Origin of the sequence: Rathayibacter sp. AY1B7 (assembly GCF_002932735.1) — a bacterium.
Lineage (GTDB): Bacteria > Actinomycetota > Actinomycetes > Actinomycetales > Microbacteriaceae > Rathayibacter.
The window spans coordinates 1-55,461 of record NZ_PSWK01000004.1; the positions used below are offsets into that span (position 1 = coordinate 1).

The following is a 55,461-nucleotide window of genomic DNA, read 5'->3' on the forward strand; positions in this document are numbered from 1 at the left end:
CGTGACGTACGCGAGCGCTGCGGGGTTGGTGGTGATGTCGACGGTGGTGTACTCGATGCCCTTCTTCTCGAGCACCCGGTAGGTCATGGTGCACTGCACACACGACGGCTTCGATTAGACGGTCAGAACCACCGTTGCTCCTCCCGCCAGTCGTCGAAGTGGATGTCGTCATCGTCGATGTCGCCGCGAAACGAGTGCCACGCGATCCACGCCCCGGCCATCTCGCTGTGACCGGACTTCTCGAGCATCTGCGCGATGACGGTCACCTTTTCGCAGTCGAGAGTAGGAGCGATCGCCTTGGCGACGTCGACGCTCGCGAGAGCCGCGGTGTAGGAGTCGGCGGCAGCAAGGAAAGTGGCGACTGCCGCGTCGTAGCCAGCATCAGCAGTGAGGTAGGTGGTGACGGCTTTTCTCTTCTGCCGCTCGGTCATCGCTGGATTCCGTCCTGAGCGTGGTGGGCGTCGCCCTCGTCGTCGTCGGTCGCGTGCTCCGCGATCCACAGGTCCGCGGCCTCTTTTCTGCCTGCGGCTCGCAGGAGTCCGGCGAGGGCGCCGACCTCACCACAGTTCAGCCGCGTTGCGACGTCTCCGGCAAGGTCCCCACTCGCGAACGTGTCCACGAACACCGCCAGGGCCTCCTCCACGCTCAGCGCCGGAGCGTCGGGTACCGCTCCCGCGGCGTCGACAGCGGGCATGAGAAGGGCGATCAGCGCCTCCGCGAACGGAGACCCGTCCTGCTCGACCGCCAGCGCCCCGGGCGCGGCCGTCCCGGGCAGGCAGAGCGTGTTGCGGGCAGCCTCGAGGATTTCGGCGTCGGAGGCGGTGTCGTAGTCCGCGCTGGACGCGCGCTGTGTGGTGCAGATGAGCGCGAGCTGCTCGGGGGTGGCCTGGCCTGTGGACGTGTTCGACATGATTCCCGCTTCTCCGGAACAAGACCCCGGCTGCTCACCTGATGGTGACGCCTGGCTTGTCCCTCGTCTGATCGTTTTTTGTGCCTCTCCGGCGGGAAGAACCGTTTGAGTGGAGGCGGCGGAGTGACGCCTGTTCCGAACGAGATAAGGGAGCGCAGCGACCGCGTTCGGAAGAGGTGGCACGCAGGCGCCGGAGCGAAATAGGTTTGTACCGCGGAGAGGAACAAAAAACCTCAAGAACTGCGCCGCAAAGCGGCTCCTCATCGCCGCAGGCGACGCGCACAGCGCACCCCCGCCTCTGGCGGGAGAACCCGGGGAGGGTGAGGGGCCCGCCCCTCACGGAGGGCAACGCCAGCCCTCCCCCGCGGATGCCTGGGGGTATTGGGCAGAGGGGTCCTGGGGCTACTCTCGGCGGAAACCCGAGAACATGTCGGTCAGCCTCAACCGCCCCGACTGCGTCCCGAGTGCAGCTGTTGACTCGTTCAAGCGCAGCAAAATCGACACCGTGAAGATCCTCGGCAGCGAACTCACTCTGTCCCAAGCCGTCAGCACGGTGACTGCCTGCTGAGGACGCCGGGGCAACAACCCAGACGAGGTGCCAGCTCGCGGGGTTTCGACGGTTTCAGGGTGTGAGCCACGTAGCTCACGCGCGGCGGAGGTCGTCGTTGTCGGCGAGAAGCATGGCGGTCTGCAGGAGTAGCGCGGCCAGCCTCGCATCCACGTCGTCGTACGCGTCTGCGACATCCTGCAGAGACCTGCGCGCGGACGGCTCGAGCCGCACGCGCGGGTGGTTGTCGACAAGCGGCTGTCCGGCTCGTTGCCGGATTGCGGTGATGCTCGACATCGCCCGGGTGGTCAGGGGTCCGTGGGGGTTCAGCCATCCGTGTTGATCGATCGCCGGAAGCAGGAACGGTGCGACCCGCCAGTCCTCGGGCACGTCGATGTCGCAGTCGTGCGCGTCAGTGAAGAGTGCGGGGTCGAGGATCTCGCGGACGGTGTACCGAAATCCCAGCGCCGCTGGCCCCAGGACCCGCAACCAGCGAGTGACCACGCACCGCCAACACGACACCGCCTCCACCGACCGTCGAATCAGGACGCCGGCAATCGTCATGTCACCGCCGAGAGTGATGTCCGCCTCGGCAATGCTGCCTGCGTCATGTCGGGTGAAGTGGAGTTGATCGAGCAGGAGCAGCAGGAAGGCATCCCGTCGGCCGACAAGACCCGCCGGGTAGCGGGTCAGCGGCACTGCTGCGACAGCTTCCACCGGGGTGATCCATCCAGCACCGACGCGAATCGGTCGTGCAGGTTCCGTGAGTGGTACCGGGAATGCCTCGTCGAGGAGCTCGTGGGCTGCGCGAATAGCGCGCACCCGTGCCACCGCCGTGGACGAGGCGGTGGGAACTGCGGCGAAGAACCGACCCAGCTGGACAAGCGACGCCGGCGCCGGGCTCGCCCCGATCGCATCGCACCAGTCGGTGTACAGCTGCCAATGCGGCCGGCTCGATACCGGCAACCGTTTGAGGACGTGGTCGGGGGTCATAGGCCGATGTCGTTGACGGCGTTCCCGGTGCGCGGATCACGCTCGCGCGCGTAGATCTCGACCGTCGCCGGGGACCGGTGTCCGGTCTGCCGCATCACCGAATGGGTACTCGCCCCATGACTAAGCGCTTAGGTGACGAACCCGGCGCGGAGGGAGTGGGCGCTGTACTGCTCAGGATCCAGGCCGACCGCGGTGACGCGGCGTTTGACGATGAGGTTCACCGACTGCGCCGTCAACGCGTTCACTGTCGGCAGGCCCGTCTTGTGCATCCGCCGCAGCAGCGGCGCCTCCCCATCGAGGGCCGGAACCCTCGCCCGGCACACATGCACTGCCGGGTCGTCGGTGAACAGGACCCGCATCACTGCACTCCGTCCCTTCTCTCCTGCAGCGAGGATCCGCAGCCACCGTACCCACGCACACGCACCACACGTCAGCGGCTCCCGGCCGTAGGGGATGGCTTTGACGAGTCCTTTGCCGGTCTGGTCGGTCTTGGAGCGGCGGATCCGCAGGTGCAGCCCGTCTTCCTTGTGTCGGGTGACGTCGGAGATGCGCAGGTCGGTGAGTTCGGTGCGGCGGAACGCGCCGGCCCAGCCGAGCAGGATCAACATACGGTCCCGAACCCCAGTCGCTCCCGCAGGCCACGTCGTGACATCGATGCGGTCAAGGACCGCCTGCACATCCGTCAAGAGGAGTGGGTCCGCTCGACGCGGGGGTCGCAGTCGCTCCCGCCGGATGCCCTGCAGAGTACGAGCCACCAGAGAGCTGTGACCGGGAAGGGGGAAGGTTCTGTTCCGCGTGTGCGGCGTTGATCGCGACAACCAGCGGGCCATGGAGGCGGGCGCATACCGCCACTCCCCCGCGGCCGTGAGGATCCCGGCACGGTCGGCGAGATATTCCGCGACCGTCTCCGGTGACGCCGGCACGTCCGGGCGTCCGTTCGCTGCGCACCAGGACACGAAAGCGCGCAGGTCCGACTCGTACGCCCGCCGCGTGTTCCCCGCGATCGACGCGTCACTCAACTCCGTCACCGCTGCCGACACAGGCAACACAGCCACAGCCGGCACCTGCTCCGGTGCTGAAGTCGCTGGCGCTTCTTCGAGGATGTCCTGCGGCAGCGTCACGACCGGGGCATCCCCATCACCAGGCACGCCCGACAGTTCACGTCGCGACGGTCCGGCCCACTGATTGGATCGGGGCAGCACCCGGTGTCGGTATGCGGGAGGCGGCCGTCAGCGATCTGCTCGAGGACACGCACCCGCTCCAGCAGCTCCGGCACCCCCGAGCGCAGAACCCTCGTTGCCTGCAGAAGAACACGCCAATTCGGTTCACCGTCTCCGTCGAACCATTCAGCCAACCGGACCTCGTCTATCTCCGCCGCGATTGTATCGACGTCCGGCGGAAAAGCCAGAATGCCCTCGAACGGGCCCTCCAACTGATCCGACACCGACACGACACCCACCTCTCCCGAAACGCCGCTGGTAAACAACGGAGCAATTCGCCAACTTCCCCACTAGCGATTACATCATCCGCAGGCACCAACGCGGGGTAAGCATGCACCCGTGTCGGGCGGACCTGTCAGTACCTGGACTTCCAGAAGAAGACGGCGAAGCATCCGGCAAGCTGTGGGATACGTCGATATTCGTGCGTTACAGTCGTGACGCTATTTCTTGAACTTGTAGGAGGTCCCCCATGGCTCAGAAAGTCACGCTGGTTGACGACATCGACGGCACCCCCCTCGACAGCGACGGCGGCACTGTCCGCTTCGGCATCGACGGCGTCAACTACGAGATCGACCTCTCCGCGAAAAACACCCAGAAGCTGCACGACGCTCTGGAAGACTTCATCACCAACGCCCGCCGTGTCCGCGGAAACGGCGGAACCGCTTCTGCGCCGACCGCGAAGAAGGGCGACCCGCAGCGCCTGAAGGCCGTCCGCGAGTGGGCCAACGCCAACGGGTACACCGTGTCCAGCCGCGGCCGCATCCCCGCCGAGATTCAGGACGCCTACGACGCCGCTAACTGACGACAGCCGCTCAGCGCCCGAGGTTGCCGCCGAGAAGGACTTGTCGGCGGTGATGACCGTTCCGGCGTCCACGCACCCGACGCGGCCTGCAGCGCTCTAATCGAGAGGTTGCCGCGCCGTCGAGGAAGACGTTCGCTGTGGAGTTCGTCGTCGTGTCGATGGCCGACGTTCTTCCAGTTCTGCTAGCCCGATGCCGGTCGGCTCCAACCTGTCCAGTCCCTATGGTGCGAGAACTCCTGGGCGGAGCCATCTGGTCGATCTTCGGCCTGCCCATCGTGGCGATCGTGCGTAGCCTCGCTCATCGACGAGCGAGGCGCGCGGCGAACACGAAAGGGGCCCGGGCGAGCGCGAAGCCGAAGAGAGTTCCGGCGGCGCCGACCGCCTGCGACCAATCCGGTTGGATGAGTAGAGAACTCGAGTCAAGGCTGGTGATCAGGGGGAACAGAACCGCGAGGATGCTGATCGCCAACCCTCCGAGAGATACGACAATGTCGGGCACAGTGCCGACCAGGATGCCGATGATCAGCGCGCTGGCGCAACCGACCATGATGCTCAGCGGCGTGGTTGCGGCGACAAATGCCGAGATGCCGAACGGGGAGAGTGCGAAGTCGAGCATCGCCACGCCGCCGAGAAGGGCGACGACGCCCGGTCGTCGCTTCGAGGGCAGCAGGAAGCTCACCGCGAGACCGACTGCGAGCGAGGCCAGGTAGACCAGTAGCACGATGGCGGTATCCCATCCCATCGCTAGCCGTGCGACGACAATGCCAATGGTCACGCCTGTGGCGACGAATGACAGACCGACTTTACGAATCGGCAGAAACATCCCGAAAGAGAGCACTCCGCAGAGGGCGCCGAAACCGAAGGCGAGTCCGAAGATCGTCGCGCCGGTGGCCGAGGCGACCGTGTCGCCGACGAGGCCCATCGCCGCTGCGAACACGAGCACGGGCCCACTGGCTAGCGTGATCGATTCCGGGTCGGCGTATCTCCCGCCCGGGCGGCGGATGAGCCGACGAACGATAAGGACAACGGCGATGATCAGGACGACCAGCATGATGGCGTCAGCTACTTCTGTGGTCGACATATGGTCTCCTCGGTCGGTGGCTGCCCTCGCCACGGCACAAACCGATCCCGGGTGATCATCATCCCGGGGTCTCGAAGACCAGGGAGGAAGGCTCCGCGCAGCCGACGCCGAAGGTCGAGGTCGCCGAACTCGTGAAGGTGTTCCTCGAGGAGGCGAAGAATGCGGGCTCGGCGAGCCGCCGATCTCGAACGCATCTCGCGCTAGAACGGTCGATTCCCCTGCACGTACACGGCTGAGATGAACCTCGACGCCCACAACCTGCGGTGCCACCTTCCCACCCTGCACGATATGTACACGCGTGCGTATGCGCCCTCGACGGGGTCTGAACAATGAGTGATCGCACTCGGTTCGGCCTACCCACCACGATGGCACCGGGCGACGCCACGTCGAAGCCGGCGCGAACATCGCGCGGGATGCGAATCGATACCTTCGGCGACCCGTAATCGAGCGCGCGTGCGACGCGGCTGAAATCGCTGAATCAGTCGGCTTCGATCGGCGGCGGCGTCTCGCTAATCCCCGTTTCGTCGACGGATCGACTGATGATCAGCCTCAACCCGTCCGCGATACGCGGCCTGCCCGGTACCGAGGTTCTCAACCACTGCTACGGCGTAGGAAGGGTTGTCGTCCGCGTCGTCGCCGACGATGATTCCGCCTCCGACGAACGCGCGCTGGCGCACGGCCGCGGTGTGGGCGTGCATCAACTCGCGGCCCGGCGCGATCGTGAGAGACGACGAGAACTGCGAACGCGTCCTCGGCGTGGGCGTCAAAGGTGTCGGTCTCGAACGGGGCGTTTGAGCAATCCGGCCCTCTGACTTGTGCGGGGAGGGACCTAGCGAGGTCCTTTTGGGCAGCACCCCTCTCACCGATCCCCCGCGAACCCGGCCTTCAACCGCAGCCCGCGTCCCTTCTCCGCGCCCTTCGTCAATGGTGTTCGTGGGGATCGGTCCTGCCGATGACGAACTCGACGAAAGGACCCCCTATGAACCGCCCGCTCTCCACCCCATACCTGCCCGAGCGTCCCCGCACGCTGCACCTTATCGACATCGAGAACATGGTCGGTCCGGATGCGAGCGCCGAGGAGGTGACCTCCTTCTGGACCGGCTATCGCCGACTCGCCATCGGTCTCGGCTACAACGACCACGCGATCGTCGCGAGCGGGCCGCGGTTCGCACCCGTTGCATGGTTCGCTATCCCGGCAAACGACGTGCAGCGCCGCGTGGGCCGCGGCATCGACGGCGCTGACTTCGCCCTGATCGACGCCGTCGAGCTCGAGCGCTACTCGGTCCGGTTCGACCGCCTGGTGATCGCGAGCGGCGACCACGCTTTCGCGCCGCTCGCACGTCGAGCCCGCAAACTCGGCATGCGTGTGCACCAGGTGATCGGCCGCGGCCTCCCCTCCCGCGAGCTGTTCGCCGCGTGCCCGACGCATTCGCGGTTGCGCTTCGACACGATCCCGACGGGCACAGGCAAGACTGCCGCCGCCGAGCCGGCGCGTGGCGCCCGCGAGATCGTAAAGGTGGCAGCGTGAACGAGAGCACTGACACAGCAGCCCCCGAGACGTTCCTTGCTCCAGCGAACCGCCGAAACGCCCTGCGCGCCACGGGGTTCCTCCGCGGATCCCTCGCTGACGCGCGCTCGCTCGACGCCACCCGTCGCCTCGTGACGACAGTGTCGGAATGGAACGAGGGCGCCGGCCTCACGCTCACACTGACGAGTGACCGGAAGGTCCAACTCGACATCGAATGCGCGGGGACCCCGCAGCCAGGGTGGCAGGACGACGTTCGCGCCGTGCTGCAGCACGTCGCTGAGGTACGCGAGGTGGTACCTGCGAAGCGGCCTGCGCCACGAGCACTGCTGCGAGTCACGGCCCGCCCGACGCGCATCGCGATCGAGCAGGAGGCGTACGCTTCCACGACGACGCGCCCCTCGGTGAAGCATCCTGTCGCGCACGGCGGCGGCGAGAGGGAGCTGCTTCCGCTTCTCGCCGCGCATCCCGGCACGAGCGTGCGCATCCACCTCGCGGCAGTGTCGCCGCTGGAACGCTCGATGCTCGACGACGCTCTCCACGCGGAGTGGGACGTACTCCACGGAGATCCGCGAAGCTACCGCGGATCGTGCGTGCGCATCGTGTCGCTGCTCGGCGCCGACGAACAGGTGCCTGCGCGACTGCGAGCACTCGTGCGCGGCTGGGGTTCGTCCGTCGAATTCGAGATGGCATCCACGCAAGAGTGGGCGTGGGACGCAGACGGACTCGCCGGAGCGGCGACCGCCGAATCGGCAGCGATCAGCCTGTTCCGTATGCCAGTTGCTGGAGAGGACCCGATCGATGGTGTGCGCACCCTCATTCCCCCGGTCAAGCCGGTCGCTCTCGACCCGGTTCCAACTAAGCCCAGCGTTCCCATCCGCCTCGGCACCGCACGCACCGGCGATCGACGGCGCGTAACGGCGGCACTCGACGTCTCAGACCTCGTTCGTCATGTGGCCGTCGAGGGCGCGACGGGTGCCGGCAAGTCGACCGTTCTCGCCCAGCTGTGTCGTGAGGTCGCTGACGCAGGCTACGGCGTCACCCTGTTGGACCCACACGGCACGACTGTTGACGCGGTGGGCGCGAGCCTGCGCGCCGACACGGGTGGGCGCGCACTCATCGTGCGACACGGCGATGCCGAGAACCCGGTGCCCATAAACCTGTTCGCCGAGCCGGACGTCGCCCGCCGCGAACGCGCCATCAGCGAGTTTATAGAACTCGTGCAGACGATCTTCGACCCTCGATCGGAAGGCATCGTCGGCCCGCGCTGGCGCACATGGTTCGCGTTGCTCGCCGAGGCCAGTTTTGTCGTATTCGGCCCGGCGACGTCGATCGCGACCCTCGTCGCAATCGGCGGAGACATGCGGCGGGTAGCGCACGTTGCCCGTGTCGCCCAGAAGCTCGGGTCGGTCGCCGGGGAGCGCCTCGCCGCCGAGTACGGCGACCTCAGCCAGAAGGAGGCGATCGAGGTGACGTCCTGGGCGATATCGAAGCTGCACGAACTCGTCTCCGGCCACACGATGCGCCGGACCCTCGGCACCGGCATCGACGCCGTCGACGTCGACGCGGTGATGGCCGACGGAACGCCGCTGCTCATCGACCTGGGATCCCCGGCCCTCGGTGCACCCACGGCGCGCTTGCTCGGCTCGATCTGGCTCCTCAAGCACTGGGCAGCAATGACGAGACGAGTGAATCGCGATCGACCACACGTGGTCGTGGTTGATGAAGCACAGCTCTTCCGCTTCGGGGCGCTTCCAGCGATGCTGGCGGAGGGGCGAAAGTTCGGTGTGGGCGTGGTGATGGCGACGCAGTCGCTCGACTCATTGCCGCGCGAGCTCTCCGGGGCACTGGCGAGCAACTCGGGATCGACCCTGACCTTCCGATCGAGTCTTCACTCCGCGGCTCGCGCCACGGCACGCCTCGCAGGTTGGTTAGCGAGTGACCTCACACGCCTGCCTGATCTGGCGGCTGCGACCGTGCTCTCGCGGGGCGGAGTTCCGACCGAACCATTCACGCTCGCAGTGGCGCGACCGAGGGCGGTCGCCAACCCCGACGCGCTCGGCACCCTTGACGCGAGGTCGACTGCACTGCTGAGCACCCCCCACCGCGACACAGCTGTCCCCACTCCAACGTCGGTCGATGCCTTCATGCGACCCATCCTGGCGAAGGCGGCAGCGCGCAGTCCGCGGCCGACGGCCTCTGTGACGCCGGACGAGTGGGTGAGCAGCCGATTGAGGTCGGAAGCCGCGACCGACCAGAGCAGTCTCGTCGACCCGCCTACCTGATTCGTGGGCCTCGCACACCGGGATGGCCCGGCAGATGTGATTCGAGCGATTCACCTCTGCATCGACGTCGAAGCGCATCGCAGTGCCCGCATTGCGGAACAGGCGCAGGTCCGTTTCCGATTCGACCGCGAGACGCATGGCGACGGATTAACTCATGCTTCTCTGCCGAGAAGCTCGCGGGCAGAGCGGCAACGATGGTGTCCAACGCACGCGGCAACGTGTTCCCCCCCCCCCCGTCGCGAGACGCAGGAGCCCCGTCGCTTTCGCGAAGTCCGGGGGCATAAGCCGCGCTCGGTTGGCCATGTCCTCGGCGCAGAACGTCTCCGCTCAGCCGACCCTATCGGATTCTTTGTCCTGATCGTCTGGAAGCCACGTTCGGAGTCCCGGGGATCGGTCTTGTCAAAGAAGCCGCTCACTCGGAGTGGCCGAGAGGACACAATGACTCCCAAGATCGTCACCGCGAAACTCGGCACCGACATTGTCAGCGAGAGCGTCCCTGCTCCGCGCTCTGACCCTGGGTTCTGGGAACGGTTCGGTATCCGCTGGAGCGGGCTCGTCGACCGGGTGCGCACGAAACAGGTTGACGACACCGAGCACACCCACTATCTGCACCGGCTCGCCCATGAGGTGCGCCGACGCGAGGCGGAAGTCGTCTCCGGAGCGGATCGATGCTTCGCCCACTTGCGACTTCTCGCCGCGGAGGCTGAGCACGCGGCCAGTGACCACGTCGCGCCTGCGCCGAGCGAACCGACCCTAAGCGAGCTCGCTTCGCTGAGCGGCAAGGACCGTACCGGCTGGGCGGACGACGTGCGTTCCGCTCGTGTCGCTGCTTCTGCGGCGGCGGCGGCTTCGGCTCGGGTGCGGGCTGCACAGCTCGAGATTGTCCGGGTTGGGGCCGAGCGCGAGTCGGTGTTGGCGCAGGCATCTGCGGTGCGGATCTTGTGGGCTGAGGCGTTCGCTGTTCGCGCTGCGCTCTACGAGCGGGCCCGGCACGGGGTGTTCGGTCGGCGGTCGGCGGCGGCTCCCGCGATTCCGGTCTACCGGCCGACGATCGGGCATGCCGACCCCCGGGTACTCGGTTCTGTCGGACCGATCGGGCCGGTCGGCCCCACCGGGGATCGGTAGCCCTTTCGAACGACTCGGGGCCGCCGCTGCACGGGAGGCGGCCTCACACCTCATTCACGACGTGCTGTCTGGGAAGGACATTTCATGAGCATCTTCGACCGCTTCCGCACGCAGAAGCCCACGCACGGGCCTGAGGACGATGCCCCACGCCAGCTACACACGGCTGACTTCGCGCACATCACCTCCCTCGCCGACCACGGCATCGAGCTCACACGTGCCGAGCAAGTCGCCGGTGCCGACCTCGCAAGCGGCGCGATCGACGCGACGGGCATCGCGGCCGGTGAAGGGCCGCTTCTTAACGACGAGACCGTCGACGCGCGGCTCGCGCGGGCACTCGCCGGAAACAAGGTCGACGAGGACAAAGCCCAGGTGATCTCGGCGTCGAATATGCGTGATGCCGAGCTCGGGCTTCTGACTGTTCGGCCGGGCGAGGAGCCGCTGTCGCTCACGGGAACCGTCGCAGCACTCAAGGAGGCTGAGGCCGAGAAGGTGTCGGCCGACGAGGGCGCCACCGAAACAGCCGGCGTGCTTACTGGTGCGCATCCCGACAAGGAGGGCGCTCGGTGGCCGGGCCGGCAGATCTTCGTCCGTGCTTTCGACTTCGCGCGGGCGCGGTTGCTGTACCGGATCGCTGAGTGTGTACCGCTCGGGCTGGCGTTGATCCTTGAGTTGATCGTCACCTCGTCGAACCTGTACGCGGCCTTCCGCTTGGAGAATCCCTTCGTGGCGAACGCTCTGGCGGCTGCGATCCTCCTCTCGCTCACGGTCGGCCCGCACCTGGTGGCGCTCGAACTCGCCGAGCGGCGTGCGCTCGGGCACTTCCGGCGCTTCGGGATCCTCGTCGTGGCGCTCGGCAGCGGCTTCTGGCTCGCCACCGGCGTCTCTCTCGCGGTGCTCCGGGCGATCGTCGAAGCGAGCGAACGAGCAGCGAGAGCAGCCGACGAGTCGACCGACTCCGGCTTCGCCGCCCGGAACGGATCGATCCCGGCGCCGATGCAGGAGGCGGCTGCGAACGCCGCAGGTTCCGTGCCGTTCGAAATCGAGTTGGCGCTGTGGCTGTCCGTTCTGCTCGGCGTGGGCGTCGTCGTCTTCATGTGGGAGCTGCATCACCACAACCCGGCGCGAATCGTTGACCTCAACGCTCGCGAGCGGGCCCACTGGGCGGCTCTAGCGGTGACTAACCTTCGCGAGCGCATTTCACTGATCAAGGCTGAGCTGGCCTTCCAGGCCGAGGCGGCCGCACTCATCCGCCCGTCCTACGTCATCCGGGCCGACGCGCTCGTGGCCGAGGCCGATGAGACGAAGAGCACCTACCGCGCCGAGCTCGCACGCGTGTCGCGTGATCCGTCGATGATCAACGCTCTTCAGCTTCGGGCGCGCGAAGCATCGACGTCCACCACCGGTGGAGGAGCGGACCGCTGATGCGCTGGTTCCGCTGGATCTTCGTGGGCCGACACCCAGCCCGGCCGTCGCTCGGCGAGTGCCTCTGGTGCTCTTCTGCGCTCGAGCTGTGCCCGCAGTGCCGTGGCGAGTGGCGGCTGGTGCCGCTCTGCATCTGCCGCATCGGTCGCACCTGCCCGACCCACGGTCGGCACTGGGCCTGAGCTCCTCCACCGGGGATCGGTCTCTTCGACGAGGCCGATCCCCGGACCTCACTCACACCACCAACGAAAGGCACACCATGACGTTCCGCACTCGAGGCACCGTCCTCGTCCTGGCACTCGCCGCCGCCGTCGGCCTGAGCGGCTGCACCCCTGGCGTCTGCACCGACGATGGCGACGGCGTCGACCAACTCGCCGTCATCGTCGGTAATCGCTCCAACAGCGCGCTCGCGACCGCCGATCAGCTCGGCGACGCGCTCGCCACGATCAACGCGCCCGGAGACCGGATCACCGTGATCGCGGCCGATGGGGTGCCCGACACGATCTACGACTTCACGCTCAGCGAGCCTCCCGAGAACGACCTCGACGCCAGGGACGCGCGAGACGCCTTCGAGTCGGACGTCGACACCGCAATCGCCGTATCGACCGCGAACGACCCGGAGGTCGACCAGACCGAGGCGATCGCGCTCGCTACCCGAAACTTCTCCGACTCAGCAGCGACCCGCACGATCGTCTTCCTCGACTCGGGAGTCCAGACAACGGGTGACTTCGCCATGCTCGACGGCGCACTCTACAATGACCCCAACGACCGCGTGCAGTCGATGCGCGACGCGGGTGCCCTCGCCGACCTCGAGGGCATCCACGTGCAGATGCCCATGCTCGGGCTCACCCAGCCGCCGCAGGAACCTCTCACCGAGGACGCCTATCAGGCGCTCGTGGCGCAGTGGACGGCCTTCGTGTCGGCCGCCGGCGGCACGCTGACGATCGGTGGTGCCAGCAGCGCCCCCTCACCGCAGGCCGCTCCGGATCTCCCGAACGTCACCCCCGTGTCCATCGATCGCCCCACCGCCACCGCGGGGAAGTGCGCCTGGACGCTGGAGGACGGCGCGATCGGCTTCGTCGCCGACGAAGCGACCCTGCTCAGCGAGGACGCCGCCAAGGCGACCGTCGCCGCCGCGGTGCAGGCCCTGAGTGGATGCGCGGGCGCGTACACGGTGATCGGCTCCACGAGCTCGGCGAAAGATCAGACGGTCAACCTTCCACTCTCCACCGACCGCGCAACCACCGTCGCCGGGCTCGTCGCGAAGCACCTGGGCCTTCCCGTCGAATCGATCACCATCAAGGGATTCGGGGAGGAGTGGACGTGCCGCGTGAACGACCGCGGTCCCGATGGCGCCCTCCTCGCGGAGCAAGCCGCGCTGAACCGTGTCGTCGTGATCTCCCGCGGCACCATCGAGACCTCGTGCAAGCGATGAGCGGCACCGTCTTCGCACGGGCTGTGACCCTTGACGAAATCGCACGGACCCTGTCGGCTGAGCTCGCGCACGAGGGCGTGACGATCTCTCGGGCGACAGCGATCGAGTTGGTGAGTTCACAGTGGAACCCGCTGACGGAACAAATCGGAACTGAGCTACTCGAGAGCCTCAGCCTCTCCGATCAAACCAGCGCACTGCAGCTCCAATCCGACGACGAGCTGGCGTTGTTCATGCGAGAACACTTGCCCGATTCCCGCACGGTCGCCGTGCGATGCGCGAACGAGTTCGTCGACGAACTGCGCGGGTGGGCGCTCTCCAACAGGGCAGCGCTGGTCACCATCGACTCCACGTGATGACCGCGACATCTGTACGACTCGGCGATACACAAGCGGCAGCTTCCCTGACGCCCAGGTGTACGCCTGGCCCGACGGCCAGGGCGGCGCTCACGTGGTCATCGATTCGATCGAACTCGGCCCCGGCTGGGCTCAGGAGTCGACGTGGCTCGCCTTTTCGGTCAGCTACCTCTACCCCGACGCCGACTGCTACCCGCACTACGTTCGCGCCGACCTCGCCCATGCCGATGGCCGATCTCTCAAGGTGCCCTTCCATTTCGGTAACAGGACGGCAGTCGTCGCCGGATCGACACCACGGTCGTCGTGGGAAGCAACATCACCCGCCTGACTCCAACACCCTCCGAACAGTCGTCGACACGCGCGGAGGACGACCACCAAGCTCGACTGTTCGGGAGCGCCGGCCAGGAAATCCTCCGCCGCTCTCGGATTGGGATCGTGGGGTTGGCGGCGCCGGAATGCTTGCTACCGAATTCCTCTCTCGCCTCGGCGTCGGAGAGCTGGTGGTCGTGGATTCGGACAAGGTCGAAATTACGAATCTCACACGTCTACCGGGCGCGCTCCGCCGAGACGCACGCGCGATCCTCACTCACCCCGACCGACCTCGTTGGGCGCGGAAGCTGGGCGGCAAGATTGCCCGCGTGATCACTCTGAACGGGATCGCAGTCAGCAACGCCTTGACGAGGCTCACTCTCGCCCTGACCGGGCTTAACTCGGATGAGCCGATAGCGCACCACCGAGTTCACCCGCGTCGCGACGATCACGCCCACGGTGAACCAGCGCGAGACTCCGGGTGCACGGTCTGCGGAATCCGCGGCATCACGGGCCTCGAAGATCTACGACCCCTACCGCTCCCCCGGAACTGACCTCGCGGTAGCCGATGCGCTGGACTGCACTGTCATCGGGACTCACGCCCTGCACCAGTCATGCTTCCGGAGATAAAGGATGGGTCGAGGCCGAGCCCCATTTAGCATGCGCACCCTAGCACATGTCGTGGCCGACGACTTAAGGGACACATCGTCCTGCCGCCACAGAAACTCGCCGACCCCGACGCTCGCGCCTAGTGAGCGGCGGCTGCCGCCGAGCACGGCTCGTTCTACCGGAAGAACAGGGCGCGTTACCGACCGCCAAGCAGATCGCCGCGGCCTTCGACTAAACCGCTGACAGCAATCAACGAGCCTGCTCGCCACGCTCCTGCGAGAGTCCCACGGAGCGGCGGAGGTTGGTGTTCGGCACTTGCACCCGACCGGCCTGGGCGACCGCCTCGTTCGCGGGGCGCCCCTGAGCGATGTCAGCGCGCATCTTCACATCGATGAGGTCCTGCTGGATCCCGTGGGCCTTTATCTCGTTCGCAGTGGCCGTGCGCCGGCCCGCGCTGTCGTAGGAGATCTCGCTCTCCGAGCGCAGCGCGTCGGCCCATCCTTCGGTGCCAGCCGGAGTTGCGTCAGCGGATCGGGCTGTCTGCGAAGGCAGGGGTTTGTTCTTGAAGTAGGCGGCTTCGTCGCGGTTCTCTGCGGCGAGAGCGCGCAGCCGCTCAGGGGTCTCGGTAGCGGTGCCGCCGGCGTCAGCTTCCTGCTCGTAGCGGGTCGCCTCGTCCAGGAGGACGTCGATCACCTCGTGGACGTCGCCGCGGTCGAGCGCCCGCTGATAGCGGTCATCGAACTGGGCGAGCCGGTCAGCTTCGGCCTCGGCTCCGAATTGGTTCAGATGCCCCAGCTCAACCTCTGCCGCAATCGACTGGTTGAGGTCCCCGCCTGCCGCAGCTCGCTCGGAGGCGGCGGCTTTGTCGGCGGCGGTCTGCGCGCTGGGGTTGTCACGGTAGAGCTGAGCCTGGGCGCGGGCGTCGTCCGCGAGTACGCGCAGCTGGTCGGGGGTCTGCTCGGAGGTACCGCCCTCGTCTGCTTGTGCGTCGTATTCGCGTGCGTGCAGCTCGAGCGCGGCCGCCTGGTCGACGTTCTCCTGCCCGTCCTCGGATCCGCCCTGATCGATCGGCGCGTCGGCTACGTCGTTGCATGAGGCGTTGGCGCGGCGCTCGTCGTCGTCGTCCATCATTCGGCGACGACGGCGGCGTCGACCGTCGTCTCGACGTTGTCCGTCCGTGCTCCGTCGACAGCCGCGCGCTACTCGTCGGTGAGCAGCTGCGGAAACTTCTCCGCGACGGCGAGGGCCTTTTCTGCGGAGAAGTCGGCCGGCTGGTCGTTGCGCAGCTTCTCCGCGATGTATGCGACGTCGACGCCGAACCGATCCTGCACCTCGCGCGCGATGGTCTGTGTGGCACGCTCGGCTACCGGGTCGAGGTCCTTCCACTGCTGCGCGGTTGAGAGGACGTCAGCGATCTGCTAAAGCTCGGCGCGCTGGCGCGTCCCGGGAGTCTTCGTGGTCGGCACCTGCACCGCCGGCCCTGCTGCCGGAGTCAGGCGCGTGGGCACCGGTCCGCCGCGACCCGCGGCGAGGTCGGCACGCTGCTTCGCGGCCTGCTGCTCAGGCGTGAGCGCGGCAACCTGGTTGGCGGTGATCCGCGCGGTGTAGCCGTCGCGGACGACGGTCAGGCGCTGCGTCATCATCCGAGCGAGCCCCTGCGACCGGTGCAGGTTCCCGGCAGCTTTCGCGGCGCGGAAGATCGACGCCACCAGATAGGCGACTCCCCGCTCGGGCACCTCCAGCGTGCTCCCTGAATTCGGAAGGACGTTCTCGCTGCCGTCGGAACGCTTTACACGCACGACCATCACCGGCACACGACGTGACGGTTCGGCCAGGTCGCGAAGGGCCCGACATGAGCACTGCTCACGGTGCGACGAGATGCCGGCGCAGCTCGGCGAACACCTTTTCTGCCGCGGAAGTCGCTTCGGCTCGTGAGCATCCCGCGGCCGCGGCGGCGTCGCGCATCGCGGTGAGGACGAGGCGCGGGTCCGTTCGAGCGTCGGATTCCGGATCGGGCTGCGCGAGTTCCGCGACGCGGAGTCCGAAAGCCTCCAGCGCAGCAAGGATCGGAGGCGTGTGCTCGAGGCTGTCGCCCGCGACCTCGAGGGCTCGCTTCAGCCGCGACATCGCTGTCAACCGCTCCTCCACCGCGGTGATCGCACGTTCTCCGATCGGCGAGGCCTCAGCCGCGCGGATCTCCACCGGCGACTCGTAGCCAAGGTAGCCGCTGCTCAGCGGTAGTCCTGAGCCGGCCGCAGCGAGCTTCCACGCCGCACGCGCGGTCTCGCCGTAGACGGCGCGACGCCGGGCGTCCGCATCGGACTCCGGCGTGTTCTGAGCGAGACGCAGGAGGGCGTCGTTCACTGCATCCGCGGCGAGTCCCGCGTCCGCCGCCCCGATGTTGCGCCGCGCGAACTCGAGAAGCCGCGCTTCGGATTTACGGTCGCGCAGGAACTCGTCGCAGAGCACCTGAAAGTATTCGCGATTCACAGGCGCACTGGAACGCCAGTCGTTCATCCGCCGCCGTCCGCTCGCTCGCGCCTGGGCCACACCTGTTCCCGTGCGGACCTGCTCGAGCACCGCGGCACGCAACCGGGTCCGCGCGGAGCCGACGCTTCGCAGCAGCGAGTGATCCTCGCGGAGAAGCTCGACCAGGAGGTAGCGAACGCGAGTGGTCGTCCGAGTGCGCAACGAGCTGCGTTCGTCGGCGCTGAGTCGCCGCCCTTCCCTCACCTCCTCGACCGAGAGCACCATCGGGCGCACGGCCTCCGCGACCTCCGGCACAAGACCAGCGAGGGGAGCGAGGACCTCGGCAACGGCGAACACATGATGAACGAGCGCAGGATCGACGGGGGCGGCTTCGGTAAGCCCTCCCAGCGCGGCGACGACCGCGACATCCGAACCCGCTGCGCGACACACTTCGAGGGCGAGCGGCGTCACCGCGGCGGCAGAGCGCGAAGTCCTCCGAGGGAGGATATCCGCATACAGCGGGCGCAGGATCCGCTTCAGGGCGGACACGGTCAACGCGTCCGGACGTGCGGCGACGGCTAGGCGACACGAGAGATCGATTGCCGCGCGTCGGGAGTCGGGAGAGGAATGGCGGGATGCGCGGACGCTGGTGTGTGTTGGCATCATCGGCGGGCCTGATGGTCCGCCGTGCAGTTGCTCGCCTTATGCGAGGTCGGAAACGTAGCACGCCTGGGGAAGCACGAACAAGAGTCGGGGGTAGAGACCCGGGATCGCCTTGGAAGGTACGGGCGCAATGCCCGCACGGAGTAGAGGAGCCGTTCGTGCCCGTTCCGCCTATCCGACACTTCCGCCCGTTGCTGTCCGCGATCTCTGCAGCGGCGGTCGCGATCACCTGCCTCGGGGGATGCAGCGCGGTTGCCGCACCCACAGACAGCGCACTGAGCCCGGAGTGCGATGCGGCTCGCTCCGTAGGTGCTTGACGAGCTCCAGCTCGATCTGGAGTAGCTGCGTCGGCACCGTCCCGAGGCCATCGCGGACCCGGATGACGCGGCCGACGCTCTCCCCGCCGCGTCGGCGGCTGCCGAGACAGAGGCGGAGGCCTCCACCGCTGCAGGATCCCTGCACACCCTCACCGAGTCGGGCGCGGAGGACGAAGCCGCGTTACGCGGCGCGCCGTCGCGGTTGCATCCGTCCCTGCGGGATCCGAATAATAGACACACGGTGTCTCGGTCCCGCTCGAGGGACGCTGACACTTGTGCCGTCCGAGCGTATGAGGTGGAGCTCATGGCCTGGACCCAAAAGCCGCTCGCCGACGATGCGGGGCGGGTGCTCGCCGCGGCGGCGGGGCTGCCGCTGTCGATGACCGACCGCGACCGCCTCATCACCGCTTTCGACACAGTCTGCTCTTCAGAATGGACGCGCGTCGCGATCGTGCTCGATCCCGAGCATCTGGAGAACCTCCGCGTCGTCGGTCAGCTCTATCGTCAGGATTCGCTCGCCTCGATTCTTGAGGTGGCGGATTCTGTCGCGACGGCCTACGAGTTCCCGCGCATCGATGCCGCATCGCTCGCTGTGGCCCTTGCCGTCACCTCGTCGAAAGGCGCGGCGCCGCGTGGCGAGGGAATGGATTCGACGGTCGATGTCGTCGCGGAAGCGTTTGGCCTCGGGGTGTTAGAGAAATCCTCCGAGATCCTCAACCATCATCTCCGACGGTTGGAGGACCGAGATTTCGGGAACCGCGGAGAGGGAGCGGAGCTGTCCATCACTCCCCTGGGCGTCCGGCGACTCCGTCGCGCCGTCACGCTACACCGAGTGCTGATCGTCATTGGGTTCGTCGTCGCGGTCATCGGCGCGGTGGTGTCGCCGCATTGGTGGGTCTGGCTCTTCGTGCCGTTCGTGCTCGTCTCGGCGCGGACGCCGGGCGGCTTCGACTACCTCGGGATCGAGGCCGTTCCCGCCCTCGCCGTGCCCGTTCGCCGACCGATCCGTCCGGTCGCGGCTCTCCTCGCCGCCGTCTGCGGACTCCCGTTGATCGCGCTCATCCTCCTCGTGGTCGAATTCGTGTCGAATCGGATCTCCGTCGTCGGGGAGCGAGGCCAAGCGGATCAACTACGGTTCCAGGGCCCCGAGGTGGACTCCTTCGGCACGTACGCACCGGTGATCGCGCTCCTCGCTCGCACAGCGGAGATATTCAACATCGCGCGTCGCGCCGCTGTCCTGTCGCTCTCCTGGTGGTCGATGGTCGTTGCAGTGGCATCTCTTAACCTGCTGGAACTGTCGACCGCGTCCCTGGTGTCCTTCGTCCTGATCGTCTTCTTCGCCTGTCGAGGCTGGGTGATCCTCGCGGTCGTCTCCTCGATCGTCTGCATGCTCGAGTTCGGGGATCCGCCGCAGACCGTCGCCGTCGCGCTGGGGATCGGGATCATCGCCTTCCTGCTCCGCCTGCACGCGGAACGGTTCCCGCGCGCGAGGGTGCCCGTGACCGTACGCGAGCTCGGCATCTCCGGCATCCCGCAACGGTTTCGCGCTGCGCGCATCCACGGGGCGATAGCCGGTGGCCGCTCGGATGCCGCGCTCGACGCGATTGGACGGATGCGGGAGGGCGAGGCACGCGCACTCGACCCGCTGGCCGCCTGGGCGCTCGTCGAGGCGACGCGACCGAGCGAGGCGCGCGTCGTCGCCGCGCGACTCGATGCGGCGTTCTCGCATCTCGCCGATCTGATCGACTGTCGCGCCAGTCGCGACCTCGGCGACGCCGAGGCGGCCGTTCGAGCTGTCCAGCGCTATGCCGAGAACGGCACGATCCGTCGGCCGAATGCCGTCCTGCACACCGAATTCGTCATCGCGTCGCTGCAGGCCGATATCGACCGGGGAACGCTCGACGGGACCCTCGAGCCGGTGCTGAGCCGCATCCCGCTCGAGGTGACAGCGGAGAGCCTGCTCCAGACAGCCACTATGCTCCGGCTGCTGTCCGCTCTAATCGAGAGGTCTCATCCAGAGTTGTCCACGATCTCTGCGGGCATAACGATGGCGCTCGTCCGAATCGCACGGAAGACGAACGATGGTTGGTACGCGCCGGTGTCCGCTGCTCGGGTCTTGGAACTCGAGGACCTGCGGTGCGTCACGCAGATAACCCTGGCCGAGCTGCGCTCCAGGCCGACAGCGACCGCCGTCGACGAGGTCGCCGCCGGATCGGGAGCGAGCGAGTTCCTCTTCAGTTTCAACCGGCCTCTCGAGGCGGCGCGGACACTGACAGCCGCAGCCGACGTCATCGCGGATGAGCCGCTGTTCCGGCGTGAGACGCTCTCTCTCCGTATCGAGGCGCTCGTCGCGCTGAACGCCGTCCGCCACTCGATCACCGATCCGGCCGAGCGCCGCGGCTGGTGGAGAACCTTCGGATCCCAGGTCGAGAAGGCGATGGCCGCCGCGGCCGCCAGCCACGAATGGCGCACCCTCGCAGAACTGATCGAGACCGCTCGGCTGCAATCCGCCGCTGCCACCGACTCCACCCGAGGATGGGCCGATGACTCCATGGCTCCGTTCATCCGGGTCCACGGTCGCTCCGCATTCGAGAACTCCACCTGGTACGGCGCCCGCTCAACGGTCGCGTACGACCTGGAGAGCCTCGCCGCTGCCGTCGCCGGTGAAGGCGCGTGGTGGTGGAGCACCTGGATCAGTGGCTCGACGTTGTACTGGACCCTGCTGTCCCCGACCGCGGAGTGTTCGGGGGGCAGCGTCGACCTGGGAGACGGTCTCGGAGACACACTCCGTCGCCTGCGGGACGCCCTCCCTATGCCCTATCCCGACGAGGATCCGCTTGATCGCGCCGACCGGGTGCGATACGGGGAGCTGGGGCAGGGCGGGCGAGACCTGGAACACGCCTTCGCGAAGGATCTGGGCAGGCTGATCCCCGATCGGCTCCGCGAGGCGCTCCTGCGCGGCGAGGCACCCGGGCTGGCCGTAGCGCCGGCAGCTGCTCTCGCGACAGTCCCTTGGGCCAGCATCGATCTCGGGCCGGGCTTGCGCGACCTCCGGCTCGTCGAGTGCACCAGGGTTGTGATCGCACCGCCTGCGGCGACAATCGCCTCGATCTTCAGCGCATTCCCAAAGCAGGACGCGTCCGGAGACGAACGCGCGGTCAGGTTCGCCCTGCTCGATCCCGGTCACGACCTTTCGGCCGCGCGACGGCTGCGCACATCCATACCCCAGGACGCGGAGGTGATCGGCTCGGCCGACGGGCCGACACTGGACGTGCTTTCCGCTGCACTGCGGCGTGTTCCCGCTCGCTCCTCCGCTGTGTTCGCCTGCCACACCAGCGATTCTCCAGACGGCGCCGGCGCCGGCGCCGGACTCGTCCTCGGGCCGAACGAGGTCCTATGGGCCTCCACCCTCCTCGAGGAGCCGGAAAGGTTCCCAATGCCGGAGCAGGTGCTCGCGCTCGCCTGCGGCTCAGCTGATCTCGACGCAACCGATACCGGAGAGTGGACGACGCTCGGACCCGCGCTCCTGCGCGCCGGTGCCGCGCGTGCGGTGGTCACCTCGTACCCGGTGTTCGATGAGACCCCCCTCGATACAGCCCTCCTCGACGGCATCGGCCACGGAATGAGCGTCGACGTCGCGCTTCGCCTCAGCCAGCTCGACCTGCTGGAACGCTGGCGGGCCGGCGACCGGTCAAGCGCGCCGATCCTCTGGGCGGGACACATGCTGATGGGCACTATCGCCGCCTCCGCCCAGCAAAGCCCGACGAGTCTGTCCGCCGAGCGCTCAGTCCTCGTCTCCGAGTCTCTCGTCAAGATGCTCGACAGCGCGGCCGCGCTGACCTTCGCACACGGAGGCGACGCTGTCACCCTTGCGGATGTGCAGTTCGAGTTGGCCATGTGGGGCCACGTCGACCATGTCACCGGCCTGCGACGAGTCGGCGCTCGAGCACTGACTCGTGCTGCGTGGTTGGCCGAGTTCCTTCGTAGTGGGCAATCGCTGCGAAGGCTCGGCGACGAGGTGGCGCCGTCGACGGTGTCGTTCTCAGACGATGCCCTTGGACTCGTCGAGGACGCCGTCGCCTTGGCAGAGCTATCCCGACACGGGATCGTCGACGTCGACCACCTACTGATCGCGGCGATGCGGCGCGACGACGGATTCGCAAGGATGGCGCGAGTCGCCACGGGATGGAGGATGACCGAGCGCGAGACGGCGCGCGCGTTCCTCGTGGAGGCGAAGCCGAACGCCTTGATCTTCATCGGGCGACCGCCGACGCGATTCCTTAGCCTCGACGCCCTGACAACCTTGTATGACCGCTGCGGCGCGATTATGCCGCCGCTCGGATCGCGGAGTCGACCATTCTGGAAGGACGACGCACCGTCGGGCGAGCGGGTGGCGGGTCAGCGCTAGCTCAGAAACCGCCGGCGGCGTCCGGCTCTACCAGGTGAACGACGGATCGGGCGCGCAAAACGGCGTGGTACCGGCTCTCGGCGACACCGACCCACGACGCCATCGCCACCGTAGGCTCGGCGAGCGTCGTGAACGGACTCGGGCCGAGCGGTCGACGGTCGCCGCCCAGCAGCCCGACGACCGACGCTGCTGCAGCACCTTCTGAAAAGGCGACTCCGGGCTGATCGCAAGGGCCTTCGCCCATCGCGCCGACAGACCGGTCGTCGAGGATGAGCTCCGCCAGCAAGGTCCCTTCGCCGAGAGCGTAGGCGACGCGGTAGGAGCCGTCTAGGGCCGCCCCAGCGATCTCCCCGGTCCATTCAGCGCGCTGATCCGCGTCCGCGATCTCGAACCGCCGCGCATCGAGGAAGAGGGCTGCGGGCACCAGCGCGGCCGCGGCCGCCGTCAGTAGCTCGTGCCTGCTCGGATCGGTTTCGGCGGCCGCCTGTCGTTCGTAGGCGAGCCCAACGTTGGCATCGCAATACGCGAGATCGGAGAATTGGCCGGCCCGCTGGTAGAAGAGCGCCGCCTGCCCGAGAAAGTGATGAGCGCGCGCCCAATCGTCGCGAGCGAGATAAGCGAGTCCGAGGTCGACGTCACAGCGGGCAACGCCGAGCGCGTCGTCAGCGTCGACGAACGCGACCCTCGCCTTCTTGAACGCGGAGACGGCCGCCTGCACGCGTCCTTCCGCGAGATCCAGTTCCCCGGTCGCCTGCTTGAGCACCCCTACGAGCTCGGGGGCCGATCGGGCGTAGGCGGCCGCTTCCGCGAGCTGCTTACGGCTCTCGTCGGTCCGTCCCTGGTTGAGACGGATGCGTGCCGCGACGATCGAGCACATCCCGATCAGGAACGGGTCTCCCCCGTCGCGGAGGTGCTCGGTAGCCCGTTCAACGGAGGCGCTCGCCTGCGCCAGCTGACCGGAGCGCCGGTACAGGTCCGCAAGGGTCACCTCGCACCTCGCCGTCCCGTGCGCGTCGGCGAGTGTCACGAAGGTCTCCCGCGCGCGCTCGTATCCGTCGATCGCGGCGGACAGCCGACCGCGATCCGCTTCGACGGCTGCGAGATTCGCGTCGACCTCGGCGAGCTGCCGTGGCCGCTCCTTCGCCGAGTAGTAGCGGCGAGCACGGTCGAACGCCTCGGCTGCCGCGTCGAAACGGCCCACCTTCTGCGCGGCGATACCCAGGTCGACATCGCACGACGCGGCGATCTCGGCGGCACCGTGCAGCGCGTGACTGACCGTCTCGTACAGCCGCAGGGCGTCGACGGTCCTACCGGAACGCTCCGCGGAGCGCGCCCGCGCGATCACGTCCGCCGCCCAGCTGCGCAGAGGAGGTGGTTCGGTCATCAATCCTCTTACCGTCGTTTGCTCATCCGCCTGCATCAGGATGCTAGCCATCGTTGCTCACCTTTGGGATGATCGGATCAACCGAGGAGGATAAGCGTGGAAGTCGGCGAGCACAGCCCCCGGTCGTCGGTCGAGCCGACATTCGTCGAGCTGCTGGTCTCGCCCGAGGACGGGCGCCGTGGTGCCGAAGACGATTCGGCGACCGGGATCGCTCTGTACTTCGCGATCCTCTACTCCGGTGCGGACGATGCCGCAAACATCGCGACGACCGCGCTGAATGAGGTGTTCGATCTGCGGGGAGCGGATCACCGGATGCCGGTCTCCGCGTGGCGCCAGGAGATTCGTGCCGCCGCGCGCAACGCTTCGATGGCGTCGTCAACCGACGCGGACGAGCAGCCGGATGATCCCGGTGTCCCGTTCGTAGAGGGCTACACGATGTCGGCCGATGTCCGACTCATGTTCCGGACCGCCCTGGACGACCTGAACCCACCGGATCGCATCGAGGTGCTCGGCTATCTCGACCTTGACGGTGGTCGGTTCGGCTCCGCGAATCTTCTCGGCTCCTCTGCATCAGCCCTGCGCCGGCTGCTCGAAACCACTGAACGCTCGCTCTCGGAAGGAGGGGACGCATGACCGAGGCATCGCCCGAACCTAACGCCCGCGAACGCGAGCGCGCACTCGCGATCATCCGGGCCGATATCGCGTACGAGTCCGGCGCGCCCGAAGCCGACATCCGGGTTCCCGACGGGTTGCACGAACGTGTCCGTGAGGCCGTGCTCGATTCGATGGCACGCAAGCTCTCGGCAGGTTCGATCGAGGACCAGCCCTGGCTCGAACTGTCCGCGAGTTCTCTAGGGATGCGGAACACGGCAGCCGAGGATCTGGTCGTCTACCCGGTTACCGACCCATCCTCCGGCATCGAGGTCGACGTGATGTTCCGCAGGGGTGACTGGCGGTTCCGGCTCATCGCGGTGCCCGCGGATGGCGAATGGGTGCTCACGGTCCGCTGGGGTGACGGCTCCACGACGCGCAGCGTCGTTCCGGAGACCGGCCGGTGGCGCGATGTCTTCATAGCTGCCGGTCGCGGCAACCCGCTAGGCATCCGGGTGATCGACGATCGGACGCTCTAGCTCCGTGTCGACGTGCCGTCGACGAGTGGGGTGACAGCTCTCTCGATACCGATGTAGGTCGACACGGCTGCCCAGTGCAGGGGTGAGGACCCGACCGGATCCGTTCCGGACGACCATAGTTCGAGACGTCCGCGCTGCCACTGCGCAATCGCGGCGACCGGGTCCTCCGCGGTGTGCGCGTCGTCGAGCGCAAGAGCCGTCTCGACCATCGGCTCGATGGCGAGGGCCGCGTAGCGTTCGTCGGTCGCGTAAGCGAGACGGAATGCGTGGTCGGTCGGTATCGTCCACTTCGTCGCCGTCACGTACGCGGCGCCGGAGTTGACGAAGGCCAGCGCGAGTCCGAACGGTTCGGGGGTGCGCAGATCGCCACCCGAACTGCAGGCGAGCAGGAGTACCCGTGGCGGAGCAGGCCAGATCGTCGCTCCGGATTCGTTCGACCGTCTTCCGGTGGGCCAGCGCATCGTCGATGCGGCGAGATCCGGCTCGGCCTGAAGCAGGACGGGCAGTCGCGCGCCGATGCTCGAGGTGCCTTCGAGGAGGTCGAGTGCCGACAGCGGTCGGTTCCGCTCGACGAAGCCTCGATCGAGGGCGCGGATGACAGACGCGACGCCGTAGCTCTCCGCCGTATCCGAAAGGAGCAGGGCGGTAGCCCCTGGTCCATCGGCGACAGTGACCACGTGACCCACGAACACGAGCCGCTGTGGCGGTTGCGCGTCCCGGAGAACGGTGGAGAGCGATTCTCGCGTCCAGCCATCGGCTCCACCGCGATGTTCGAGGCTCTGCCATCGTCGGGGCATCCGCTGCGCGCGAGCGGCGAGCCTTCCCGCGGCGTGGTCATCGAACACGTCCGATGCGACCCGGGTGACCGGGTCGATCACGTACACCACCCGGCTTTCGTCGCCGGAGGATTCCCACGGGCGTGGCCGTGCCGCGCGCCCGACGTGCATCCCGGCCGGAACCTCATAGACGACATCGGCCACCTCGATCAGTCGACGCTCCCGAAGGACGCCGTCGTCGTCCTCGACCACCAGTGTCAGCAGTTCCCATGGCACGAGCGAGCACGACGCGGCTGGGAAGACGCGGAAAAGGATCGGCTGTCTACGGTTGCGTACAAATGCATCCGCGAGTTGCCGGGCCAGCTCGGCCGGCAGCAGAAGCGCGGCAAGATCGCGCGCGAGCGCGAGTTCGTCGGCTAGGGTCGCGAATTCTCCCCGACGAAGGGTCTCCTCGATCCCCCGATCGGCTTGTGGGAGAGGTGAGGGCGCGGTGATCTCCTCCGCGCTGGAGCCATCGGGGACAGCGGCCGCGATCCGATTCGTCAGCGGATCGAGTTGCTCGGGGTCCATCACGTGATACTCGGGCTCGCCGGGCTCGGGTTCGATCCACTGCCAGAAGACGTAGGTGCGTCCGCGATCCACGCCGGCGAGGAAGAGGGTGGGTCTGCTCATGGCCCTCCTGGTTCGGTGCCGCGGATCCGGATCGCGCGGATGCTGCTCACGACTGTAGACACCGTGACGCATCGACGGAAAGATGTGCACAGGACGGGGCCTCCCGACGTCCGGGATCGACATACTCCGGCGGTGAGCAAAGAGCCCACCGGGAACGGAGTCGAAATGAGCAGCACCTACCGTGTCGAGGTGAGCATCGGAGCGGACGGCACCATCGCAGTCGTACCGACGGAATGGACGGACGGCGGGTCGCTCGACTCGGTCGCACTCCCCGCGGACGGCGCGGAGCTCACGATCAATATCGTGGGCGAGCGCGGTGCAATCCGAGCCGAGATCGACGACCCTGCCCTGGCATCGTGGTGGCTGGCCGGACTCTACGGCCGCGCGGTGGCCCGTGCCGTGGCCTCACGGAGTGCCGGGCTGGTCGAGGCTCGCGAGGAGCTCGTCATTGACCCGACCATCGGATACTTACCCGATGGGGCGGTATCCCTAGCGGATGTCGTCCGCCGATTCGCTCTCGGCGCATGGCTGCGTCGAAACTGGCCGGGCCCGGTGCACGAGGGCTCGGCCGAGGGCACCATCGACATCGAGGCGATACGGCCATGGCTGCTCGACATCGAACTCGGTGTGCTCGCCTTCGAGGCCGAGGCGGTGCTCGGCACGACAGACGTGGCCGCATCCTTCCTCTCGCCGCGGGTGGCCGAGTTCGACGCCCACCTCGCGGAGTATGTCGTGAAACAGTCGGATCGGCAGCCGCCGGGTGGGATAGGTGCCCTGCTCCGGTCGGCCGCGTCGGCCGCGCTGGAGAGCTTGCCGACGGACTCGGCGCACTACGACGGAATCGCGGATTCGCTGGAACGCCTCCAAGAGATGGACTCTGAAGTCCAACATTCTGCCGATGCTCTCGCGCGTACGGACGACGCGTCGTGGTTCGAGATCCAGTTCGGAGCGCCGCCGGCCCGCGCAGCGGTTCGCCCGCGACATCGCTCGCCCGCGTTGTTCGCCGGCGTGTCGGATCGCACCGCCGTACTCGGTGAGCGCCTTCTCGCGTCGCGGTCGACTGATGTGGATTGGCGTGCCGTTCATCCGCGGCAGTTGAGCAGCGCAGCCGGGGCGATTCGGTGGTTCTTGCGCGCAGGCGATGACGGCGACGAGGTCGTGGTCCGGGTGCGCGCCGCCGAGCCGGGTGTTCGTGAGCCCGCCGAGCCGGGCGAACTCGTCGCTCAGATCGATGCGGCGGGAACCGCCTTCGCCGTACCGCTCACCCTCGATGCCGAGGGGCTCTACTTCGTCGGCTCGGGTCCGGTCGAAGGCGGGGTCGAACTCGCCGCCGTCTCGGTTCACGTCCGATCCGACGTCTTCACCCGTGGCGACGGCATCTCACCGGACGAGGCGCGGGCCTTTCGAGCAACCATCCTGCGGCGCATCCTTGATCGACTCGCCACCGTCGCGGGTCCGCCCGATGACGGATGGCGGCGGCCGTTCGCCTTCGAGCGCGCTATAGAGAATCAGAACGACAGCGAGGACCGGCGGTGAGTTCGCTCCAACCTCCTGAGTCTCTCGGCGAGGCCGACTTCGACAGCGAGAACCTCTTTAAGCCGTTTACGGTGGTGCCGCCGAGAGAGCCGGACGCCGAGGAGACGTTGGCGAGGCTCGAACGAGAAGTCGAGATCCACGCGCTGTTCGGCTTCCACGCCGGGGACCCGACTTCCCATTCCGAACGCCTGCATCTGATCCTCCAGGCTGTGCTGGAGTGGTTCGCTCGCGCGGCCGATGTCCGGGTCACCGATCTGCGCAGCTACGGTAAGTCGGCGGACTACGGAGTACGCGCTTTCTACGTGGCAGTGTCAAGCGGTGAAGGGCTGCGAGGCGGCGCTGAACCGTTCGCGCGCTGGACCGGCAGAAGGAAGCTTCTCGAGAGCGGGGCAGACGCGGCCGAGAAGGTGCGCCTAGACCTCCCCAGCGTGGACGGCTTCTTCGTCGAGTATCCCGTCTCGAAGCACCGCGTCCGCGTTGTGCACCTCTCTGTCGATGAGGGTCGGAACCTCGCCGAGAACAAATTGATCGCGGTGCTCGGTGAGCGCTTGACCACGCACCCGGTCCCCTCGGCCGTGCTACTCGGTACAGCCGATCACAGCGTCTTCGAGGCCATGACCGGTTGGTGCAGGGAGGCGACGGCGCCAGCGTTCTGGTTCGTGCTTCCGACGGACGCGGACCTGATGGAGATCCCGGCATCCGCTCGAGCATTCCTTCCGGCCGGACGAGTCGAGCTGATCGACGACATCTACCGTTGGCACGTTCGACGAAATCGCGGTGGGACGGTCGGAGAGATCGTGTCCCGACGGCGGAGAGAGGCGCGCCAGGCGGCCGAGAGGAACCCTGAGGCCGTCCTCACACCACGCAACCCTTCCGAAAGATCGGCTGAGGCGATCGTGACGGCTCGTGAGCGCGCCGAGCTGTCTCCGGTGATCGAGACCCTGCTGGCCATTGACTGGCTCGCGACACGGTCACCGCTCGGATCGACTCAGTGGGTCGTGGCCGTCGGCGGTGCCGACATTGCGCGACGCGCAATCGCTCACCTGAGTAGCTTCGCATCCGCCGCCGATCTCGAGCGTCTGACTGAGGGAACGGCCGATCTACGGGTGGCGCGACTCCTCATTAGCGAGGCCCTGTTCGCCGACGCGGTTCACGGACGAGGTCGCGCCCATGCGCTGGCGTTACGGCGGCTCGTCGGACGCTGGGGCGGCGCCGAGGACCTGATCGCCGCCGCCGCGGGCGTCGTCGACGTGGCGATGCGCAAGTCGACGCTCTGACGCGCAAGCGCCGCGGGAACGTGTTCGGCGCGATCACAGTGGTGACCATGCCGAGCACGTTCAACACTGCGGCTAACCGCCGTTACGCCCGCGCACGCTCTTCTTGCCAGACTGGCTGACTGCAGCGCCGTTGTGCGGGTTGCTCGCGCCGAACTTCGAACTGCCGCGTTCCGCCTGAGCCTTCTTGCGCGCGAGGGCTTGCTCGCGCGCCTGCTGGCTCTTGTTGCCGAACGTCGGCGTCTCCCTCTTCTTCGCCATGCTTCACCTCATCCCGGATCTCATCGATCGTGGATGCGGGCGGGACGCTGACGCCCCGCCCGCCCGCTCGCTACCGCTTCCCCGCACGAGGTGTTGGCATGCGAACTGGCGTGGCGGGGTGACTGGAGAGGCGCCGCAGTCGAGGCCAATTTGGCTGTTGAAGCCATGGCGGGTGAACACGCCATTGAGGGCTATCGCGCATTCTGGCTTCTTCTTGCTGCATATTTCTACAACTGCGCGGGCCGTAGCTACGGTCTGGACTCAGACTTTTCAATTTCGGATTCCCTTGCAGCGGGAGCCGTTTCAGCTGCGCAACCCGCAACGTGGATTCGTGAAGTTCTTCCCTTCCCAGGCCGCGCCGTCCTGGACCGGCCGACATGGGATAAGGCAGCGATATCTCGACTCGTCGACGATCTCAAGTCTATCAACGTGCAGGCACATGATAGGCGGGCGGAGGAGATGAGAAAAGGACTGCAATTCACGGCTCCAGGCCTTTATGAGCCAGCACTCTCAATTCTTGGGCGCCTTTTAGGCGCTGAGTCCTACAAGCCGCCTGACGATGGTCAATGTGACTCCGCTTGGTGTTGGGAGGACGCGCTGTGGTTAACAGTCGAGGCGAAGTCTGACGAAAGTTCTTCCGGCCTAGTGCCGCTACAAGACGTTCGGCAAACGAACAGTCAACTCGCTCTCCTCAGCTCAAATCGGTCTGAGTCGATTCCTCCTCAGTCAGCCAGCACCATAATGACTCCAAGGCAGGCTTTCGCCCCTGAAGCGGTAACGGCGTCAAATCCTAACGTGTTTTATATAATGCCTCGGGACATCTTGACCCTTGCGGATGATGCGACAAAACTTTGGGACGCGCTCATTGTTTTGCGTCATAGCGACGACGTCGAAGCGAACCGCTTAGCGGTAGAATCAATCCTTTCCGACATGCGCTTGTTCCCGTCTGATGTGTTGGAGCGGCTCACAACACGGCCAGTTGGCGACGTCAGTTGATGAGCCTGATTTTGAGACTTGAAGCACCAATCGAACGTTGGGTAGCCGATCCTCAGAGAGGACCGCCAGCCCCGCTCAGCGGCGGCGTATTTGCGGCCGCGGACTCCGAATGCTTCTGCCGCTACCGGCGGGTTGCGGCTTGTCCGCGTGCAGTCGTTCCGAAAAGCCCGAGAGATTCATGGCGTCGGGAGCCTCCTGCCTCAGGAGTTCCTTCACGGCTCCGAGCTGCAGGAAGGTGATGTGCAGCTCATCGACATTGCGCACGCGACGTCGGCGGGCAATGGACCAAAGCACCTTGATTTCTCGCAGGATGAGCGCCACCCACCCCACGTTGGTGTCGGGCTGTACGAATTGAAGAGTCCGCCGCCAGTGCTTGTCGTTCGGTGGGCCTGCAGTTTCGAGGAAGTTGAGTGTTGGGCCGGTTCGCTCCAACGCTGGCGCGTCGCCTGGCGGTTTCAGGCTGAATCCGACCTCCTGAGAGCCGAGCGCGAGCCCGTGCTTGGCGGCGTTATAGATGTTCGATTGGTTCAGGAAGACGTCCGCGCAGTGATGCACGAGAAGGACGAGGGCGTCGCGGTGGTCTATCCATCGTTCTTCTGTCTCATCTACGAAGATTGAGCGGTCGGGCGAGCCGGTGAAGACGGTCAGGAGGTCCGCCATCGTCTCTTCCCGCTCGAGATCCCGGCGCAGCTTGCGGACTGCTTCTTTGAACTCGCGAGCGTTGGTGAACTCCGACAGCGCAACCCAGGGGCACGGGTTCGAGCGCGCATGAGCAAGGTAGAGCCGCAACAGCGCCTCGCTCGCGTGGTGCAGGAGCACGGTGGATTCGATCGCCGCGTATTCGCTGCGCTCCTGCCGACTGAGCCCCTCAACTTCAGCCGTGATGGAGCCAAATCGAATGGATTTCGGTGATTGAGCCTGGTCGTCTTCCTCACCTACCATGAGAAGCAGGGCTGTCAACCGCGAGTCGAGATAGCGGTGTGGCGCCATCTCATAGAACTGCTCGTTCAGGCCCGGGAACTCGTTATCGCTGACAGATGCATTAGAAGGCATGATCTATTCTCCTTCTGCTGGCACGTAGACACGCTCAGGTCGCGGTGGGAGGGTGAGAACATGTCGAAGCCTCGCACCAAGCTCGCGCGCACGGCGCTGATTTCCAACGGCATGGTGTGGTTCGGCCTGTCGTTGATGCTCTTCGCGATCGCCGGCGAGCAGACCTACGCGGCCTTCACGGGTGAGTGGTTCAACGTCCTCGGTTGGGCGCTGATCCTCTCCGTTGCCGTGGGCCTGGCGGTCGTGGGTGTGATCGAGAATCGGAACATTCGGGCGGGGAAGACGTACAAGCCGCGTCCCCGCCGCTGAACACGACTCGAGCGCGGGTGGCCGTTCCACGCGCGTGACCGGGGGGGGTCGAGGGGGCTCTCCCCGTCGTGCAGAGCGCGAGCGTGTGGAGCATGAGCACGGTGGAGCCGATGGGCTGTCCGAAGTCGGTGTAGTCCTGGGTCGCGCGGCGGTTGCTGATGAGGTCGAGGGCGACCAACTCCTCCTCGGACTCGTCGGTCATCGGGTCGGGGTCGTCGTCCCACGCTCGGAGTACGGTCCCGGCGGCGTCGAGGACTCGCTAGAGTCCCCCGACTCCGGCGACGGGGTCGGTCGTCTCATACTTGAACACGAGGGCGGTCGCGGTGGGCCAGCCGTGCGCGGCCGCGGCGACGATGAGCGCTCGCGCGGCGGCGGCGGTCGCGGCTTGGTCGCCGGAGGCGGCGGCGGCGTCGACGGCGGCTTGCGCGTCGCGCAGCGCCGGGGTGTGTCCCCACACGTCGACGTCGACGGTGGGAGTCGTGGTGGTGGTCATGGTGGGCCTTTCTGCTGAGTCGAGGCGGGAGGGCGGGGACCGGCGGCTGCCGGTCCCCGCGGAGCGGGCTAGCTGAGGCCCGCGGCGTCGGCGGCGGTGGTGTCGCCGGTGACGACCTGCTCGACCGGGGAGAGCGCGTAGCCCCAGGCCGCGAGCTGGCGGAAGTGAGCGGCGGCGCGCTCGTCGCCGCGGCGCCACGACTCCTTGCTCGTGTTTGCCTCCTCGCCTCCGAGAACGACGGCCAGCGCGACGAGGCGGGCCTTCGCGGGGTTCGCCTCGATGAGTGCGGCGAGAGCGTCGGCGTGGTAGCCGGAGGGCTGCGTGATCCCGAGGAGGGTGTGCGCGAGGGCGTTGCCGCCGCTCATTCCGGAGGACACCGAGAAGCGGTGCACGGTGAGGCCCAGCGCGATCACGCGGTCCGCGTCCTTCGGGAGGGTCTTGCGGGAGAGGAACGAGGCGATCCACTCGCGGGGGACCGTCTCTGCCGCTTTCCACACTTTGTTGCAGGAGATGAGTATGCGACGCTCGGCCTCCTGCTCGTCGAGCATGGGGCCTGCAGGTAGTCCTTCCCTCCTTGCGGAAGCCCGCGGCTTGCTGGTCAGTGAAGTACTAGCTGGCATCGGCGCTCTTGCCGGTGAACACAACCCGTACATCTGCGGCGCGTCCCTCGACGTTCTCGATGTCGGCGGCGTCTACCCGGGAGCCGTCCTCCTTGCGGAGGTCGCGGATGCTGGTGTGGCTGGTGTCGGCGTAGTAGACCTCGCTGTCGAGGATCGCGAATCCGCGTGCGGTCAGCTCGGCCTTCGCAGCGGCCTTGGCCTGTGCGCAAGCTCACTCGTCGCGGGCGCGCTGCGCGGAGCGTTGTGGTCCGCGGACGCTAGATCGGGGCATTGATCGTTCTCGCTAGTCCGCTGGACGATCCGGACCGCAGTCGTCTCGTCGCTCTCCGCGATCTGGACAGGGATGGTGGCGGGTCCGGCCTCGCGGGTCGCTAGCGAACGGCGCTGGCGGGCGCTACTTTCGAAGCCACGAGCGTTGACCGTATCCAGCCGAACCGCCTCCACATAGGCGGCAGAAATGATTCCGCGACTAGGCGAAGAGACGCAGGGCGACTCGATCCGATGACTCTGCTGATCCCGATGACCGAGGTCGGCGTCGCGGTCGGAGACTGGTTGACCTCTGGGCCGAGCTTCGCTCCGATCGTCCTGGCGGTGCGAGCCGTCGCCTCGGTCGTCACCCTCCGCCGGCACGACGCGACGTCGTACCTCTCCGCCGCGGTGGCGAAGAACCTGATCGAGGCGCCGGAGAGCCGGGCGGTGACGGTCGGGCTGCGGGACTGACCGCGTCACAGCGACTCCGGTCGTGTCTCCGCCGACCGCGGGCGCGGCCAGTGATCTGCCACCCCCGCTTCGGTACCGTCTCCCCCATGCCCGACCCCACTCCCGACGCCCCCGAGGTCGCCGCCGAGCACCTCCGCGCGGAGCTGCAGCTGCGGCGCTTCGGGCGGCTCCGCCTCACCATCGACATGGCGCTCGGCAGCGGGATCCTCGCGCCCTACGACCTCGTCGTCGTCCGCCTCGACACCGGCGCCGAGATCATCCGCGTGAAGGCCGACCTCACCGATCCCCACTACCTCCTCGGGCAGGTCGAGCTCGACCTCGAGACGAAGACGGTCGCCGAGTTCCTCGAGGAGTGGCGCCCCGCCTGACCGGGTCGGCACAGCCGCGATCCCGGTGACGGGGACAGCACGGCGCCGAGGCGACCGGAGCAGGACGGCGGAGGACCGTACGCCCTCGCCTCACAGATCCGCAGGAACCCTGTCCCGCTCCTCACCGGCGACCACCACCGGCACCCACGCGCCGCGCGCCGGCCGCCCCGCCCACCAGACGTACACCCCGGCGGCGACCACGGCGCCTCCGGCCGCGATCGCCCACCACGGGAACCCGGCGACGTCGGGCGACTCCCCCGCCGCGTCCACGTCCGACTGCGGCGTCGGGATCACCCGCTCGCCGGTGACGAGGATGCGGTGGGTGTTGATCCCGAGCGGGGTGCAGGTGACGAGGGTCAGGAGGTCCCGGCCGGGCTGCACGAGGAGGCTCTGCGTGTCCTCCGGCTCGACGACCAGTGTCTCGCGCACGCGGTAGGTGACCACCTCGCCGTAGACGTCGATGGTGAAGGTGTCGCCGACGTCGACGCGGTCGAGGTGGGTGAAGAGCTCGGCCGAGGCGAGGCCGCGGTGGCCGGTGAGCACCGAGTGGGTGGAGGGGCCGCCGACCGGCAGGGCGGTGCCCTGGAGGTGGCCGACGCCGCGCTCGAGGACGGCGTCGCTCGTGCCGTGGAAGATCGGCAGGTCCACGTCGATGGCGGGGATCCGGATCCGGGCCATCAGACCCTCGGCGTCGCCGCGCAGGAGGGAGGAGTAGCGCTCGCGGTCGGCGACCTGCTCGTCGTCGGCGAGGGGGAGGCGCTCGTTCGCGGCGACGGCCGCGCCGCCTCCGCTGAGGCTCTGGTTGTAGGCGCGGGCCTCGACGAGGTTCTGCCGGAGGGTCTCGGCGCCGAGGTCGGTGATGTCCTGGGTGAGGGAGTCGATCTCGCGCGCCTGCTCGACGGCGCTGAGCCAGCTGGCGGCGACGGGGTACAGCAGCAGCGCCACTCCCGAGAGGCTGATGAGCGCGATGACCAGCGGGGCGATCGGCAGCCGCCACCGCGGCCGGCGGTGGAGCAGCCTCCTGCTGGGGAACGGGTCGGAGACAGAGGAATGCGGGGCACCCGACGGGTGCCCCGCATTCGACTTCGTCATGGTGCGACGTTACTCCGCGGTCTGAGCAGCCAGCGCGGTGCGGCGGCGCGAGGCGATCAGGCCCGAACCGATCGCGAGGGCGAGGAGCGCGCCTCCACCGAGGGTGAACCACTGCGCGCCGCCACCGGTGAGGGGCAGGGCGAACGCCGGCACCTGGGTGTGGAGGAACTCGACGTAGTTCTGGATCGGCGCGGTGGCCGAGCTCGGTCCGGCGACGACCTGCGTCAGCACCTGGGCCGGGGTGGGCAGACGGAATCCGGCGGGCGGGGTCAGCTCGCGGACGTAGTAGTTGCCCGGCGTGATGATCGGGATCTCGACGATCCCGTTCGCTCCGGTGGTCCAGTTCTGGTTGCCGTTGATGAACACCGGGTTCTGGCCGAGATTGGCGTCGTTCTCGGTGAGGAACACCTGGTAGACCGCGCCCGCGAGCGGCACGCGGTTGGCGCCGTTGTTCTGGTAGGCGTACACGGTCAGCTGACCGATCGGGGTGCTGCCGGTGACTGTCTCCGTGGCCCCGTTCACGACGCTCGTCGCCGAGTTGGTGATGATGCCGTTGGCCGGGATGGCGGTGGCGCGGGTGAGCACCGTGAGGGTGACGACGCCGCCCTGCAGGCCCTGGAGCTTGGTGAGGCCGGACTGCAAGAAGTTCAGCGTCACGTTCCGGGTCGCGGCGTCGTAGCCGAGCGTGTAGTCGGTGTTCGCGATGAACGCCGGTGCGGGCGCGGTGCCCGCGGCGCTGGTCACCGTGATGCCGGTGGGGGCGACGCCGGCCGGGCCGGTCGGCAGGTAGGTCAGCTCGGCGGGGAGCGTGTCGGTGAGGGTGAACGTGTCGAGCGTGTCACCGGCGGCGAGCACCGGGACGTCCGAGGCGATGGCCCAGCGGATGAGGTCGGGGTTGCGCGCCTCGACCGAGTTCGCCGCCGCGGGGACGCGCGTCTTGGTGAGCTCCGTGACCGCGTTCTTGGGGTAGACGTGGACGTCGTAGATCCACTGGTTCGCCGGCGCACCGGTCGGGCCCGTCGGGAACGGCAGGGTGACGAGGAACGGCGCCGCGCCGTTGGTCGCTCCGGCGGGGAGCTGGGTCTCGGTCACGAGGTAGAGGCCGAGCGGCATGCTCGCGCCGTTGTTGAACACGGCCTCGCCGTCCGTGCCGCTGGTGGCGGTGAAGGTGTCGGCGGCGGTGACACGGGTCGCGGCGGTGCCCGGGGTCAGGTTCGCGACCTGGTTCCAGCCGTCGGGCGTGGTGAGGTCGACGCCCTGGACGCGCGCGGCGGTGAACACGGCGCCGGGCAGCGCATCGCCGGGGACCGTGATCTCCTGGCCGGTGCCGATCGCCTGGCCGTTGTTGGAGCCCAGCGCGAGCTTGTGCACGGTGAGGGTGCGGCTGATGGTCGGGTCGATGTTGCCGGGCAGCGTGACCGCTGACGCCGGCGCGACGGCGGTGAAGACCGCCGCAGCGCTCAGCGCGAGGACGCCGGCTGCGGCGGCGAGCCGCCTGGTGAGTGAGCGGGACATGTGATCTCTCCTACTGAGGTCGTGAGTGCTGGTGTCGTGGAGTCGAAGGTGTGCGGGAAGGGGTCTGCGGGAGAGCGCCGGGGCTCTCGGTCGGGGCGTCACCGGGAGGGGCCTCGCAGCCTCCGGCGCCGCTCCCAGAGGAGGAGGCCGAGTGCGAGAGTGAGCACCGACCCCCCGCCCAGGAGGAACGCGTCGGTGCTGGCGCCACCGGTCAGCGGCAGGCGTGTGGGGTCCACGGGGGCGTTGACGAAGCGGTAGACCGCCGTCTGACCGGCCGTGGGGGCCGTGATCGTCCGCGAGGCGACCGGGGACCACGTCGTCCCGGTCAGGCGCTCGAGACGCAGTTCCTGGTAGGCGAGGCGACGGGTCGGATCCGTCGCCGCCTCGGACAGCGTGTAGCCGTGACCCGGTCGCACCTCGAAGGTGCTCGCCGGGTTGCCCGCGGCGGCGTACTCCACGCCGACCCGGGTCTCCGTCGGGAGCGTCGCTCCGGCCAGTACGGCGGGCGTCGCGGTGACGCGCCAGTCGGCCGCCTGGAAACCGGTCTGGGGGCGCAGGACCTGCTTGACCAGGGTGATCGTCGCGCTGGCGTTGTCCACGGTGCAGGTGACGGCGGCGCCGTTCGTCGGGGTCACGTCTCCGGCCGCGCTCACGGTGAGGGCGGCGCCGGTGTCGGTGCGGCACTGCCAGGGTGCGGTCTGCACGTAGGTCGCGGAACCGCCGGTCTCGGCGAGCCGGTAGGCGGCACCCGGGGTGACGGGGATCGCCGACACGCCAGCGGAGCCCGCGCGGCCGGTCGGGCCGGGCAGGGCGCCGGTCGGGCCGGTGGCGCTGAGCGTGAAGTCGCTGGGCAGCGCGCTGCCGGAGCTCACCGTCTTCACCAGCGTGAGGGATGCCGTGGGCCGGTTCACGATCGAGCACTCGACGACCGCCGCGGAGGCGATGCCGGTGAGGCTCGCGCTGATGACGGTCCCGGACTGCGAGAACGTGGTCGCCCGGGCGGTGCCGTTGACCGTGCAGGCGCCGCTGACGAACGCGAAGCCTGTCTGCTGCACCTCCGAGACGGTGAGCGTCGCCCGCGACGCCTCCGTGCCGAACAGGACGGTCCAGGCGGCCTGGCCCGCGGCGTCCGTCTGCTGGCGGGGCGACTGCTCCGGCAGCAGGGCGACGGTGCCCGCGGTGGCCGTCGCCGTCGTGCCCACGGTCCAGTCCGCGCCGGGGCGGGTCGTGCCGGAGGCGTCCCGGATCGTCTTGGTGATGCGCACCGTCGAGGCGGGGCGCGGGGAGTTGAAGAAGGTGCAGGTGACGTTGACGCCGAGCCGGTTCGGGAGGGTGACCGTCCCGGTCGGGTTCGAGCCCGTGCTCACCCGCACGCCGTCCGCGTAGCACTCGTAGATGCTCGTGTAGGCGGTGATCGGGGAGGCGGAGCCCGCGGCCATCGCCTCCGAGACCGTCACCGTGCTGTTGATCGGAGTGGGGAAGGGGCCGATCTGCGCGGTCTGGCGGCCGGTGGTGGCGCCGGTGGTGGTGGCCGTGGCGAACGGCGACGCCGGGGAGCCGGCGGCGGCCGTGAGCTGGAACTGGTCCGCCGCGGCCAGGCGGCCCACCACGCTCTTCTGCACGGTGATCGTGGCCGGCGAGGAGCAGCCGGAGAGGTCGACGGCGTTGACGCTCACGCGCGGCGTGCCGCTGACGCGGGTCCACGTGGTGGCGTCGAACTCGTAGGCGCTGCCGGGAATCGCCGGGGCGCCGTTCGCGGCGGCGACGTCGCCGTTGGCGAGGTAGACGGTTCCGCGCGGCGAGAAGGCGATGCCGTTGATGTTGGCGAAGGCGGCGTCGGTCCCCGTCACGGCCTTCGCGATCGAGGTGTTCACCGGGAGGGTGCCGCCGGTCGCCGCGGCCAGGGCGTCGGCCGGCACGGTGAAGATCGCGGCGCTGCTCGCGTTGTTGACCGAGCCCGCGCCGACGACGTAGAGGTTGCCGCGAGCGTCGAACGCCATGTCGCCGTTGCCGTTGGGGGTTCCGGAGGTGGGGAAGGAGCCGACGAGGGCGAACCGGGTGGCGACGGGGTTGGCCTCGGTGAAGCTCCAGATGTAGAACTGGCCGCTCGCGAAGCTGCCGAACAGGTACCGGCCCGTCCGGAGGTCGACCGCGCCGGCGACGATGCTGCCGGCCACCTGCGCTCCGCCGGCCACGGTCGTGTACGCGCTGTTCGCGATCCTCTGGAAGCCGGCGTCCGGCGTCCACTTGAGGACGGCGTCGACGTCCGTCGCGTCGGACGAGCGGTCCAGCGCGTAGGCGAAGGCACCGTTCGCGCCGACGCCGAGCGCGTTCGCCTCGGCGGTCCCCGACCAGCTGCCGATCGAGGTCAGGGATCCCGTGACGATGTCGGCCTGCTGCAGGGCGCCGGCCGCCGTGAGGGAGTAGAAGCGGCCTGTGTCGCAGAACAGGCGGGGCGTCTGCACCGTGTTCGTGAAGGTGCAGAGCACCTCCGCTCCCGCCTCGCTGGGGATCGTGATCGACCCGGCGGCGGAGGCTCCGGAGGCGATGACCGTGCCGCCGCGCGAGCACTCGTAGCTGTTGGAGTACCCCAGGCCCGCGCCCGCGGTCTGCGCCTCGGCGATCGTGTACGTCGCTCCGGACTGCACGGTGAGGCGGCTGATCTGCGCGGCCTGGATCCCGGTGGCGGTGCCCGTGGTGGTCGCCGACGCGAGGACGGTCGTGCCGCTGCGCACCGAGAGCGTGAACTGGTCGCCCGTGGCGCTGCGCACGGGCAGGTTCTTCCGGACGGTGAGGGTCGTCGCGGCCTGGACCGTCACCGACGTGGGGGCGGAGGCGATGAGGCCGGTGGGAGTCGTGGTCCCGGTGCTGTACGTCCCGGCGGCGGCGGCCACCACGTCCACGGAGACCGTGCAGGAGGTCGCGCCCGCGGCGAGGTCGCCGCCGACGGTCGAGACGGAAGAGGATCCGGCGGCCGCTGTGACGGCGAACGCCGTTCCGGTGACGTCGGTGCAGGACCCGCCGACGGCAGGCGTCGGGGCCACGACGAGGCCGGCCGGGAGCGCGGTCGAGAAGCGCCAGTCGGCCTTCGCGAGGAGGTCGCTGGTGTTGGTGACCGTGTAGGTCAGCGTGGTCGGCACCGTCGCGGTCGGCACGGCCTGCGTGAAGGCCGCATCGAGAGCGGGGGTGACGTCGAGCACGCGGAGGTCGTCGACGGCGAAGGCGCTTCCCGTGCCGGTGACCGTGTTCACGAGCTGCACCTGGGCTGCGGCGATCTGCGCCGGAGTGAGGAGCGCGGTGCTCGTGCCGGTGTAGGCGACGGCGCGGGCGGAGGCGGGGAGCGCGGGATCGACGAGCGCGCCGAGGCCGCCGACCAGCGGGAGGGTCGGGGACGTGTAGAACACGCTGCCGGTCGCGGCGCAGGGCACGACCGGTGCGGCGAATCCGGTGAGGACGGTGGACCCGCCCGAGATCAGGTTGAGGGAGAGGGACGCGTTGTTCGTCCCGCACTGCCCGCCGGCGGCGTTCATGCCGACGGCGTAGTAGCGGGCGGCGGGAGCGGAGACGCCGATCCCCGCGGCGCTCTGGGCGACGGTCGTGCCGCCGGTGATGGTGGCGTACGGGTACTCGACCAGGGCGTGGTTCGCCTGCGTGCCGGTGTTCGAGCCGTTGGCCGGTGCGGTGCTGGAGGTGGACCCCGGCACTCCGGCCGCCACCTGGCCGAGGACGTCCGCCATGCGGCGGGTCTCGCGTGCGGCCGACGATCCCGTGCCGACGGTGAGGAGGGGCCGGGTCGGGCAGAAGGCGGCGTTGGGGTAGGGCGCCGTGTAGTTGACCAGGACGCCGGTGCAGTTCGTGGCGGTCGACCAGCCGGTGGCTGCCGTGTAGCGGCCGTTCGCGTAGGCGGTGAGCGCGCTCGGTGCGGTCGTCAGACCCTGCTCGAAGGTCTCCGTCCACACCTGTCGCGGGGCCTCGGCGACGCCGGCGGCGAGTGTGGAGAAGCCTCCCGCTGCTCGCGCCGTCGCGGGTGGTCCGCGGTCCGACTCCTGATCGTCGTCCGAGGCCGCCGGAGGAGCGGGCGCCGACCCGGCCGGCGCCGGCTCGACGGGCTGCTCCGTCTCTGCGGCGCCGCGGGGCGCTGCGGGATCGGGCTCGTCCTGAGCGGGCTCCTCCGCCGTGGCACTCGGCGACTCCGCGGCCTCGGCGGGTGCGGGCGGGGCGGACGTCGACGGGGCGGACGCTGACGGAGTGGGTGCCGACGGAGCGGGTGCCGGATCGGCCTCGGGGGCTGTCGGCGGTGTCGGTGCGACCGGCGTCGGGAGAAGGGCGGGGGCGTCGCCGGCGACCGGATCCGCCTGGTTCGCGGCCTGAGCGGGAGACGAGGCGGAGACGTCGCCGAGCCCCCACGAGCCGACGAGGAGAGCGCCGATCGTCGCGAAGACGACGGCCCGCATTCCGAGGCGCGACGGCGCTCGGTGCCGTGAGTGGCGGCGCCGCCGGGTCGTGAAAGCCATGGTTCTGCTTCTCAGTCGTGTTGTCGATCGTGGAGATGAGCGAAACGTCGACACGACGAACGACACGGATGTCGCAGCGAGTGCGGAGGCCCCAGACTCCGGAGGGGAGCACGCATTCCCCGCGGGCTTCCGAAGATGAACGTATAGGTCGGCCTCCCTCCCGCCATAGAGAAGTGAGCCCCCCTTGTCGGGGCCATAACCGATGAGAAAAGGACCGGGGTGAAGCCGAATATGGCGCCTTTTGACGGGTCCTCGCGATGGAGTTCTAAGAAGTGAGCGCGCGCGACCGGCTCGGCTCACTCCTCCCGTCAGGTCCCGTGCAACGCTCGGGCCCCACCCGGCCACGTACTCGGTAGACGCCCGACCGACGAAGGATGGACCCGATGACGCGACGCACACTCGACGACCTGCTCTCCCGCAGCGACCCCGCGACCGACGACCGGGCGCCCGGTGTCCGCACCGCCCTGCACAGCGTGATCGCCGAGACCCGCGAACGCGCGCCCCGCCGTCCCGCGCGGTCGAGGGCGTGGTGGCTGGCGGCTCCCGTCCTCCTCGTCCCGGGTCTCGTGCTGGCGACCAGCGCCGGCACCGACGTCCGCTCGGTCCCCGACTTCACGATCCCGATCAGCTACACCACCGACTCCGGCGCAGCGGTGTCGTGCTCGATCGACTACTTCAACGGCGAGATCGACTACCGCGAGGTCACCACCTCCGCGACCGACTACCTGCGCGCGCAGGACTGGAACGGCATCGGCCAGCGGATCCACGACGACGCGCTCGCCTACACGACCGACCCCGCCTGGCTGGCCTCGGACATGAACAGCGACGGCCCCGGCCTCTCGGAGGAGACGATCCGCTGGCGCGCCTGGATCACCGCGGCGGACGACCACATCCTCGACACGATCCCCGAGGGCGTGATCGTCGAGGGCGACGGCGGCCTGGGCGGCAGCACCGACTGCACCGGAGCGCTGTGATGAGCGCCGGCGAGGCGGCGCCGTCCATGGCCCGCAGCGCCGTCCGCTCCCCCGCGCGCGACCGCTGGGCCGAGATCACGGCCCTGGTCGAGCGGGAGGCGCCGGACCTTTTCCGCTACTTCGCACGGCGGACGGCGAGCCCCGAGGACGCCGCGGACCTCCTCAGCGACACCCTCCTGATCCTCTGGCGGAAGGAGCGGTCGATCCCCGAGGACGAGACGCCCGCGCGGATGTGGGCGTTCGGCGTCGCCCGGCGGGTGCTCTCGGGCCAGCGCCGCACCGCGACCCGGAGGAGCGCGCTGGTCGAGCGGCTGGCGGAGGAGCTCCGCATCACCCCGCCCGCACCCGCCGACGACGCGGCGGAGGACGTCCGCGCCGCGATCGCGCAGCTGAAGCCCGTCGACCAGGAGATCATCACCCTCGTCTACTGGGACGGCTTCTCCCTCGCCGAGGCGGCCGAGATCCTGTCCCTCCGCGCCGCGACCGTGCGGAGCCGGCACGCGCGGGCGCGGGCGACGTTGCGGGGCGCGCTGGGGGCGGCGATGTGAGGAGGGGTGCGCACCCCTTCACCCGGCACCGCCGCCTGAGTAGCATCCCCCGCATGAGCAGGCTCGTCGTCTCCGTTCTCACCTCGCTCGACGGCCGCTTCGAGGGGCCCGGGCACGCCCTCTCGGCGCTGCCGTTCGAGGACGCGTTCAACGACCACAACCTCGAGCTGCTGCGCCGCGCGGGCACGCTCGTCTACGGCGGCCGCTGGTTCCGCGACAACTGGGACAGCTGGAGCGCCGTCGCCGCGGACGGGACGGCGGGCGAGCGGGAGCACGAGACCGCGCGGCTGGTCACGTCGCTCGACGCGCTGGTGATCAGCGACTCCCTGGCTCCCGATCCGGAGGCGCCGTGGGCCGCCACCACCCGGATCGTGCCGCGGAAGCAGGGTCCGGCCGAGATCGAGCTGCTCAAGCAGGGCGACCGGGGTGACCTGCTGATGTTCGGCAGCGGCACGACCTGGAATCCGCTCCTCGAGCAGGGCCTGGTGGACGAGCTGATCGTCCTCGTCGGCGCAGGCCTCGCGGGCGGCGGGACGCCGCTCTACTCCGGGGCGCCGCAGCACGGCCTGCGCCTCCTCGACGCGACGGTTCTGCCGGGCTCGGAGCTGGTGCGGCTCCGCTACGACGCGAGCGGGGCCGGCGAGCGGCCGCACAACCTCCGCTGAGACAGGGCGGCCTCCCTCAGGAGCCCACGCCCCTCCTCTCAGCTGACGTCGTGCGCGCCCGAGGCCGGGGCAGCTGGTGAGAGCGAGCCTCCAGCGGACTCCTCCGGCCGGCGGAGTGCCCGAGCGCACAGCCGGACCCCCAGAAGCGCAGTCGCCGCGCCTCCCGCCAGCATCCCGGCCCCCACCACCGTCCACGTCGTCAGGCTGGAGCTCGGCGCGCCGTGCAGACCGTAGAAGAGCCCGACCCCGCTGCCGACCAGAGCGGCCGCGACCAGCGGGATCGCCAACGCCGATCCCTTCTCCGACCGCGTCCACGCCGAGCTGCAGAGAACGGCGACGGCGCCGATCAGCCAGCCGACGCCGGGGACCACCAGCCAGCCGAAGGCGAAGACCAGGGAGGCCGCGACCGCGAACCACGGGCGGTCGAGGACCGTCCGCTCGTCACCGCGATGGACTCCGGCCTCGACTCCGCTCGTCATGCGTCTGAGCCTACGGAGACGGCCCGGACCGTGGCACGAAGTGGCGCGGGATCGGCCGGACGGCGCCACACCCGCCTCCGCTCGGTCCTGAGGAGCCGGTCCTGCCGAGCCGGTCCTCGAGCGCTGGCACCCGGCCCACCTGAGGCACGCCTCGGCCTCCCTCACCCCGCGACGGTCAGCGACACCTCGACCGCCACGTCCTCCGGCCCCTCCCCCAGCACCGTCTGCCGCACCTCGACCCCGTCGAGCCGCAGACCGCGGTCTCCGGCGGCGTCGAAGAGCGCGACGATCGCCGGATGCAGGGTCCCCTCGGGCAGTTCCTCCCCGTCGCGGGGGTGCCAGGTGGCGACCAGCTCGGTGCGCGCGGGGAGGATCGCGGCGAGATCGGCGAGGTCGCCCTCCGCCTCCGCCGACGTCGGCCAGCAGCAGACGAGCTCCGCCGAACCCCGCTCGCCCGCCCGGAGCGCCGTCCAGAAACGTCCTGTCGGCCCGAGCCCTGCCGCGTGCACTCGGGTGGCGAGTGCGCCGAAGATCTCGTTCGCCTCGTCGTCGCCCGGCCCGTCGGCCTCGTCCAGGGCGATCGTGAGGACCTGGCCGACGTACGGCTGCGCCGGCATCGTCCGCTCGGCGACCTCGACCGGCACGGCGAGCGCCCCCAGCGTCACCTCGGCGGCCTCGAACGCCCGGTCCTCCTGCTCCCGCTCCGCGAGCACGCGCTCCCGATGCGCCTGCAGCGCCTCCGCCGCGGTGCCGGCTCGAGTCGCCGCCGCGACCTCGGGCAGCGGCACCCCTGCGCTCCGGAGCGCGCTGATCACGACTCCGGCCCGGACCTGCGCGTCGGCGTACCGACGGTACGACGACCGCTCGTCGACCTCCGCCGGGACCAGCACGCCCTTCTCGTCGTAGTGCCGGAGCGCCTTCACGCTCAGACCCGTGATGCCTGCGTACTCCCCGATGCCCACCATGCCTCCAGCATCCCGTCTCCCCCGGCGGGAGGGTCAACGGGCGGGAGGGTCAACGGGCGGGGGTGCCGACGCGGGACGGACAGCAGCGGAGCGGGCAGCAGCGGAGCGACCGGAGCCGGGCGGGCGGCAACGTGTCCGGCGCCGGCGGAGCCGACACGGCCTCACGCCGACGCTTCAGCTCTCGCGCCTCAGCCCGCCCGCCTCACCGCGAGCTCACCAGCCCTCGGGCCCCGCGCTCCCCGCCTCGTACTCGTCCAGCGGAGCGTCACCCGCGGCCCAGGCGGAGAGCACCGGAGTGATGATGCGCCAGCACTGCTCGGCCACATCGCCGGGGACCGAGAGCAGGGTGTCGCCCTGCAGGATCCCGGCGAGGACCTGCGCGTAGGGGTCGAGCGTGGCCGCGCCGGGCTGCGCCGTCAGGGTGGTGCGCTCGAGGTCGGTCAGCTCGTCGGCGCTGTTCACGACCAGGTCGAGGCTGACGTCGCCGCCCTTGAGGCCGATCCGGAGGACCGTCCCGGCGTCGCCCTCGGCCGCCTGCAGGCCGCGCGGGGGCGTGGCGGCGCGGAAGTGGATCGCCACCTCCCGGCGCGGGTCGCCGATCGCCTTGCCGGAGCGGAGGACGAAGGGGACGCCCGCCCAGCGCGGAGTGTCGACCTGGAGCAGCAGCTGCGCGAGGGTCTCGGTGCCGGTCTCGGGGTCGACGTCGGGCTCGTCGACGTAGGAGGGGAAGAAGCGGCCGTCGACGCGGCCCTCGGTGTAGCGGGCGCGGCGGGCGGAGGAGGGGTCGTCGCGCCAGAGCCGCACGGCGCCGAGCACCTCGGCCATGCGCGCGTGGACCTCGTCGGGCGCGACCTCGTCGGGGCGCTCCATCGTGGTCAGCGCGAGCACCATCAGGAGGTGGCTCTGCAGCATGTCGCGCAGCGCGCCGGTCTTCTCGTAGAAGGCCGCGCGGCCCTCGATGCCGAGCGTCTCGTCGTAGACGATCTCGACCTTCTCGATCCACTCGGCGCTCCAGCTCGCCTCGAGCATGGTGTTGCCGAAGCGCAGGCCCAGCATCCCCAGCACGGTCGCGTTGCCGAGGAAGTGGTCGATGCGCCAGAGGCGGCTCTCGGGGAGGACCTTCGCGAACGCCGCGTTGAGGGCGATCGCGTCGTCGAGGTCCTCGCCGAACGGCTTCTCGATGGCGACGACCAGCTCCTCGGGGAGGTCGAGCTCGGCGAGCGAGGCGGCGACCTTGTGCCCCATCGCCGGCGGCAGGGCGACGTAGAGCACCGGAGTCGACGGGCAGGCGTCGAGGAGGGCCTTCAGCTGCTCCGGGTCGGAGGCGTCGGTGGCGACGAAGCGCGCGCGCGACGCGAGGGCCTCGACCGTGTGCGCGGCGACTCCGGCCGCCTCGAGGCTGCGGCGGACGAGGCTCTGCCACTCCTCGTCGGTCTGGGGCGTGCGCGCCGCGCCGATCAGCGTGAGCTCGAGGTCGCGCGCGAGCTCGGCCACCCGGCCCAGGCCCGGCAGCAGCAGCCGCTCGGTGAGGTCGCCGCCCGCTCCGAGGATCGCGATGCTCCGCCGCTCGCTCCCCAGTGCCGCGGCCTCGGGGATTCCGATCTGCTCCGTCATGGTGTCTCCCTCGTAGCCGTCGTGAGTCAGCGGCCACAGTACGCGCCGGGCCCTGGCGCGAGGCCGGGAGCCGGGAGGGGTTGAGGAAGCGGGCGCGGAGTGGCAGGGCGGCGCGGTCGGGAGCGAGAGAGCTGCACGACCTCCGCTGAGACGCGGCCCGCCGTGTCGGGGCGGGGAGCCCCTTCTCAGCCGACGTCGGGCCGCGACCCACGACGCCCGGCCCGCCGCAGCCGTCCCGCACAGCACGTCATCCCCCTCCGGTGCCGTCCGGCGGTACCCTGCCCGCATGCGCCTGCGCCAGGTCGTCCTCGACACGGAGGACGCCCGCGCCCTCTCCGCCTTCTACCTCGCCCTGCTCGGCGGCGAGTACCGCCCCGGCGACGAGCCGCCCGCGGACGGCTCGGACGACGGGGCGGAGTGGGTCGCGATCGTCACCGCCGACGGCGCGAAGCTCACGTTCCAGCGGGTGGCCGCCCTGCCGCGCGCGATCTGGCCGGAGGGGCCCGTCCCGCAGCAGCTGCACCTCGACTTCATGGTCGCGGACGCCGACGAGCTCGACCGGCAGAAGACCCGGGCGCTCGCCCTCGGCGCCGAGCTGATCGAGGACAGGAGCAACGACCCGGAGGAGGCGCTCCACGTCCTCGCCGATCCGGCCGGCCACCCGTTCTGCGTCTTCGTCGCGCCCGACTACCCGGCGGAGTAGGGGCGCGCGGCTTCAGCGAGTCGCACGCGTCGGATCACATGCCGGTGATCGTGACCGTCGTCGTCGCGGCGATCACCGCGGCTCCCGTGACGCTCGCGGCGGTTCCCGCGAGGACGGCGGCAGCCGCCGGCCCTGCCCAGTGCTGCGCCGCGAGCGACCGGATCGCCTGCCGGTCCGGGATGCCGGGCCTCGGCGAAAGCGCTCCGGCCGCGTCGAGCAGGCCGATGAGCGCCGCGTCCGACGGAAGGGGCGCCGTCCGAGCCGCGAGGACCTCGGCGACCCGGATCCGCAGCCGCTCGTCCTCCGCCGGCTCCACGACGGCGACCCGCTCGAGGAGGGCGGCATGCAGCTCCCTCCGCGTGAGGCGGGCGATCCACCAGGAGACGCTGCGCGGTGCGCGCTCCGCTGCGATCCACCCGAGTGCCCCGTCGAGCACGGCGTCCCCGAGCGCGGACCGCTCCGGCCCGAGGGCGACGACTCCGGCGTCCACCTCGACGCGCCGCCGGAGGGAAAGCTCCGCGAGGACGGAGGCGGCCAGGACGGTGTCGAGAGCGCCCGACGAGGCCGCGGGCCGCCCGTCGCTCCGCCGCAGCAGGAGGAGGAGAGCGACGGGGAGGGGCGGCTGCCCGGCTCCGGGGAGCGCAACGGCCGGCGGGGTGGTGGGAGAGGGCTGTTCCGTGGAGTTCCGTGTCGAGTCGTCCATCCCTCGAGCCTGGCACCCGACCCGTCGAGACCGCATCCGCCGGGCGACGGGTCCTCCGTCGTCCGACCGGCCGGCCGGCCGGACCCGCCCGAGAGCCGAGGTCGCGCCCCGAAGCGGACCGCTCCTCCGCCACATCGGGCGTCAGACCACCCCCGCCGCCGTCCCCGACACGATCAGGTCGGCGCGGTCGCGAGTGGCCTCGATCAGCAGCGCGTTCCGCCCGTCGACCTCGGAGGCCCAGGCGGAGGCCGCCTCGGGGGCGCGGCCGAAGGAGACGTGGCGGTCGACCAGGCGCTCGAAGCGCTCGGTCTCGGGAGTCGCGCAGAACCAGGCCTCGTCGAACTCGGCGCGCAGCAGCGCCCACGGGCCCTCGTCGACGAGGAGGTAGTTGCCCTCCAGCACGACGAGCGACGCGGAGGGGTGCACGGCCAGCGCGCCGGCCACTCCCTCGTCGACGGTGCGCTCGAAGGTGGGCGCGTAGACGACGTGGTCGGTCTCGGCGCGCAGCCTCCGCACCAGGGCGAGGAAGCCCCAGCCGTCGAACGTGTCGAGGGCGCCCTTGCGGTCGTGGCGGCCGAGCTCGTCGAGCGTGGCGTTGGCGAGGTGGAAGCCGTCCATCGGCACGAAGGCGGCGGTCCCCTCCCCCGCGAGCTCGTTCGCGCGGGCGACCACCGCCCGGGCGAGCGTGGTCTTGCCGGCCCCGGGGCTGCCGGCGATCGCGACGATCGCGCGGCGGCCCGGCGAGGTCAGCGCGAGCGCGCGCCCGGCCAGCTCGTCGAGGCCGGGCCGCACCGCGTCGGGCGCGACCTCGGTCTCAGGCCTCGCCACGGCTGCTCTCCAGCGCGTTCACCAGGAAGCCGTGGGCGTGGCGAGCGAGCGCGGGGCCGTCGTTCCAGAGGTTCCGCCACACGGCGAGGTCGTTCGAGAGGGTCGGCGAGACGACGGCCGACGAGAACGACTCGAAGGTGATGGGTCCGCGGTAGTCGATCGCGGCGAGGGCGTGGAAGAACGTCGTGAAGTCGAGGTGGCCGCTGCCGAGGTAGCCGCGGTGGTTCTCGCCGATGTGGACATACCCGAGACGATCCCCGACCAGCAGCACCGGGCGGAAGAAGTCGTCCTCCTCGATGTTCATGTGGTACGTGTCCAGGTGGATCAGGACGTTGTCGGCGCCGATGTCGTCAACGAGGCGCAGGGCGTCCGCGGCGGTGTTGATGACGTTGGTCTCGTAGCGGTTGCAGATCTCGAGGCCGAGGGTCATGCCCTTCGTCGAGGCCTCGGCGGCGAGGTCGGTCAGCACCGAGACGACGTTCGCGCGGCCCGCGGCCGAGAGGGGCGCGCTGTACTTGCCGAGCGCGCTGTAGAGGGCGCCGGTGAAGTGGGTGCCGCCGAGCGCGTGCGTGGTCTCGAGGGAGTCGGCGAGCAGCTTCGCGCCGCGGGCCACCACCTCCGAGTCGTCGCTGGAGACGTCGGCCGAGAAGGCGAGGCCGCGCGAGCAGACGATGCCGAGGTCGTTCGCCTCGAGGGCGGTGCGGGCGGAGGCGGTGTCGAGGTTCTGCACGTCGTGCAGCGAGAGCTCCAGCAGGTCGAATCCGGCCGCCTTGGTCTGCTCGATCGTCGCAGTCACTTCGTCGGGGGTGGTGCCGCCGGCGAAGACGAGGGCGTGCACTCCGAGAGGGTTCGTGGTCATGGTGGTGCTCCTTGGTTCGAGAGGTTCAGGGGCGGCGTCGGGCCGCGGGGTCGGTGTCGAGCAGGTCCGCGAGGAACGCGTGGCCGGAGGTCGCGAGGGCGACGGGGTCGTGCCAGAGCTCGCGCCAGAGGCCCATGCCCTCGGCCGAGGCCGGGGGCTGGACGGCGGGCGAGAAGCTCTCGAGGGTGAGCGGACCGCGGTAGCCGGAGTCGGCGAGCGCCGCCGCGAGCCCGGTCCAGTCGGTGCTCCCGGTGCCCAGCTCTCCGCGGTGGTTCTCGGAGGCGTGGAGGTAGCCGAGCAGGTCGCCGGCGTCGCGGACGGCGCTCGCGAGGTCGACCTCCTCGAGGTGGGCGTGGAAGGTGTCGAGGTGCAGGAGCACGTTCGGCGCGTCGAGCTCGCGGAGGAACGCGGCGGTCTGGGCGGCCGTGTTCAGCAGGTTGCTCTCGTAGCGGTTCACGTACTCCGCTCCGACGACGACGCCGGCGGGAGCGGCGGCTTCGGCGACCCTCCGCAGCACGTCGAGCGAGCGCGAGCGGGCAGCCGCGTCGGCCGCGTGCTCGTACTTGCGCATGGCCGAGTAGGTGACTCCGCCGACGTACCGCGCGCCGATGGCCTCGGCGAACCGCACGGCCGCCAGCAGCCGCTCCTCGCCGCGGCCGGCCGTGGCCTGGTCGGTGATGTCGGAGTCGGCGTCCAGCGCGAGCGAGACGACCGCGTCGATCCCGTGCTCGTCGAGCAGGTCGGCGGTCCACGCGGAGGCGTCGGGGTCGGCGGGAGCCGGGATCTCGATCAGGTCGAAGCCGATCGAGGCGGCGGCGCCGATCGCGCGGCGCCCCGACTCCGGCGTCCAGTCGCCGACGAGCAGGCCCGCGTGGACCCCGATCGGCGACGAGCGCTCCGTGCTCCCGCGGTGCAGGAACTCGGGGTGCATCAGGCGGCCTTCGCGCCCGTGATCAGCGAGACGAGCTCGTCGCCGCTGGTCTCGGCGGTGCGGCGGCCGGCGACGGCGAGGCCCGCGCGCATCACCCACACCTGGTCGCTCAGGCGCATCACCTGGTCGAAGTTGTGGCTGATCAGCAGCACGGCCACTCCGGCGTCGCGCAGCTTGAGGATGATCTTCTCGACGCGTGCCGTCTCCTGAACGCCGAGCGCCGCGGTCGGCTCGTCCATGATCACGATCTTGCTGCCCCAGCCCGCGGCCCGGGCGATCGCGACCGCCTGGCGCTGGCCGCCCGAGAGGCGGCGGACCTTGCTGGTGACCGGCGGGACGTTCACGGCGAGGTCGCCGAGCAGCTCCTGGGCCGTCTTCTTCATCTGCGTCCGGTCCAGGAACCGCACCCCGGGCACGCCCTTGGTGAGCTCGCGGCCGAGGAAGAAGTTCTGCCACACGGTCAGGTCCTCGACCAGGGCGAGGGTCTGGTGCACCGTCTCGATGCCGCCGTCCCGCGCGCCGAGCGGAGTGGTGAAGTGCACCACGTCGCCGTCGAGGGTGATGGTGCCGGAGTCGGCGGGGTGCACCCCGGAGAGGCAGCGGACGAGGGTGGACTTGCCCGCGCCGTTGTCGCCGATCAGGGCGGTGATCTCGCCGCGGCGCATCGACATCGACGCTCCCTTGAGAGCGTGGACGCCGCCGAAGGACTTCTTGATGTCCCGCGCTTCGAGCAGGATGTCGCTGGTCATGGCTGGGCTCACTTCTTCTGGTAGCGGGTGATGAGGGCGGCGAGCACGACCACCAGGCCGACGGCGAGGGGCTGGTAGAACTGCGAGACGCCGAGCAGGGTCAGGCCGTTGGTCAGCGCGGTCAGGAGGAACGCTCCGATGATCGGGCCGACGATCTTCGCCTTGCCGCCGGTGAGGCTCACTCCGCCGAGCACGACGGCCGCGATGGAGTTGAGCAGGTACTGCGTGTTGATGGCCGGCTCCGCGGCGCCGACGCGGGCGACGAGGAGGAGCGAGCCGACTCCGGCGAGGACGGCGGCGATGATGTACACCGCGATGCGCACGCGTCCGGCCTTGATGCCGTTGGCGACCGCGCTCTCCTCGTTGCCGCCGACCGCCTGCACGTGCAGGCCGAAGCGGGTTCGGAACATGACGACCCAGGCGACGACTCCGATGACCGCGGCCAGGATGATCGGGTAGCCGATGATCCCGATCGAGCCGGTGGTGAGGCGGAGCAGCTCGGGGCTGCCGACCGTGATCGGCTTGCCGTCGGAGACGATCAGCGCGAGGCCGGTCGCCACCGAGAGCGTGCCCAGTGTCGCGATGAAGTCGGTGACCTTGCCCTTCGCGATCAGGAAGCCGTTGATCACTCCGATCAGCCCCGCGAAGAGCAGGGCCGCGAGCGCCGAGAGCCAGAAGCCCCAGCCGGCGCTCCAGCCGATGCCGAAGCCGACCGCTCCGACGGTCATCGTCGCCGAGATCGAGAGGTCGATGCCGCCGGTGGTGATGACGAAGGACTGGCCGATCGAGAGGATGACCAGGATCGCGGCGGCGACGAGCATCGCCTTGATGTTGCCGAGGCTGAGGAACGTCGGCGTCGCGATCGAGAACACGATCACCAGGGCGACGAGCCCGATCGGTGCGGCGTTCTCGGCCCAGAAGCTGAGCTGACGGAGGTTCGCCAGCAGCGGGGAGGCGCTGGCCGGGGGTCGGGCGGTGACTGAGGTCATGGTCGCTTCCTGGGTTGCCATGGGCGGGAGGTCCTACTTGCCGGGGACGAGCGCGGCGAGCGGGTTGTCGAACTCCTCGAACGGCTGGGGGAAGGCGCCGAGGGCCTGCTCCGCGGTCTCGGAGGTCACGAGTGCGGTGGGCGACTCGATCTCGGCGGGGATCTCCTCGCCGGCGCCGACGGCCTCGCACGCCTGCACGCCGAGCTGGCCGATCGCGTAGGGGTACTGGGCGACGGTGGCGGTGAGGCCGCCGTCCTTCACCGACTGCAGCGCGTCCTCGTTGCCGTCGACGCTGACCACCTGGACGGAGCCGGTGAGGCCCGCGTTCTCGACGGCCTTGACGATGCCGAGGCCCATGTCGTCGTTCGCGGCGAAGAACGCCTTCACGTCGGGGTTCGCGGCGAGGATGTCGGTCGCCTTGGTCAGCGCGACCTCGCGCTTCCAGTCGGCCGCGGCCTCCTGGACGACGGTGAGGTCGGAGCCGATCGCGGCGGTGAAGCCGTCGACGCGGGCGGCGCTGGTGACGTCTCCCGAGACTCCGCCGATGACGGCGACCTCGGAGCCGGCGGGCAGCTGCTGCAGGAGGAAGTCGCCGGCCTTGCCGCCCGCGGCCTCGTTGTCGGTGCCGATGTAGGTGGTGACGTCGAGGTTCGCGGCCTCGACCGCGTCGGGGTCGAGCGGGCTGTCGATGTTGACGATCGTCTTGCCGGTGGCGGAGGCGAGGGCCTGCACCAGGTTCGTGCCGCTGATCGGGTTGACGATGAGGCAGCCGAAGTCCTGGCCGGCGACGGTGGTGAGCTTGTCGGCCTGGCCGGTGGTGTCGCCGATGTCGGCGGCGGCCTGCACCGAGACGTCCACGGAGTCGTCCTTCGCGGTGTCCTCGATGCCGTTCTCCATCGCCTGGAAGAAGGGGTTGTCGAGGCCCTTGATGACCGCGGCGACCTTGGTCGATCCGGAGCCGCCGGCGGCCGTGTCGCCACCCGAGGCGCAGCCGGTGAGGAGGAGTGCGAGGGCGCCGACCGGTGCGAGAACCGGGAGGAGGCGGCGTGCTGTGCGGTTCATCGTCATCCCTGAGGATCAGTGGCACCACTGCGTGCCGGTGTGTGAAAACTACCCGGGCTTTCGCGTTACCGCAATACGAAAGTCGGGGAACTTCAGGTTTCCCGTCGGCAGGCATGTACGCTGACCGTGACAAGAGGGGGAGCGATGACGGGGTACTCCACCGGCGAGGCCGGTTCGCACGTGGCCGACGTCCTCGCGCTGTTCCGCGAGCAGGGCGAGATCTCGCGCAACGCGGTGATGGAGCAGACGGGGCTCTCCCGCTCCACCGTCAACCAGCGCCTCGCGACCCTCGTGGAGCTCGGCCTGATCGCCCCCACCACCGGCGGCGAGTCGACCGGCGGGCGCCCCTCGAGCATGTTCGCGATGAACCTCGTCGGCACGGTGTTCCTCACCGCCGACATCGGGGCGAGCGGATTCGTCGCCGCCGCCTGCGACCTGCGCGGCACCCCCCTCCGGCACGAGAGCGGCGTCGTCGACGTCTGGGAGGGACCGGACGCCGTGCTCTCGCTGGTGATCGCCGCGTTCGAGCGGCTGCAGCAGGGCGACGCGGTCGCCGGCATCGGCGTCGGAGTCCCGGGGCCGGTCGAGTTCGCCGCCGGGCGCGTGCGCAACCCGCCGATCATGACCGGCTGGGACGACTTCGACATCGCCGGCTACTTCGCCGAGCCGTACGAGGGCGTGCAGGTCGTCATCGAGAACGACGCGAACGCCCGCGCCCTCGCCGAGTCGCGCCACCACGGCTCCGACAACCTGATCAGCCTGAAGCTCGGCACCGGCATCGGCTCGGGCCTCGTCTTCAACGGAGCGACGATCCGCGGAGCCGTCGGCGCGGCCGGCGACATCGGCCACACCCGCGCGGTCACGGGCACGGTCGACGCGGATCCGCTGCCCTGCCGCTGCGGCAACGCCGGCTGCGTGGAGGCGTATGCGAGCGGCTGGGCCCTCGTCCGCGACCTCTCGGCCGACGACCCCTCGATCAAGCACGTCGCCGACGTCACGGCCCGCGTGCTCCGCGGCGACATGCGCGCCACCCAGGCGGTGCGCCAGGCCGGCCGCGTCCTCGGCGAGGCGGTCGCCGACCTCGTCAACATCCTCAACCCGCGGACCATCGTGATCTCGGGCCAGCTCGGCGACTGCGGCGAGGTGCTGATGTCGGGCCTGCGCGAGCGCGTCTACCTGCGCACCCACCCGCTCGCCACGCGGCACCTGACCATCCACACATCGGACCTGGGCGAGCTGGCCGGCGTGATCGGCCTCGCCCTGACGACAGCCGACCAGGTCTTCAGCCGCGAGCGCTTCGACCGCGAGGCGAGCGCCGAGAGCCCCCGCGCGGCGAGCGCCGAGAGCCCCCGCGCGGCGGCCGCCGCGAGCTGAGCGGGAGCGGGTTCAGTGACGCAGGGTCGCGGTGATCCGGCAGAGCACCTGGACGTGGGACGGGGCCTCGGGGTTCACCTTCTCGGCGACCGCCTCGACCTCCCATCCGGACGCCATGAGCGCGGCGACCTCACCGCACAGCCAGGCCGGCACCCATCCGATCCGCTCGCCGGACACCGAGGCCACCTCGTAGGCCTCCGGGTTGCGGAGGTTCGAGGCGTCGGGCACGAGGACCAGCCCGTCGCCCTGCTCGAGAGGCAGCACCGGAAGCGGGAGCTCGGCCCGATGGCGGACTCCCGACACGAAGAAACGACTGATGAGGGTCTGCGCGGTGCGGAGAGGCTTCTCCACGACATGGAAGGTGTCGGTCGCTCGCGCCGCGCCGGTCCGGACCATGATCTCGACGGGGAGGTCGGGGGACGCCGCCTCGAGACCGAGCCACCCCAGGTACTCCTCGTACGAGCCGCGCTCGGACGACATCACCCTGTTGGCGAAGAACGGCGGAAGGGACGAGCTCCGGTACTCCGCGTCCACACGGGGGAACTCCGCGAGCGGGAAGAAGTCCTCGTCGGCGACAGCCGCCGGCTCGTACCGGAAGAGGAAGCCGTCGACCCCGACGGACAGCACCGCCGCGCGGAGGAACCGGCGAGTACGAGGGTTCTGCCAGACGAGCAGCAGCTCGCGGACACCAGGGGTCGGACGCGGCGCCGGTCGATCAACGAGGAGAGTCATCGAGGATCCTCCTCCGTGTCGCTGCCAGCAGTCCTTCCGTGAAACTAGCGCACGTCTCCGACATCAGGGTCGGAGGAACCGCCGCGAGGACCTCCGCTGC

53 protein-coding genes and 1 pseudogene (1 of these 54 only partly in view) are annotated in these 55,461 nt (G+C 69.4%); 22 read left to right on the top strand and 32 right to left on the bottom strand.

Annotated elements, in window-relative coordinates:
• The 6 genes and pseudogenes from C5C95_RS03300 to C5C95_RS03325 all read right to left on the bottom strand — a co-directional run.
• Positions 1-102, bottom strand: a pseudogene (locus C5C95_RS03300) (glutaredoxin domain-containing protein); the annotation flags it as partial.
• A 20-nt stretch (positions 103-122) separates the two neighbouring features.
• Positions 123-431, bottom strand: coding sequence for a hypothetical protein (locus tag C5C95_RS03305; protein ID WP_104323787.1), 309 nt, complete (start codon positions 429-431; stop codon positions 123-125).
• Positions 428-910: a hypothetical protein gene (locus C5C95_RS03310; protein ID WP_104323788.1), complete on the bottom strand. Its 483-nt coding sequence runs from the start codon at positions 908-910 to the stop codon at positions 428-430. The genes C5C95_RS03305 and C5C95_RS03310 overlap by 4 nt, the downstream gene beginning before the upstream one ends.
• Before the next feature lie 643 nt (positions 911-1,553).
• Positions 1,554-2,450, bottom strand: a complete 897-nt coding sequence (locus tag C5C95_RS03315; RefSeq protein WP_146087038.1) for a hypothetical protein — start codon at positions 2,448-2,450, stop codon at positions 1,554-1,556.
• Positions 2,451-2,578: 128 nt separating this feature from the next.
• On the bottom strand, positions 2,579-3,571 hold the full coding sequence (locus C5C95_RS03320) for an integrase (protein WP_104323790.1): 993 nt from the start codon (positions 3,569-3,571) through the stop codon (positions 2,579-2,581).
• Entirely contained in the window at positions 3,568-3,936 is a 369-nt protein-coding gene (locus C5C95_RS03325; protein ID WP_146083051.1) for a hypothetical protein, read from the bottom strand. Before C5C95_RS03325 ends, C5C95_RS03320 begins: the two co-directional genes overlap by 4 nt.
• Before the next feature lie 203 nt (positions 3,937-4,139).
• Here C5C95_RS03325 and C5C95_RS03330 point away from each other — a divergent pair, with 203 nt between their 5' ends.
• Positions 4,140-4,472 (top strand): Lsr2 family protein, encoded by a 333-nt coding sequence (locus tag C5C95_RS03330; RefSeq protein WP_104323792.1) that lies wholly within the window; start codon positions 4,140-4,142, stop codon positions 4,470-4,472.
• 298 nt (positions 4,473-4,770) lie between these two features.
• Here C5C95_RS03330 and C5C95_RS03335 read toward each other — a convergent pair whose 3' ends face one another.
• Positions 4,771-5,553 carry a hypothetical protein gene (locus C5C95_RS03335; protein ID WP_104323793.1) on the bottom strand — a complete coding sequence of 261 codons (783 nt, stop codon included), beginning with the start codon at positions 5,551-5,553 and terminating at the stop codon, positions 4,771-4,773.
• 979 nt (positions 5,554-6,532) lie between these two features.
• Here C5C95_RS03335 and C5C95_RS03340 point away from each other — a divergent pair.
• From C5C95_RS03340 to C5C95_RS17990, 8 genes are all read left to right on the top strand, one after another.
• Entirely contained in the window at positions 6,533-7,081 is a 549-nt protein-coding gene (locus C5C95_RS03340; RefSeq protein WP_181125544.1) for an NYN domain-containing protein, read from the top strand.
• A complete protein-coding gene (locus C5C95_RS03345) occupies positions 7,078-9,363 on the top strand; it encodes a helicase HerA domain-containing protein (RefSeq protein WP_104323795.1) in 2,286 nt (761 codons plus the stop codon). The genes C5C95_RS03340 and C5C95_RS03345 overlap by 4 nt, the downstream gene beginning before the upstream one ends.
• Positions 9,364-9,801: 438 nt before the next feature.
• Positions 9,802-10,488 carry a hypothetical protein gene (locus tag C5C95_RS03350; protein ID WP_104323796.1) on the top strand — a complete coding sequence of 229 codons (687 nt, stop codon included), beginning with the start codon at positions 9,802-9,804 and terminating at the stop codon, positions 10,486-10,488.
• A gap of 84 nt (positions 10,489-10,572) precedes the next feature.
• Positions 10,573-11,910: a hypothetical protein gene (locus C5C95_RS03355; protein WP_104323797.1), complete on the top strand. Its 1,338-nt coding sequence runs from the start codon at positions 10,573-10,575 to the stop codon at positions 11,908-11,910.
• Entirely contained in the window at positions 11,891-13,345 is a 1,455-nt protein-coding gene (locus C5C95_RS17080; protein ID WP_146087039.1) for an OmpA family protein, read from the top strand. Before C5C95_RS03355 ends, C5C95_RS17080 begins: the two co-directional genes overlap by 20 nt.
• Positions 13,342-13,698 carry a hypothetical protein gene (locus tag C5C95_RS03365; RefSeq protein WP_146087040.1) on the top strand — a complete coding sequence of 119 codons (357 nt, stop codon included), beginning with the start codon at positions 13,342-13,344 and terminating at the stop codon, positions 13,696-13,698. Before C5C95_RS17080 ends, C5C95_RS03365 begins: the two co-directional genes overlap by 4 nt.
• 58 nt (positions 13,699-13,756) lie before the next feature.
• On the top strand, positions 13,757-14,026 hold the full coding sequence (locus tag C5C95_RS17305; protein ID WP_181125545.1) for a hypothetical protein: 270 nt from the start codon (positions 13,757-13,759) through the stop codon (positions 14,024-14,026).
• Positions 13,926-14,561 (top strand): ThiF family adenylyltransferase, encoded by a 636-nt coding sequence (locus tag C5C95_RS17990; RefSeq protein ID WP_374954310.1) that lies wholly within the window; start codon positions 13,926-13,928, stop codon positions 14,559-14,561. The genes C5C95_RS17305 and C5C95_RS17990 overlap by 101 nt, the downstream gene beginning before the upstream one ends.
• 304 nt (positions 14,562-14,865) lie before the next feature.
• Here C5C95_RS17990 and C5C95_RS03375 read toward each other — a convergent pair whose 3' ends face one another.
• The 4 genes from C5C95_RS03375 to C5C95_RS03385 all read right to left on the bottom strand — a co-directional run bounded on the left by C5C95_RS03375 (position 14,866) and on the right by C5C95_RS03385 (position 17,634).
• Positions 14,866-15,747 carry a hypothetical protein gene (locus tag C5C95_RS03375; RefSeq protein WP_104323800.1) on the bottom strand — a complete coding sequence of 294 codons (882 nt, stop codon included), beginning with the start codon at positions 15,745-15,747 and terminating at the stop codon, positions 14,866-14,868.
• Positions 15,748-15,815: 68 nt separating this feature from the next.
• A complete protein-coding gene (locus tag C5C95_RS17780; RefSeq protein WP_258064141.1) occupies positions 15,816-15,947 on the bottom strand; it encodes a hypothetical protein in 132 nt (43 codons plus the stop codon).
• Positions 15,948-16,034: 87 nt separating this feature from the next.
• Complete coding sequence (locus tag C5C95_RS03380; protein WP_104323801.1) at positions 16,035-16,352, bottom strand: hypothetical protein; 318 nt, start codon at positions 16,350-16,352, stop codon at positions 16,035-16,037.
• A gap of 127 nt (positions 16,353-16,479) precedes the next feature.
• Entirely contained in the window at positions 16,480-17,634 is a 1,155-nt protein-coding gene (locus tag C5C95_RS03385) for a hypothetical protein (RefSeq protein WP_104323802.1), read from the bottom strand.
• Positions 17,635-18,369: 735 nt separating this feature from the next.
• Between C5C95_RS03385 and C5C95_RS03390 the strand changes: the two genes are divergently transcribed.
• Complete coding sequence (locus C5C95_RS03390) at positions 18,370-22,473, top strand: CHAT domain-containing protein (RefSeq protein WP_146087042.1); 4,104 nt, start codon at positions 18,370-18,372, stop codon at positions 22,471-22,473.
• A 1-nt stretch (position 22,474) separates the two neighbouring features.
• On the opposite strand, the gene C5C95_RS03395 is transcribed toward C5C95_RS03390, so the two are convergent.
• The gene (locus C5C95_RS03395; RefSeq protein WP_104323804.1) at positions 22,475-23,908 is read right to left on the bottom strand and encodes a lipopolysaccharide assembly protein LapB; all 1,434 of its coding nucleotides are present in this window, start codon (positions 23,906-23,908) and stop codon (positions 22,475-22,477) included.
• A 45-nt stretch (positions 23,909-23,953) separates the two neighbouring features.
• Between C5C95_RS03395 and C5C95_RS03400 the strand changes: the two genes are divergently transcribed.
• On the top strand, positions 23,954-24,490 hold the full coding sequence (locus C5C95_RS03400; RefSeq protein WP_104323805.1) for a hypothetical protein: 537 nt from the start codon (positions 23,954-23,956) through the stop codon (positions 24,488-24,490).
• Positions 24,487-24,987 carry a hypothetical protein gene (locus tag C5C95_RS03405; RefSeq protein WP_104323806.1) on the top strand — a complete coding sequence of 167 codons (501 nt, stop codon included), beginning with the start codon at positions 24,487-24,489 and terminating at the stop codon, positions 24,985-24,987. The genes C5C95_RS03400 and C5C95_RS03405 overlap by 4 nt, the downstream gene beginning before the upstream one ends.
• Here C5C95_RS03405 and C5C95_RS03410 read toward each other — a convergent pair.
• Positions 24,984-26,435 (bottom strand): CHAT domain-containing protein, encoded by a 1,452-nt coding sequence (locus tag C5C95_RS03410; RefSeq protein WP_181125547.1) that lies wholly within the window; start codon positions 26,433-26,435, stop codon positions 24,984-24,986. The two genes, C5C95_RS03405 and C5C95_RS03410, sit on opposite strands and share 4 nt — an antisense overlap.
• Positions 26,436-26,600: 165 nt before the next feature.
• Here C5C95_RS03410 and C5C95_RS03415 point away from each other — a divergent pair, with 165 nt between their 5' ends.
• A complete protein-coding gene (locus tag C5C95_RS03415) occupies positions 26,601-27,971 on the top strand; it encodes a hypothetical protein (protein WP_104323808.1) in 1,371 nt (456 codons plus the stop codon).
• Positions 27,968-29,248 carry a hypothetical protein gene (locus C5C95_RS03420; RefSeq protein ID WP_104323809.1) on the top strand — a complete coding sequence of 427 codons (1,281 nt, stop codon included), beginning with the start codon at positions 27,968-27,970 and terminating at the stop codon, positions 29,246-29,248. The genes C5C95_RS03415 and C5C95_RS03420 overlap by 4 nt, the downstream gene beginning before the upstream one ends.
• Before the next feature lie 72 nt (positions 29,249-29,320).
• Here the strand turns inward: C5C95_RS03420 and C5C95_RS17085 are convergent, their stop codons facing one another.
• Entirely contained in the window at positions 29,321-29,506 is a 186-nt protein-coding gene (locus C5C95_RS17085; RefSeq protein ID WP_146083048.1) for a hypothetical protein, read from the bottom strand.
• A gap of 1,071 nt (positions 29,507-30,577) precedes the next feature.
• A complete protein-coding gene (locus C5C95_RS03425) occupies positions 30,578-31,555 on the bottom strand; it encodes a hypothetical protein (RefSeq protein ID WP_104323810.1) in 978 nt (325 codons plus the stop codon).
• Between the two features lie 60 nt (positions 31,556-31,615).
• Between C5C95_RS03425 and C5C95_RS03430 the strand changes: the two genes are divergently transcribed.
• The gene (locus tag C5C95_RS03430; protein ID WP_104323811.1) at positions 31,616-31,864 is read left to right on the top strand and encodes a hypothetical protein; all 249 of its coding nucleotides are present in this window, start codon (positions 31,616-31,618) and stop codon (positions 31,862-31,864) included.
• A 259-nt stretch (positions 31,865-32,123) separates the two neighbouring features.
• Here the strand turns inward: C5C95_RS03430 and C5C95_RS03435 are convergent, their stop codons facing one another.
• Together C5C95_RS03435 and C5C95_RS03440 are read right to left on the bottom strand one after the other, a co-directional pair.
• On the bottom strand, positions 32,124-32,357 hold the full coding sequence (locus C5C95_RS03435) for a hypothetical protein (protein ID WP_104323812.1): 234 nt from the start codon (positions 32,355-32,357) through the stop codon (positions 32,124-32,126).
• 68 nt (positions 32,358-32,425) lie between these two features.
• Positions 32,426-32,905 (bottom strand): hypothetical protein, encoded by a 480-nt coding sequence (locus C5C95_RS03440; RefSeq protein WP_104323813.1) that lies wholly within the window; start codon positions 32,903-32,905, stop codon positions 32,426-32,428.
• A gap of 573 nt (positions 32,906-33,478) precedes the next feature.
• Here C5C95_RS03440 and C5C95_RS03445 point away from each other — a divergent pair.
• Both C5C95_RS03445 and C5C95_RS03450 read left to right on the top strand, forming a co-directional pair.
• Positions 33,479-33,697 (top strand): hypothetical protein, encoded by a 219-nt coding sequence (locus tag C5C95_RS03445; protein ID WP_104323814.1) that lies wholly within the window; start codon positions 33,479-33,481, stop codon positions 33,695-33,697.
• An 86-nt stretch (positions 33,698-33,783) separates the two neighbouring features.
• Positions 33,784-34,065 (top strand): hypothetical protein, encoded by a 282-nt coding sequence (locus tag C5C95_RS03450; protein WP_104323815.1) that lies wholly within the window; start codon positions 33,784-33,786, stop codon positions 34,063-34,065.
• A gap of 90 nt (positions 34,066-34,155) precedes the next feature.
• Here C5C95_RS03450 and C5C95_RS03455 read toward each other — a convergent pair whose 3' ends face one another.
• From C5C95_RS03455 to C5C95_RS03465, 3 genes are all read right to left on the bottom strand, one after another.
• Positions 34,156-35,157, bottom strand: coding sequence for a class C sortase (locus C5C95_RS03455; protein WP_219814739.1), 1,002 nt, complete (start codon positions 35,155-35,157; stop codon positions 34,156-34,158).
• 9 nt (positions 35,158-35,166) lie between these two features.
• On the bottom strand, positions 35,167-36,672 hold the full coding sequence (locus tag C5C95_RS03460) for a SpaH/EbpB family LPXTG-anchored major pilin (protein ID WP_104288025.1): 1,506 nt from the start codon (positions 36,670-36,672) through the stop codon (positions 35,167-35,169).
• Positions 36,673-36,770: 98 nt separating this feature from the next.
• Entirely contained in the window at positions 36,771-41,186 is a 4,416-nt protein-coding gene (locus tag C5C95_RS03465) for an LPXTG cell wall anchor domain-containing protein (RefSeq protein ID WP_146087043.1), read from the bottom strand.
• A 383-nt stretch (positions 41,187-41,569) separates the two neighbouring features.
• Between C5C95_RS03465 and C5C95_RS03470 the strand changes: the two genes are divergently transcribed.
• Genes C5C95_RS03470 through C5C95_RS03480 form a run of 3 tightly spaced genes read left to right on the top strand, consistent with a single transcriptional unit; the run spans position 41,570 to position 43,373 of the window.
• Positions 41,570-42,160 carry a hypothetical protein gene (locus C5C95_RS03470; RefSeq protein ID WP_104323817.1) on the top strand — a complete coding sequence of 197 codons (591 nt, stop codon included), beginning with the start codon at positions 41,570-41,572 and terminating at the stop codon, positions 42,158-42,160.
• A gap of 26 nt (positions 42,161-42,186) precedes the next feature.
• Complete coding sequence (locus C5C95_RS03475; protein ID WP_181125548.1) at positions 42,187-42,708, top strand: RNA polymerase sigma factor; 522 nt, start codon at positions 42,187-42,189, stop codon at positions 42,706-42,708.
• Between the two features lie 53 nt (positions 42,709-42,761).
• Positions 42,762-43,373 carry a dihydrofolate reductase family protein gene (locus tag C5C95_RS03480; protein WP_104323819.1) on the top strand — a complete coding sequence of 204 codons (612 nt, stop codon included), beginning with the start codon at positions 42,762-42,764 and terminating at the stop codon, positions 43,371-43,373.
• A gap of 38 nt (positions 43,374-43,411) precedes the next feature.
• Here C5C95_RS03480 and C5C95_RS03485 read toward each other — a convergent pair whose 3' ends face one another.
• From C5C95_RS03485 to C5C95_RS03495, 3 genes are all read right to left on the bottom strand, one after another.
• The gene (locus tag C5C95_RS03485; RefSeq protein WP_104323820.1) at positions 43,412-43,852 is read right to left on the bottom strand and encodes a hypothetical protein; all 441 of its coding nucleotides are present in this window, start codon (positions 43,850-43,852) and stop codon (positions 43,412-43,414) included.
• Positions 43,853-44,013: 161 nt separating this feature from the next.
• A complete protein-coding gene (locus tag C5C95_RS03490) occupies positions 44,014-44,817 on the bottom strand; it encodes a MerR family transcriptional regulator (protein ID WP_104323821.1) in 804 nt (267 codons plus the stop codon).
• A 213-nt stretch (positions 44,818-45,030) separates the two neighbouring features.
• A complete protein-coding gene (locus C5C95_RS03495; protein ID WP_104323822.1) occupies positions 45,031-46,431 on the bottom strand; it encodes a glucose-6-phosphate dehydrogenase in 1,401 nt (466 codons plus the stop codon).
• A 286-nt stretch (positions 46,432-46,717) separates the two neighbouring features.
• On the opposite strand from C5C95_RS03495, the gene C5C95_RS03500 reads away from it, so the two are divergent.
• The gene (locus C5C95_RS03500) at positions 46,718-47,134 is read left to right on the top strand and encodes a VOC family protein (RefSeq protein ID WP_104323823.1); all 417 of its coding nucleotides are present in this window, start codon (positions 46,718-46,720) and stop codon (positions 47,132-47,134) included.
• Positions 47,135-47,168: 34 nt separating this feature from the next.
• Here C5C95_RS03500 and C5C95_RS03505 read toward each other — a convergent pair whose 3' ends face one another.
• The 7 genes from C5C95_RS03505 to C5C95_RS03535 form a co-directional block, all read right to left on the bottom strand.
• Positions 47,169-47,837: a GPP34 family phosphoprotein gene (locus C5C95_RS03505; RefSeq protein WP_181125550.1), complete on the bottom strand. Its 669-nt coding sequence runs from the start codon at positions 47,835-47,837 to the stop codon at positions 47,169-47,171.
• Positions 47,838-47,978: 141 nt separating this feature from the next.
• Positions 47,979-48,665: a nucleoside/nucleotide kinase family protein gene (locus tag C5C95_RS03510; RefSeq protein WP_208543338.1), complete on the bottom strand. Its 687-nt coding sequence runs from the start codon at positions 48,663-48,665 to the stop codon at positions 47,979-47,981.
• On the bottom strand, positions 48,652-49,524 hold the full coding sequence (locus C5C95_RS03515; RefSeq protein WP_104323825.1) for a sugar phosphate isomerase/epimerase: 873 nt from the start codon (positions 49,522-49,524) through the stop codon (positions 48,652-48,654). The genes C5C95_RS03510 and C5C95_RS03515 overlap by 14 nt, the downstream gene beginning before the upstream one ends.
• Before the next feature lie 25 nt (positions 49,525-49,549).
• Positions 49,550-50,455, bottom strand: a complete 906-nt coding sequence (locus C5C95_RS03520; protein WP_104323826.1) for a sugar phosphate isomerase/epimerase — start codon at positions 50,453-50,455, stop codon at positions 49,550-49,552.
• Positions 50,455-51,204: an ATP-binding cassette domain-containing protein gene (locus tag C5C95_RS03525; RefSeq protein WP_104222715.1), complete on the bottom strand. Its 750-nt coding sequence runs from the start codon at positions 51,202-51,204 to the stop codon at positions 50,455-50,457. The genes C5C95_RS03520 and C5C95_RS03525 overlap by 1 nt, the downstream gene beginning before the upstream one ends.
• 8 nt (positions 51,205-51,212) lie before the next feature.
• Positions 51,213-52,193: an ABC transporter permease gene (locus C5C95_RS03530; protein WP_104222714.1), complete on the bottom strand. Its 981-nt coding sequence runs from the start codon at positions 52,191-52,193 to the stop codon at positions 51,213-51,215.
• Positions 52,194-52,226: 33 nt separating this feature from the next.
• Positions 52,227-53,255, bottom strand: a complete 1,029-nt coding sequence (locus C5C95_RS03535; RefSeq protein WP_104323863.1) for a substrate-binding domain-containing protein — start codon at positions 53,253-53,255, stop codon at positions 52,227-52,229.
• 144 nt (positions 53,256-53,399) lie between these two features.
• On the opposite strand from C5C95_RS03535, the gene C5C95_RS03540 reads away from it, so the two are divergent.
• Positions 53,400-54,629, top strand: a complete 1,230-nt coding sequence (locus C5C95_RS03540; RefSeq protein ID WP_104323827.1) for an ROK family transcriptional regulator — start codon at positions 53,400-53,402, stop codon at positions 54,627-54,629.
• Positions 54,630-54,641: 12 nt separating this feature from the next.
• Here the strand turns inward: C5C95_RS03540 and C5C95_RS03545 are convergent, their stop codons facing one another.
• Both C5C95_RS03545 and C5C95_RS03550 read right to left on the bottom strand, forming a co-directional pair.
• Positions 54,642-55,361, bottom strand: coding sequence for an HIRAN domain-containing protein (locus C5C95_RS03545; protein WP_146087044.1), 720 nt, complete (start codon positions 55,359-55,361; stop codon positions 54,642-54,644).
• Positions 55,345-55,461: the final stretch of a hypothetical protein gene (locus C5C95_RS03550; protein ID WP_104323829.1), read on the bottom strand. 705 nt of this gene lie beyond the right edge of the window; the window shows 117 of its 822 coding nt (coding positions 706-822); the start codon falls outside the window, past its right edge; the stop codon is at positions 55,345-55,347. The genes C5C95_RS03545 and C5C95_RS03550 overlap by 17 nt, the downstream gene beginning before the upstream one ends.

What these genes read in the sequence shown, in the direction of transcription:
- C5C95_RS03305 (WP_104323787.1), bottom strand. Translation starts at nt 431, where the DNA reads ATGACCGAGCGGCAGAAGAGAAAAGCCGTCACCACCTACCTCACTGCT.
- C5C95_RS03310 (WP_104323788.1), bottom strand. Translation starts at nt 910, where the DNA reads ATGTCGAACACGTCCACAGGCCAGGCCACCCCCGAGCAGCTCGCGCTC.
- C5C95_RS03315 (WP_146087038.1), bottom strand. Translation starts at nt 2,450, where the DNA reads ATGACCCCCGACCACGTCCTCAAACGGTTGCCGGTATCGAGCCGGCCG.
- C5C95_RS03330 (WP_104323792.1), top strand. Translation starts at nt 4,140, where the DNA reads ATGGCTCAGAAAGTCACGCTGGTTGACGACATCGACGGCACCCCCCTC.
- C5C95_RS03335 (WP_104323793.1), bottom strand. Translation starts at nt 5,553, where the DNA reads ATGTCGACCACAGAAGTAGCTGACGCCATCATGCTGGTCGTCCTGATC.
- C5C95_RS03340 (WP_181125544.1), top strand. Translation starts at nt 6,533, where the DNA reads ATGAACCGCCCGCTCTCCACCCCATACCTGCCCGAGCGTCCCCGCACG.
- C5C95_RS03350 (WP_104323796.1), top strand. Translation starts at nt 9,802, where the DNA reads ATGACTCCCAAGATCGTCACCGCGAAACTCGGCACCGACATTGTCAGC.
- C5C95_RS03355 (WP_104323797.1), top strand. Translation starts at nt 10,573, where the DNA reads ATGAGCATCTTCGACCGCTTCCGCACGCAGAAGCCCACGCACGGGCCT.
- C5C95_RS03365 (WP_146087040.1), top strand. Translation starts at nt 13,342, where the DNA reads ATGAGCGGCACCGTCTTCGCACGGGCTGTGACCCTTGACGAAATCGCA.
- C5C95_RS17990 (WP_374954310.1), top strand. Translation starts at nt 13,926, where the DNA reads ATGGCCGATCTCTCAAGGTGCCCTTCCATTTCGGTAACAGGACGGCAG.
- C5C95_RS03375 (WP_104323800.1), bottom strand. Translation starts at nt 15,747, where the DNA reads ATGATGGACGACGACGACGAGCGCCGCGCCAACGCCTCATGCAACGAC.
- C5C95_RS03390 (WP_146087042.1), top strand. Translation starts at nt 18,370, where the DNA reads ATGGCCTGGACCCAAAAGCCGCTCGCCGACGATGCGGGGCGGGTGCTC.
- C5C95_RS03395 (WP_104323804.1), bottom strand. Translation starts at nt 23,908, where the DNA reads ATGGCTAGCATCCTGATGCAGGCGGATGAGCAAACGACGGTAAGAGGA.
- C5C95_RS03405 (WP_104323806.1), top strand. Translation starts at nt 24,487, where the DNA reads ATGACCGAGGCATCGCCCGAACCTAACGCCCGCGAACGCGAGCGCGCA.
- C5C95_RS03410 (WP_181125547.1), bottom strand. Translation starts at nt 26,435, where the DNA reads ATGAGCAGACCCACCCTCTTCCTCGCCGGCGTGGATCGCGGACGCACC.
- C5C95_RS03415 (WP_104323808.1), top strand. Translation starts at nt 26,601, where the DNA reads ATGAGCAGCACCTACCGTGTCGAGGTGAGCATCGGAGCGGACGGCACC.
- C5C95_RS17085 (WP_146083048.1), bottom strand. Translation starts at nt 29,506, where the DNA reads ATGGCGAAGAAGAGGGAGACGCCGACGTTCGGCAACAAGAGCCAGCAG.
- C5C95_RS03425 (WP_104323810.1), bottom strand. Translation starts at nt 31,555, where the DNA reads ATGCCTTCTAATGCATCTGTCAGCGATAACGAGTTCCCGGGCCTGAAC.
- C5C95_RS03430 (WP_104323811.1), top strand. Translation starts at nt 31,616, where the DNA reads ATGTCGAAGCCTCGCACCAAGCTCGCGCGCACGGCGCTGATTTCCAAC.
- C5C95_RS03435 (WP_104323812.1), bottom strand. Translation starts at nt 32,357, where the DNA reads ATGACCACCACCACGACTCCCACCGTCGACGTCGACGTGTGGGGACAC.
- C5C95_RS03440 (WP_104323813.1), bottom strand. Translation starts at nt 32,905, where the DNA reads ATGCTCGACGAGCAGGAGGCCGAGCGTCGCATACTCATCTCCTGCAAC.
- C5C95_RS03445 (WP_104323814.1), top strand. Translation starts at nt 33,479, where the DNA reads ATGACTCTGCTGATCCCGATGACCGAGGTCGGCGTCGCGGTCGGAGAC.
- C5C95_RS03450 (WP_104323815.1), top strand. Translation starts at nt 33,784, where the DNA reads ATGCCCGACCCCACTCCCGACGCCCCCGAGGTCGCCGCCGAGCACCTC.
- C5C95_RS03455 (WP_219814739.1), bottom strand. Translation starts at nt 35,157, where the DNA reads ATGACGAAGTCGAATGCGGGGCACCCGTCGGGTGCCCCGCATTCCTCT.
- C5C95_RS03460 (WP_104288025.1), bottom strand. Translation starts at nt 36,672, where the DNA reads ATGTCCCGCTCACTCACCAGGCGGCTCGCCGCCGCAGCCGGCGTCCTC.
- C5C95_RS03465 (WP_146087043.1), bottom strand. Translation starts at nt 41,186, where the DNA reads ATGGCTTTCACGACCCGGCGGCGCCGCCACTCACGGCACCGAGCGCCG.
- C5C95_RS03470 (WP_104323817.1), top strand. Translation starts at nt 41,570, where the DNA reads ATGACGCGACGCACACTCGACGACCTGCTCTCCCGCAGCGACCCCGCG.
- C5C95_RS03475 (WP_181125548.1), top strand. Translation starts at nt 42,187, where the DNA reads ATGGCCCGCAGCGCCGTCCGCTCCCCCGCGCGCGACCGCTGGGCCGAG.
- C5C95_RS03480 (WP_104323819.1), top strand. Translation starts at nt 42,762, where the DNA reads ATGAGCAGGCTCGTCGTCTCCGTTCTCACCTCGCTCGACGGCCGCTTC.
- C5C95_RS03485 (WP_104323820.1), bottom strand. Translation starts at nt 43,852, where the DNA reads ATGACGAGCGGAGTCGAGGCCGGAGTCCATCGCGGTGACGAGCGGACG.
- C5C95_RS03490 (WP_104323821.1), bottom strand. Translation starts at nt 44,817, where the DNA reads ATGGTGGGCATCGGGGAGTACGCAGGCATCACGGGTCTGAGCGTGAAG.
- C5C95_RS03495 (WP_104323822.1), bottom strand. Translation starts at nt 46,431, where the DNA reads ATGACGGAGCAGATCGGAATCCCCGAGGCCGCGGCACTGGGGAGCGAG.
- C5C95_RS03500 (WP_104323823.1), top strand. Translation starts at nt 46,718, where the DNA reads ATGCGCCTGCGCCAGGTCGTCCTCGACACGGAGGACGCCCGCGCCCTC.
- C5C95_RS03505 (WP_181125550.1), bottom strand. Translation starts at nt 47,837, where the DNA reads ATGGACGACTCGACACGGAACTCCACGGAACAGCCCTCTCCCACCACC.
- C5C95_RS03515 (WP_104323825.1), bottom strand. Translation starts at nt 49,524, where the DNA reads ATGACCACGAACCCTCTCGGAGTGCACGCCCTCGTCTTCGCCGGCGGC.
- C5C95_RS03520 (WP_104323826.1), bottom strand. Translation starts at nt 50,455, where the DNA reads ATGCACCCCGAGTTCCTGCACCGCGGGAGCACGGAGCGCTCGTCGCCG.
- C5C95_RS03525 (WP_104222715.1), bottom strand. Translation starts at nt 51,204, where the DNA reads ATGACCAGCGACATCCTGCTCGAAGCGCGGGACATCAAGAAGTCCTTC.
- C5C95_RS03530 (WP_104222714.1), bottom strand. Translation starts at nt 52,193, where the DNA reads ATGACCTCAGTCACCGCCCGACCCCCGGCCAGCGCCTCCCCGCTGCTG.
- C5C95_RS03535 (WP_104323863.1), bottom strand. Translation starts at nt 53,255, where the DNA reads ATGAACCGCACAGCACGCCGCCTCCTCCCGGTTCTCGCACCGGTCGGC.
- C5C95_RS03540 (WP_104323827.1), top strand. Translation starts at nt 53,400, where the DNA reads ATGACGGGGTACTCCACCGGCGAGGCCGGTTCGCACGTGGCCGACGTC.
- C5C95_RS03545 (WP_146087044.1), bottom strand. Translation starts at nt 55,361, where the DNA reads ATGACTCTCCTCGTTGATCGACCGGCGCCGCGTCCGACCCCTGGTGTC.